Origin of the sequence: Stenotrophomonas maltophilia group sp. Smal17 (assembly GCF_030237045.1) — a bacterium.
GTDB lineage: Bacteria > Pseudomonadota > Gammaproteobacteria > Xanthomonadales > Xanthomonadaceae > Stenotrophomonas > Stenotrophomonas forensis.
Genome location: NZ_JASJSU010000024.1, coordinates 1 through 51,777, shown reverse-complemented (window position 1 = coordinate 51,777; position 51,777 = coordinate 1). Strand labels below are relative to the sequence as shown.

Annotated in this window: 37 protein-coding genes and 1 pseudogene; 15 read left to right on the top strand and 23 right to left on the bottom strand. The window is 67.6% G+C overall.

Translation table 11 applies throughout. The features are described 5' to 3' along the window. Positions 1-307: 307 nt before the first annotated feature. The 6 genes from QRO93_RS09080 to QRO93_RS09055 all read right to left on the bottom strand — a co-directional run bounded on the left by QRO93_RS09080 (position 308) and on the right by QRO93_RS09055 (position 7,407). Positions 308-2,608 (bottom strand): TonB-dependent receptor, encoded by a 2,301-nt coding sequence (locus tag QRO93_RS09080; RefSeq protein WP_180879092.1) that lies wholly within the window; start codon positions 2,606-2,608, stop codon positions 308-310. Positions 2,609-2,756: 148 nt separating this feature from the next. Next, a complete protein-coding gene (locus QRO93_RS09075) occupies positions 2,757-3,299 on the bottom strand; it encodes a hypothetical protein (protein WP_053450754.1) in 543 nt (180 codons plus the stop codon). Beyond that, entirely contained in the window at positions 3,274-3,894 is a 621-nt protein-coding gene (locus QRO93_RS09070) for a hypothetical protein (RefSeq protein ID WP_230078921.1), read from the bottom strand. Before QRO93_RS09070 ends, QRO93_RS09075 begins: the two co-directional genes overlap by 26 nt. 207 nt (positions 3,895-4,101) lie before the next feature. After that, positions 4,102-4,842, bottom strand: coding sequence for an acetoacetyl-CoA reductase (gene phbB / locus QRO93_RS09065; RefSeq protein WP_053450753.1), 741 nt, complete (start codon positions 4,840-4,842; stop codon positions 4,102-4,104). 24 nt (positions 4,843-4,866) lie between these two features. Continuing rightward, entirely contained in the window at positions 4,867-6,195 is a 1,329-nt protein-coding gene (locus tag QRO93_RS09060) for a CitMHS family transporter (protein WP_053509619.1), read from the bottom strand. 75 nt (positions 6,196-6,270) lie between these two features. Further along, entirely contained in the window at positions 6,271-7,407 is a 1,137-nt protein-coding gene (locus QRO93_RS09055) for an OprO/OprP family phosphate-selective porin (RefSeq protein WP_008268165.1), read from the bottom strand. Positions 7,408-7,639: 232 nt separating this feature from the next. Here QRO93_RS09055 and QRO93_RS09050 point away from each other — a divergent pair, with 232 nt between their 5' ends. The 4 genes and pseudogenes from QRO93_RS09050 to QRO93_RS09035 form a co-directional block, all read left to right on the top strand. Then, positions 7,640-8,329: a response regulator transcription factor gene (locus QRO93_RS09050; RefSeq protein ID WP_019662067.1), complete on the top strand. Its 690-nt coding sequence runs from the start codon at positions 7,640-7,642 to the stop codon at positions 8,327-8,329. Further along, positions 8,322-9,713 carry a sensor histidine kinase gene (locus tag QRO93_RS09045; protein ID WP_271260787.1) on the top strand — a complete coding sequence of 464 codons (1,392 nt, stop codon included), beginning with the start codon at positions 8,322-8,324 and terminating at the stop codon, positions 9,711-9,713. Before QRO93_RS09050 ends, QRO93_RS09045 begins: the two co-directional genes overlap by 8 nt. Beyond that, entirely contained in the window at positions 9,710-10,765 is a 1,056-nt protein-coding gene (locus QRO93_RS09040; protein WP_180879090.1) for an ABC transporter substrate-binding protein, read from the top strand. The genes QRO93_RS09045 and QRO93_RS09040 overlap by 4 nt, the downstream gene beginning before the upstream one ends. A gap of 28 nt (positions 10,766-10,793) precedes the next feature. Beyond that, positions 10,794-11,429 (top strand): annotated as a pseudogene (locus tag QRO93_RS09035) (response regulator); the annotation flags it as partial. Here QRO93_RS09035 and QRO93_RS09030 read toward each other — a convergent pair. Both QRO93_RS09030 and QRO93_RS09025 read right to left on the bottom strand, forming a co-directional pair. Further along, on the bottom strand, positions 11,416-14,058 hold the full coding sequence (locus QRO93_RS09030) for a PAS-domain containing protein (RefSeq protein ID WP_180879087.1): 2,643 nt from the start codon (positions 14,056-14,058) through the stop codon (positions 11,416-11,418). The pseudogene QRO93_RS09035 and the gene QRO93_RS09030 sit on opposite strands and share 14 nt — an antisense overlap. A gap of 66 nt (positions 14,059-14,124) precedes the next feature. After that, positions 14,125-15,291 (bottom strand): OprO/OprP family phosphate-selective porin, encoded by a 1,167-nt coding sequence (locus QRO93_RS09025; protein WP_180879085.1) that lies wholly within the window; start codon positions 15,289-15,291, stop codon positions 14,125-14,127. Positions 15,292-15,623: 332 nt separating this feature from the next. Here QRO93_RS09025 and QRO93_RS09020 point away from each other — a divergent pair, with 332 nt between their 5' ends. Next, entirely contained in the window at positions 15,624-16,967 is a 1,344-nt protein-coding gene (locus QRO93_RS09020; protein ID WP_006468434.1) for a dicarboxylate/amino acid:cation symporter, read from the top strand. A gap of 230 nt (positions 16,968-17,197) precedes the next feature. Continuing rightward, complete coding sequence (locus QRO93_RS09015; RefSeq protein ID WP_053450747.1) at positions 17,198-19,489, top strand: NADP-dependent malic enzyme; 2,292 nt, start codon at positions 17,198-17,200, stop codon at positions 19,487-19,489. 447 nt (positions 19,490-19,936) lie between these two features. Here the strand turns inward: QRO93_RS09015 and QRO93_RS09010 are convergent, their stop codons facing one another. Beyond that, on the bottom strand, positions 19,937-23,281 hold the full coding sequence (locus QRO93_RS09010) for a GH92 family glycosyl hydrolase (protein WP_180879083.1): 3,345 nt from the start codon (positions 23,279-23,281) through the stop codon (positions 19,937-19,939). 376 nt (positions 23,282-23,657) lie between these two features. Between QRO93_RS09010 and QRO93_RS09005 the strand changes: the two genes are divergently transcribed. The 3 genes from QRO93_RS09005 to QRO93_RS08995 are packed head-to-tail and all read left to right on the top strand — an operon-like array spanning position 23,658 to position 26,298. Beyond that, on the top strand, positions 23,658-23,855 hold the full coding sequence (locus QRO93_RS09005) for a zinc-finger domain-containing protein (RefSeq protein WP_005410967.1): 198 nt from the start codon (positions 23,658-23,660) through the stop codon (positions 23,853-23,855). A gap of 15 nt (positions 23,856-23,870) precedes the next feature. Then, on the top strand, positions 23,871-24,986 hold the full coding sequence (locus tag QRO93_RS09000; protein ID WP_180879081.1) for a glycosyltransferase: 1,116 nt from the start codon (positions 23,871-23,873) through the stop codon (positions 24,984-24,986). Continuing rightward, entirely contained in the window at positions 24,967-26,298 is a 1,332-nt protein-coding gene (locus tag QRO93_RS08995) for an O-antigen ligase (RefSeq protein WP_053450744.1), read from the top strand. The genes QRO93_RS09000 and QRO93_RS08995 overlap by 20 nt, the downstream gene beginning before the upstream one ends. Positions 26,299-26,436: 138 nt before the next feature. On the opposite strand, the gene QRO93_RS08990 is transcribed toward QRO93_RS08995, so the two are convergent. After that, the gene (locus tag QRO93_RS08990) at positions 26,437-27,354 is read right to left on the bottom strand and encodes an LpxL/LpxP family Kdo(2)-lipid IV(A) lauroyl/palmitoleoyl acyltransferase (protein ID WP_053510811.1); all 918 of its coding nucleotides are present in this window, start codon (positions 27,352-27,354) and stop codon (positions 26,437-26,439) included. Positions 27,355-27,414: 60 nt separating this feature from the next. Between QRO93_RS08990 and waaA the strand changes: the two genes are divergently transcribed. Together waaA and QRO93_RS08980 are read left to right on the top strand one after the other, a co-directional pair. Then, entirely contained in the window at positions 27,415-28,713 is a 1,299-nt protein-coding gene (gene waaA / locus QRO93_RS08985; protein ID WP_053450742.1) for a lipid IV(A) 3-deoxy-D-manno-octulosonic acid transferase, read from the top strand. Between the two features lie 224 nt (positions 28,714-28,937). Further along, positions 28,938-30,164 carry an amino acid transporter gene (locus tag QRO93_RS08980; RefSeq protein ID WP_164242286.1) on the top strand — a complete coding sequence of 409 codons (1,227 nt, stop codon included), beginning with the start codon at positions 28,938-28,940 and terminating at the stop codon, positions 30,162-30,164. 101 nt (positions 30,165-30,265) lie between these two features. On the opposite strand, the gene QRO93_RS08975 is transcribed toward QRO93_RS08980, so the two are convergent. The 3 genes from QRO93_RS08975 to QRO93_RS08965 form a co-directional block, all read right to left on the bottom strand. Then, positions 30,266-31,624 carry a TolC family outer membrane protein gene (locus tag QRO93_RS08975; RefSeq protein WP_053450740.1) on the bottom strand — a complete coding sequence of 453 codons (1,359 nt, stop codon included), beginning with the start codon at positions 31,622-31,624 and terminating at the stop codon, positions 30,266-30,268. Positions 31,625-31,640: 16 nt separating this feature from the next. Beyond that, positions 31,641-32,288, bottom strand: coding sequence for a protein-L-isoaspartate O-methyltransferase (locus QRO93_RS08970; RefSeq protein ID WP_006468193.1), 648 nt, complete (start codon positions 32,286-32,288; stop codon positions 31,641-31,643). Between the two features lie 136 nt (positions 32,289-32,424). Next, positions 32,425-33,105: a TetR/AcrR family transcriptional regulator gene (locus QRO93_RS08965; protein WP_008264859.1), complete on the bottom strand. Its 681-nt coding sequence runs from the start codon at positions 33,103-33,105 to the stop codon at positions 32,425-32,427. Between the two features lie 117 nt (positions 33,106-33,222). Here QRO93_RS08965 and QRO93_RS08960 point away from each other — a divergent pair, with 117 nt between their 5' ends. Both QRO93_RS08960 and QRO93_RS08955 read left to right on the top strand, forming a co-directional pair. Then, positions 33,223-34,353 carry an efflux RND transporter periplasmic adaptor subunit gene (locus QRO93_RS08960; RefSeq protein ID WP_053450739.1) on the top strand — a complete coding sequence of 377 codons (1,131 nt, stop codon included), beginning with the start codon at positions 33,223-33,225 and terminating at the stop codon, positions 34,351-34,353. A gap of 4 nt (positions 34,354-34,357) precedes the next feature. After that, the gene (locus QRO93_RS08955; protein WP_053450738.1) at positions 34,358-37,519 is read left to right on the top strand and encodes an efflux RND transporter permease subunit; all 3,162 of its coding nucleotides are present in this window, start codon (positions 34,358-34,360) and stop codon (positions 37,517-37,519) included. Positions 37,520-37,722: 203 nt separating this feature from the next. On the opposite strand, the gene QRO93_RS08950 is transcribed toward QRO93_RS08955, so the two are convergent. After that, positions 37,723-38,628, bottom strand: coding sequence for a LysR family transcriptional regulator (locus tag QRO93_RS08950; RefSeq protein WP_180879078.1), 906 nt, complete (start codon positions 38,626-38,628; stop codon positions 37,723-37,725). A gap of 117 nt (positions 38,629-38,745) precedes the next feature. Here QRO93_RS08950 and QRO93_RS08945 point away from each other — a divergent pair, with 117 nt between their 5' ends. Next, positions 38,746-39,519, top strand: a complete 774-nt coding sequence (locus QRO93_RS08945) for an SDR family oxidoreductase (protein ID WP_053450736.1) — start codon at positions 38,746-38,748, stop codon at positions 39,517-39,519. A 107-nt stretch (positions 39,520-39,626) separates the two neighbouring features. Here the strand turns inward: QRO93_RS08945 and leuB are convergent, their stop codons facing one another. The 9 genes from leuB to ilvC form a co-directional block, all read right to left on the bottom strand. Continuing rightward, entirely contained in the window at positions 39,627-40,688 is a 1,062-nt protein-coding gene (gene leuB / locus QRO93_RS08940) for a 3-isopropylmalate dehydrogenase (protein ID WP_180879076.1), read from the bottom strand. After that, positions 40,678-41,256: a 3-isopropylmalate dehydratase small subunit gene (gene leuD / locus QRO93_RS08935; RefSeq protein WP_053510801.1), complete on the bottom strand. Its 579-nt coding sequence runs from the start codon at positions 41,254-41,256 to the stop codon at positions 40,678-40,680. The genes leuB and leuD overlap by 11 nt, the downstream gene beginning before the upstream one ends. After that, positions 41,256-42,674, bottom strand: coding sequence for a 3-isopropylmalate dehydratase large subunit (gene leuC / locus QRO93_RS08930; protein ID WP_180879074.1), 1,419 nt, complete (start codon positions 42,672-42,674; stop codon positions 41,256-41,258). Before leuC ends, leuD begins: the two co-directional genes overlap by 1 nt. A gap of 60 nt (positions 42,675-42,734) precedes the next feature. Further along, positions 42,735-43,508, bottom strand: a complete 774-nt coding sequence (locus QRO93_RS08925; RefSeq protein WP_180879072.1) for a trans-aconitate 2-methyltransferase — start codon at positions 43,506-43,508, stop codon at positions 42,735-42,737. A gap of 10 nt (positions 43,509-43,518) precedes the next feature. Beyond that, on the bottom strand, positions 43,519-45,105 hold the full coding sequence (locus QRO93_RS08920; RefSeq protein WP_285304103.1) for a 2-isopropylmalate synthase: 1,587 nt from the start codon (positions 45,103-45,105) through the stop codon (positions 43,519-43,521). Further along, a complete protein-coding gene (locus QRO93_RS08915) occupies positions 45,102-46,193 on the bottom strand; it encodes a threonine dehydratase (protein ID WP_053450729.1) in 1,092 nt (363 codons plus the stop codon). The genes QRO93_RS08920 and QRO93_RS08915 overlap by 4 nt, the downstream gene beginning before the upstream one ends. Positions 46,194-46,289: 96 nt before the next feature. Continuing rightward, positions 46,290-46,541 carry an ACT domain-containing protein gene (locus tag QRO93_RS08910; RefSeq protein WP_005419108.1) on the bottom strand — a complete coding sequence of 84 codons (252 nt, stop codon included), beginning with the start codon at positions 46,539-46,541 and terminating at the stop codon, positions 46,290-46,292. Continuing rightward, on the bottom strand, positions 46,525-48,261 hold the full coding sequence (gene ilvG / locus QRO93_RS08905; protein WP_180879068.1) for an acetolactate synthase 2 catalytic subunit: 1,737 nt from the start codon (positions 48,259-48,261) through the stop codon (positions 46,525-46,527). Before ilvG ends, QRO93_RS08910 begins: the two co-directional genes overlap by 17 nt. A gap of 39 nt (positions 48,262-48,300) precedes the next feature. Beyond that, the gene (gene ilvC, locus QRO93_RS08900; RefSeq protein ID WP_008265163.1) at positions 48,301-49,275 is read right to left on the bottom strand and encodes a ketol-acid reductoisomerase; all 975 of its coding nucleotides are present in this window, start codon (positions 49,273-49,275) and stop codon (positions 48,301-48,303) included. 688 nt (positions 49,276-49,963) lie between these two features. Here ilvC and ggt point away from each other — a divergent pair. Further along, positions 49,964-51,682, top strand: coding sequence for a gamma-glutamyltransferase (ggt, locus tag QRO93_RS08895; protein ID WP_180879066.1), 1,719 nt, complete (start codon positions 49,964-49,966; stop codon positions 51,680-51,682). Positions 51,683-51,777 lie beyond the last annotated feature (95 nt).

The following is a 51,777-nucleotide window of genomic DNA, read 5'->3' as shown; positions in this document are numbered from 1 at the left end:
GTCCTGGCCAGGGTGCCCCGCCTCCTCCAGACAGTTTCCCGCGGGCGCGGTAGCAGGTACGCCGAAGGATTGCGCTTGAAAAGCAAAGAGCCGGGCAATGCCCGGCTCTTTGCTTTTGCTCCTCTTTGCCTTCCGCACCGTGGCGCGGGAAACCTTCGAGCAGGGTTGGATGGGCCGGCGCAGGACCGTTGGCGCCATGGATGGCGCCATCGAGCCCCCAAGGATGGGTTTACGGCGTGTCCTGCGCCGGCCCATCCGGCCCTGCCCCGCGATGACAATCAAGACGCCGCGGGGCAACGCTTCTGACTTAGAACTCCGCCGCCACCGTCATGAACACCTGACGCGGCGCGCTTGCATGGATCGCATAACGCGTGCCGTTCGGATCGGTCGGTGCGAACGAGCTCAGCTGGCCGGCATAGCGCTTGTTGGTCAGATTCGTCGCGTTCAACGACACCCGCACGTTGCGCAGGCCGAAGCCCGGGCCGAAGTCGTAGCCTGCACCGGCGTCGAAGGTGGTCACGCCCGGCACCGACTGATCGTTGGTGTAGGTGTAGTAGCGCTTGCCGGTGTACTTGGCGCGCAGGCTGGCGAAGAAACCATCGCGGTTCCAGCTGATTTCACTGGAGGCCATGCGCTGCGGCGTGTCCACGGTGATCTTGCCGGCCACTGGCACGATCGCACCGCCCGAGGTGTAGTCATCCTCGTAGGTGGTCTTGTTCCAGGACAGCGCGTTGTACCACTGCAGGCCGTCGATCGGCTTGAGGATGAAGGTCAGCTCCGCGCCGTGGCTCTTCACCGAGCCGACGTTGATGAAGCGCGTCACGCACTCCGGACGCGTACCCACCTCGATGCTCGAGCAAGGGTTCAGCGACAGCAGGCGGTTGTCGAACTTCACGTTGTAGGCGGCGATGGACGCCTGGTACTTCTCGCCGAAGGTGCGGAAGCCGGCTTCCAGGCTCTTGGACTTTTCCGGCTCCAGCCCGGCGCTGGCCGCGAACGATTCCGGCGAGACCTGCAGCGGGCCGCCGCTGCCGCCGCCGACGAAGGCAGCAATGTTCTCGGCGTACGAAGCGAACAGCTCGTTGTTGGCGTTGAGCTTGAAGCCCAGGCCGACCTGCGGCAGCACCGATTCCTTCGCGGTCAGCGTGCCCGAGGCGATGCTGGTCTCCACGCCCGGGTTGGCGGTGGCGCGCATGCGGGTGTTCGGGCTCTTGATGCCGACGTCCACGGTCAGGCGCTGGTCCAGGAAGCGCATGCGGTCCTGCACGTAGAACTGGCGCGTGCGGATGTCGAAGTCCTGGTTGAACAGCAGGCGGTCCGGGTTCTTCAGGTACAGGTCGTCCAGGAACGGGCCGCTGATGTAGTAGAAGTTGCGCGAGACGTTATGGTCGTTCTGCTCGAACCACAGGCCGGCTTCCAGCTCGTGGATGCCCACCGTCCACGACAGCGCGGCGGTCAGGCCATCGCGGTTGATGGTGTAGTTGGTGCTGCGGATCGAGATCGGCAGCATCTTGTCGGTACCCGGGTAGGACGGCTGGCCCGGCGCCCACCAGTGGCCCTGGCCACGGTTGTCATGATGGTAGGCCAGCAGCTTCAGGCGGCCCTGCTCGCCCAGGCGCAGGTCGGCATCCACCGAGTACAGGTTGTCGTCACGCAGCGCACGGCTCTGATAGTAGGCGTCGTCGATGCTGCGGACATTGCCGCTGAATTTGCACTGCGAAGCATTGAAGGTACCGGGCGCGCAATACGCGGCGGCCACGGCGCGATCCCAGTCCGGCGCGTAGATGTTCCAGTCATAGCCCAGGCCGCGGGCCAGCATGTCCTTGGACAGGTAGGCGTAGTTGGCCTGGCTGGCACGCGAGGTCGCCACGAACGCACCGAAGCGGTGGTCGCCGACATTCCACACCGCCTTGGCGTTGAACTGGCGCGTGGTCTGGTTCTGGTGCGGCGCGGCCCACATGTCCTGGTCCTGGTGCACGCCGGACACGTAGGCCGAGAAGCCGTTGATGTCGCCGGTATCCACGCGCAGGTAACCACGGCGCTGGTTGTTGTCACCCACGGTGACGCTGGCGCGGCCGCCGAACTCGGTGGACGGATCCATCGAGAAGTACTGGATGGTGCCACCCAGGTTGCTGGTCGAGGCTACGCCCAGCGAACCGATGCCCTGCGACAGTTCGGCGCCGGCCAGGTTCTCGGCGATGATCGCGCGGGCGATGCTCAGGCCGTTGTAGTTGCCGTAGCTGTTGTCGCCCAGCGGGATGCCGTCCAGCGTGTAGCCGAGGCGGCTCTTGTCGAAGCCACGCAGGCTGATCGTCTGCGATTCTTCGTTGGCACCGAAGGCATCGTTGGACTGCACCGACACGCCGGGCAGGCGGTCGAGGATCTTCTGGCCGCTGGTACCCGGCGGCAGCACCTGCTTGTCGACCGCGGTGATGCGCTGCACCTGGCGGGTCTCGCCCTGGCCGATCACGGAGACGGTATCCAGCGTCTGCGCGCTCAGTGCGGCATCGGTGCTGGCATTGGCGCCGGCATCGGCCACGGTGGCGGCATGGGCGCTGGCGGCGGAAAGCGCGATCGCCACGGCGATCGTCAGGTGTCGGGTCTGCATGGTGGTCCGTTGCATTGGGGGTGGTCACCGGCATGCATGCGCGGTGCATGGCCACTATGCGAACGGAACATGAAACCTTCTTTACGAAAAACCAACGAACGGTGCACGCGCGTGATGCGTGTCCAGCACTACCGACGACAAGGCGGGATCAGAAGCGCTCGCCGGGCCAGCTGAACCTGAGCTGGGTCATGCAGTCACGGTCATGTTCGGAGAATGAGAATCCGATCTGGATTCCGCTTATCACGGTGCCGAACACCGTCGACTCGTCCAGGCTATGTCCTGATGGAACGGATAGAACACTGAAGTTGGGGAAGCGGCGACCCATCTGCTTTCGCGAGATGCAGGCGCCGCCCAGCGAGAGCGTCACGCCTTTGATGATTCGCCCGGAGGCATCGGTATGGATCTGGCCAGAAGGCCCTTTGATCCTTCCGGCGACCACGAATGGCGCCAGATCGATGGTTGCGCTGTCGCCTCGGCCCATTCTTGCTTCCGAACGCGAGTTGGCCGGAGCCAGTGGTGATAGCTGCACGACAAGGTCAGAGCGTGCCAGCTGCGAGGACCAGCGCTCCACCAGCCGCCATGTTGCGTCCGCCTCCTCTGCACTGGCGGCGGGCGTGGCTGCTGTCGCAGAGCCGGCAATCAACAGGCTCAGGAGCAGAAGAAGTTCAGGGACGGGCTGCGATCGCTTCATCGTAGATCCTGCCGTAGAAGTCGTTGTAGTTCTCGCCGGTGGTTGAAGTTACGTTGTTGTCGCAGAACAGCTTTCCCACCTGCCGGTCCAGTTCTTCACCGCCAGCATCGGCCCGTGCGATGAGGCTGGGGCCGTTGGACGCCGCCACACCGATGTCGTAGTACCCCAGGCTGGTTACCAGAAGCTCGCTGCGCGCGGTGAGGTTGTTGAGTACCGCTTTCCCCTCCATGGTGCAGAAGTGCTGGATGAACGCACTTCGGGTACTCAAGGCGATGCCGTCGAAGTACAGTGCGTGCCCGACTTCATGGGCAATGGCTGCGATCCGGAAATAATAGCCCGCAATGTCGGAGGAATCGCAGTCGAAGGACTGGATGTAGATCCGGATGGGATCGCGATTGGTATAGGACGCGGGCGCCCAGGAAAAGGTCCACTCCGGATGCCCGGTGATCTGTGCATCGAGAGTGGGGGCACCTGGTATCAGCCAGTCGGGGCAGCCCAGACCCGTGATCACCCGCATCGGCGGGGGCTCCGCCCGGGCCTGTGTCGTCAGCAGCGTAGTGGCGACCACAAGAAGCGCAATCAGCAATGCACGCATGCCAACCTCCTTGATCCGCGATTCCAGCCGTTGGTCCATCAGGCTCAGTGAGCGTTGGCAGGTATAGCATCGGTTCTGCAGATGTATCGGGCAGTGCGTCCCAGAATTGCAGAAACAAAATGGGGCCGGATCCCCCTCGCACGCGAAGGTTCACCGGCCCCGCGCACTCCGTGGGGGAGGCAGTCCACGCGGTGCGTGGAAGCGGGCTCACCCCATGTACAGGCCGCCGTTGACCGGGTAGTCGGCGCCGGTCACGTACGAGGCCTCGTCGGACGCCAGCCAGGCCACCAGGCCCGCCACTTCCTCGGGGCGGCCAAGGCGGCGCACCGGCACCGATGCGGCCAACCGGTCCAGTACATCCGGTGGGAAGCTGCTGATCGCCTGGCTGGCGATGTAGCCCGGCGACAGCGTGTTGACAGTGACCCCGCGCGAGGCCACTTCGGCGGCCAGTGCACGGCTGAAGCCATGCATCGCCGCCTTCGCCGTTGCGTAGTTCACCTGACCGATCTGGCCCTTGTGCGCACTCACCGAGCCGATGTTGATGATGCGGCCCCAGCCACGCGTGGCCATGCCGTCGACCACCTGCTTGGTCAGGTTGAACAGCGAATTGAGGTTGGAGGCGATCACCGCGTTCCAGTCTTCCACCGTCATCTGCCGGAACAGCAGGTCGCGGCTGCCGCCGGAGTTGTTGACCAGCACGTCCACTTCACCGACTTCGGCGCGCACCTTGGCGAACGCCGCGCTGGTCGAGGTCCAGTCGGTGGCGTTGCCTTCGGACGCGATGAAGTCGAAACCCTGTTCGCGCTGTTCGCGCAGCCAGTTGGCCTTGCGCGGCGAGTTCGGTGCGCAACCGGCGACCACGGTGTGGCCGCTGCGGGCCAGGCTCTGGCAGATGGCAGTACCGACACTGCCCATGCCGCTGGTGACGTAAGCGATTCGAAGCGTCATTGCAGAAGGCTCCTTGGTAAGGGGTCAGGCGGCGAGCGGATACAGGCCGAACAGCAGGCTGCCGACCATCAACAGCATCGAGATGGCGATGGCCCACTTCAGGGTGAACTTCTGGTGGTCGGCGAACTCGACCTTGGCCAGGCCCACCAGCAGGTAGGTGGACGGCACCAGCGGGCTGAGCAGATGCACCGGCTGGCCAGCCAGAGACGCGCGCGCCATTTCCACGGGGGTGATGCCGTAGTTGCCGGCGGCCTCGGACAGGATCGGCAGCACGCCGAAGTAGAACGCGTCGTTGGACATGAAGAAGGTGAACGGCATCGACGCCACCGCGGTGATCACCGCCAGGTACGGGCCCCACGATTCCGGAATCACCGCCAGGAAGCTGTGCGACATCGCTTCGACCATGCCGGTGTTGTTGAGGATGCCGGTGAAGATGCCGGCGGCGAAGATCAGCGACACCACCGACAGCACGTTGCCGGCGTGGTTGACCACGCGGCGGCGCTGCTCGGCCAGGTTCGGGTAGTTGATCACCAGGGCGATGGCGAAGCCGACCATGAACAGCACCGGCATCGGCAGCACGCCGATGATCAGTGCGGTCATCAGCGCCACGGTCAGCGCCAGGTTCACCCACAGCAGCTTCGGGCGCTTGATGTCTTCGGCGTCTTCCACGGTCGGCAGCGGGTTGCTGTCGTCGGACACGCTGTTGTCCATCCAGCTGCCGCCCTTGGGCAGGGTCACCACGCCCAGCCGGCGGCGTTCCTTCAGGCCCAGGTACCAGGCCAGCAGCAGCACGCCGGCACAGGCGATCACCATCGACGGGATCAGCGGCACGAATACATCGGCCGGGTCCACATGCAGCGCGGTGGCCGCGCGTGCGGTCGGCCCGCCCCACGGGGTCAGGTTCATCACGCCGCCGGCAAGGATGGTCACGCAGGTCATGTTCAGCGCGTTCATGCCCAGCCGCTGGTACAGCGGCAGCATCGCCGAGACGGTGATCATGTAGGTGGTCGAGCCGTCACCATCGAGCGAGATCAGCATCGCCAGCACCGCGGTGCCGAGCACGATCTTCATCGGATCGCCCTTGACGAAGCGCAGGATCACCCGCACCAGCGGATCGAACAGGCCGGCATCGATCATCACGCCGAAGTAGAGGATGGCGAACATCAGCATCACGCCGGTCGGCGCGATCTTCTTGATGCCCTCCAGCATCATTTCGTCGATGTCGGCGCCGAAGCCGCCCAACAGGGCGAAGATGATCGGGATGGTGATCAGGGCGACCAGCGGCGACAGTCGTTTGCTCATGATCAGGTACATGAACGTAATGACCATGCCAAAGCCGAGGATGCTCAGCATCATCTGCGGACTCCTTGCGAAAACAGGACGTGGGGGAGTGGAAGCGGCCCGGGCGGCATGCCCGGGATGCCGGGCTTAGAAGTCGTACTGCAGGCGACCGGTGACCGCGCGCGTGCGGTCCACCGTGACCCCGGCCAGGCGGTCGCGGTTGCGGCTTTCGATCACGTTGAGCATGAAGCGCAGGTTGTCGCGCAGGTACCAGTTGCCGCCCAGTGTCCACGCTTCGGTGCTGCCACGGCGCAGGTCGGGCGCACCATCGAGATGCTGCGCGCCCCACATCTGGTCGTAGCGCAGCGCCACCTCGAAGGCACCGGCCTTGTGGCGGATGTCCTTGACCCGCGCGAAGCGGCCGGTCTTGCGGTCGTAGGCGCGGCTTTCGCCAGTGACGAACCAGCTGAGCATGCCGTAGGCGGCCATCACGTCGCCGCGCTGCGCACCGTCATCGAAGGTGGCACCGCTGAACTCGCCCTGCCACGACAGCGGGCCGCGGACCTGCGCGTATTCCAGCGACCACTTGTTGACGTCGGTATCGCGGCCGGCGGAGAAGTCGACCAGGGTCAGGCGGCTCTCGTCGGACAGATGGCCAGCCGGGCGCGGGCGGATCTTCAGGCCCGGAACGCCGTTGGCACCCGGGTTGTCATAGGCTTCGCGGGCCAGCGACAGACCCAGGTGCAGCACGTCACCGTCGCGGGGTGAGGGCGCCCAGGTGACCCGGCCGCCGGCGGCGCGGCCCTTCACCTGCCAGGCATCGATGCTTTCCAGGCTGTAGACGCTGGCGGCCCAGGTGAAATCACCCGGATTGGCCTGCCACGACGCGCCCAGCCGGTACAGCGGTGCCAGCGTGGTGCCGGCGTTGCCGCGCTCCAGGAAGCTGCCGTAGTTGGAGCTGGTGCGGTCATCCAGCGAGAAGTACTGCTTGAACTGGCCCACGGTCAGCTTGCCGGCCTTGCCAAAGCTGCGTGCCAGGTACACGTCCTTGGCCTCGACACGGTCGCCGGAGAAGTCGGCTTCCAGCTTGTAGTCGACCACGAAGAACTTGCCGGACACATCGACCCAGGCGCGGCGGATCTCGGTGTCGTCCTTGTTCGGCGTACCGCGGTTGTCGTTGTCGAAGGTGGCGAAGTCCAGGTGCAGGCGGCCACCGAGGGTGGCGGTGACCGGACGGTCGTCTTCGGCGAAGGCCGGCGCCGACAGGGCAGCCAGAGCCATCATGGCGGCAGGACGCCGCCAGGCAAACGTGAATTCCACAAACCCTCCCAGGTGCGCGCCAGGCGCGCGGCAATCGTGGGCACCGGACGGTGCGCGGCCGCAGTCTGGGTCGCCGTAGCTGTCATCGTCCTGTCAACGGTTTGTGCGCTGCAGCGTAAATGGTCGCCAGGCAGGGCGCGGCGGGTGCATCCTGCGCCATGCGGTAGCATTCGTTTCCCCTCCCACCCGTGTGCCCATGCGCCTGCTGCTGGTCGAAGACAACCCCGATCTGGCCGATGCGATCATCCGTCGCATGCGTCGTAGCGGCCACGCCGTGGACTGGCAGGCCGACGGGCTGGCCGCGGCCAGCGTGCTGCGCTACCAGAGCTTCGACCTGGTGGTGCTGGATATCGGCCTGCCCAAGCTGGATGGCCTGCGCGTGCTGGCCGGCATGCGCGAGCGCGGCGACAGCACGCCAGTGCTGATGCTGACCGCGCGCGACGGCATCGAAGACCGCGTGCAGGCGCTGGATGTGGGGGCCGACGATTACCTGGGCAAGCCGTTCGATTTCCGCGAGTTCGAAGCGCGTTGCCGTGTGCTGCTGCGACGCGCACGGGGCCAGGCCAGTGAAGTGGTGCAGATTGGCGGTTTCCAGTTCGACAACGCCGCGCACCGGGTCAGCCTCGACGGTGAGCCGATCGAACTGCCGAACCGCGAGTACCGGCTGCTGGAGATCCTGGTCGGCCGCCTTGGCCAGGTAGTGGGCAAGGACGAGATCGGCAACGGCCTGTTCGGTTTCGACGACGAGGCCGGTCCCAATGCCATCGAGCTGTACGTCGGGCGCCTGAGAAAGAAGCTGGCTGGCGCCCCGCTGCGCATCACCACGGTGCGCGGCGTCGGCTATCTGCTGGAAGCCAGTGACGGCAGCGCCGACGCCGATGGTTGACGCGCGCACGGCGAACGCCGCTCCGGGGTCGCTGCGGCGCACGTTGCTGCTGTACCTCGGCGCGTTGCTGGCGGTGTTCGCGGTGGCCCTGCTGTTCGCTGCGCGCGACTACGGCCAGCGCGCCGCCAACCGGTCCTACGACCACCTGCTGGTGTCCTCGGCGCTGTCCATCGCCGATTCGGTTGCACTTGTTGATGGCCAATGGCAGGTCGATCTGCCGTATGCCGCGCTGGACCTGCTGGCGATGGCACCGGAAGACCGCGTCTTCTATCGTGTGGCCGACAGCCGCGGCAACCTGATCACCGGCTACGGCGACCTGCCGGCGCCGCCGCGCCGGCCCGGCACGCAGCCGCAGCTGTTCGATGCTCCCTACAGCGGCGAGACCGTGCGTTTCGTGGTGGTCGGCCGCAGCTTCGCTGCGGCCTCGGCGCAGGGCGAGGTGCAGGTGCAGGTGGGCCAGACCCGGCGTGCGCGCGAAGCGGTCGCACAGGACATGGTCAATCGCGCGCTGCTGGCAATCGGCGTGCTGTCCGGGCTGCTGCTGGCGCTGGTGGCCTTCGGCGTGCATCGGGCGTTCCGCCCACTGGTGCGGGTGGAGCGCGAGCTGTCGCGTCGCGAGCCCTCCGACCTGAAGCCATTGGACGCACGCGTGCCGCGCGAGATGGACCAGATGGTGGCCGCGTTGAACCGCTTCATGGAACGCTTGTCCAGCAGCAACGAGACCCTGCGAGCGTTCATGGCCGAGGCCGCGCACCAGATGCGCACGCCGCTGGCCGCCCTGCGCGCGCAGGCACAGCTGGCGCTGGATGACGACGACCCGGAGGACATGCGGCGCAGCCTGCAGGCGATCGAGCGCAATGCCACGCATATGAGCCGCCTGCTCAACCAGCTGCTCAGCGATGCCAGCGTGATCCACCGTTCCCACCTGCAGCGCTTTGCTGCGGTGGACCTGGCCGAGACCGTGCACCAGGCCCTGCATGAAGCCCTGCCGCAGGCGGGCCCGGCACCGCGCGTACAGCTGGCGATGACCGCTGAACCCGTGCTGGTGCACGGGGATGCATTGCTGCTGCGCGAGGCGATCAAGAACCTGGTCGACAACGCGCTGAAGTATGGCGGCGACGGTTCATTGCAGATCGCGTTGACCGTGGAGGGCGGGCAGGCGGTGCTGACCATTGCCGATCACGGTGCAGGCATCGCGCCCGCCGATGCCGAGCGTGTGTTCGAGCGCTTCGCGCGCGGCGAAGGCGCGCCGTCCGGAGGCGCCGGGCTTGGCCTGGCCATCGTCAAGCGGGTGGTCGACAGCCACGGTGGCCGCATCGACCTCAGCAACCGCCCGCAGGGGGGGCTGGTCGCCACCATCCGCCTGCCCCGGAGCAGTTCATGATCCGTCTGTTCGCCACGGCCATCGCCCTGCTGCTGGCCCTGCCGGTGCTGGCCGCGCCGGGCGACGTGCGCCGCTTCCCTGCGCAGGGAACGGCCACCGCGCAGCTGCGCATCCACGGCACCACCGACATCGAAGTGTTCGCGGTGGTCATCGCCGATTACCAGCGCCTGCATCCCGGCACCGAGGTGGTGTACGAGGACATCATCACCCAGGACCTGTACGCGCGTTACCTGCACGACCGTGCCGGGCCAGCGTCTCCGGACCTGCTGATTTCCAGCGGCATGGACCTGCAGACCAAGCTGGTCAACGATGGCCATGCGCTGCCGCACCGCTCGGCGCAGACCGCTGCGCTTCCGACGTGGGCGCAGTGGCGCAACGAGGCGTTCGGGATCAGCTACGAACCGGTGGTGATGGTCTACAACACGCGCACGCTGCCGGCCGCGAAGGTGCCGCATACGCGCCGCCAGCTGTTGGACCGGCTGCGTGCCGAAGGTGCGCCGCTGCGCGGCAAGGTCGGCACCTATGACATCGAGCGCAGCAGCGTCGGCTATCTGCTGGCCACCCAGGACGCACAGCGCGGCAGCATCGCAGGTGCCTTGCTGGGCGCTCTCGGCGACAACGACGTAGTGCGTGAGGAACGCACCGGCGTGCTGCTGGACAAGGTGGCCAGCGGCCAGCTGTCGCTGGTCTACAACGTGCTCGGCTCCTACGCGCAGGCGCGCATCGATGCAGGCGCGCCGCTGGCCATTGTCGAGCCCGAGGACTACACGCTGGTGGTGCTGCGTACCGCGGTGATTCCGCGCACCGGCCCGCACCCTGAAGAAGCGCGGCGCTTCCTCGACTACCTGCTGTCGCCGCGCGGCCAGCAGGTACTGTCGCGCGAGGCGCGGCTGATGCCGATCGTGACCGGCAATGCGCGCAGCGATGACGCGCCGGGCCGCAGCCGCCGTCCGATCCAGCTCGGCCCGGGCCTGCTGGTGTACCTGGATGCGCTCAAGCGCCGCCAGTTCCTCGACGCCTGGCGCAGCAGCGTAGAACCGGCAGGGCGCTGACGCGGCGGCCTGCCCGTACAATGGCGGCATGAGCGAATACACCATCCTGATCGCCGACGACCACCCGCTGCTGCGTTCGGCGGTGGTGCAGTCATTGCGGCAGAGCCTGCCGCTGGCACAGGTACGCGAGGTGGCCAGCGCCGAGGCCCTGGCCGAAGCCCTCGACGCGCACCCGGATGTGGACCTGGTGCTGCTCGACCTGACCATGCCCGGCGCACACGGTTTCTCCGCGCTGCTGCACGTACGCGGCTCGCATCCGGATATTCCGGTGGTGATCCTCTCGTCCAACGACCATCCGCGGGTGATCCGCCGCGCGCAGCAGTTCGGCGCTGCCGGTTTCATCCCGAAGTCGGCCCCGGCCGAGACCATCGGCGAGGCGGTGCAGGCGGTGCTCGACGGCGGCCTGTGGTTCCCGGCGATGGCCGCCGAGCGCTCCGAGGCCGACGCGCTGCTGGCCAGCCGCCTGGCCCAGCTGACCCCGCAGCAGTTCCGCGTGCTGCTGTGCCTGGCCGATGGCCTGCTCAACAAGCAGATCGCCTACACGCTGGGGCTGGCCGAGAACACGGTGAAGGTGCACGTCACCGCGATTCTGAAAAAACTCGAATGCCACAGCCGCACGCAGGCAGCGGTGCTGGTGAAGGCGCTGGAAACTACCCGCGATGGCGGATCAGCAGCTGGCTCATCAGCGCCCGCAGCGCCGGCGGTTTCACCGGCTTGGCCATCATTCCCCAGCCGCGCTCGGCGGCCATCTCGCGCAACCCCGCATCGCGCTCGGCGGTCACCAGCACCACTGGCGGGCGTGCCAGCCACAGTTCCGCCAGCGTCTCGTACAGCACCGGGCCGTGGTGATCGCCCATGCGCACATCCAGCAACACCAGTTCCGGCACGGTTGTGGCACTGGCCAACTGCAGCGCCGCCTGCGGGCCGTCGGCCAGCACCACCTCGCAGCCCCAGCGTTCCAGCAACGCGCGGCTGGCTGCGCAGACGTGAGGATCGTCATCGATCACCCAGACCCGACGCCCGCGCAGCGGATTGTCCGCGGCCGGTTCCTGCACCAGCACCGGCGCCGGTGCCGTAGTGGGAATCGCGCTGGCGTCGCCGAACGGCACACCCACCGCGAACACGCTGCCCTGGCCTACCTGCGAGCGCAGCCGGATCGGGTGGCCGAGCAGGCGGCCGATGCGGTCGACGATCGCCAGGCCGAGGCCGGCACCGCGCTGCTGGCCGTCGTGCAGGCGGCGGAATTCCTCGAAGATCTCGCCCTGCAGCGCATCGGGAATACCGGGTCCCTGGTCGTGCACTTCGATCCACAGCAGCCCGTCGCGGCGCCGGCAACCGAGCAGCACGCGGCCGCGTTCGCTGTAGCGCAGCGCATTGGACAGGAAGTTCTGCAGGATGCGCCGCAGCAGCGCTTCATCGCTGACCACCACCGCATCGGTATCGATCCAGTCCACCACCAGCCCGCGCGACTGTGCGGCGATGCCGAACTCGCGCGCCAGTGTCTGCAGCAGCGGCCCCAGCCGGAAGGCCTGCACGCGGGTCGGCAGGCTTCCCGACTCCAGCCGCGCGATATCCAGCAGGCTGTTGAGGATCGCGTCCTGCGCCGCGAGTGCAGCGTCGATGTGGTCGCTGGTCTGCTGCTGTGCCGGATCGCTCAGCTTGCCGCGCAGTACCGAGACGAACATGCGCGCGGCATTGAGCGGCTGCAGCAGGTCGTGCACCGCCGAGGCGACGAAGCGGGTCTTGTAGCGGTTGGCCTGCTCGGCTTCGCGGCGTGCTTCGTCCAGGTCGTGCGTACGCTCGGCGATGCGATGCTCGAGTGCGTCGGCCAGCGAGCGCAGTTCGCGCGCGGCGTTCTTGTAGCTGGTGATGTCGGCATAGCTGGTGACGAAGCCGCCGTCGGGCAGCGGATTGCCGCGGATCTCCAGCACCGTGCCGTCGTCCTTCTCGCTTTCGCGCATGTGCGGGCGGCCACTGCGCAGGTGATTGAGGCGGCGCTCGATCGCCTCATCGACCGGGCCCGGGCCCAGCAGGCCGCGACGCGCGTTGAAGCGGAACAGCTCCTCGATGGGCCGGCCCACGCGCACCAGGTCCAGCGGAAAGCGGAACAGCTCGAGGTAGCGCGAATTCCACGCGACCAGGCGCAGCTCGCGGTCGATCACCACCACGCCTTGTGGCAGATGTTCCAGGCTGCGGCTGAGGCCACTGTCGGCGTCGGTGGCAGCCTGCAGCAGGCCATCCTGCGCGGTGCGCAGCTCCTGCGCGTGCTGCTTGAGCAGGGTTTCCAGTTCACGGCGGCTGCGCAGGCGGTGCTTCGCCAGGCGCCGGCGCTGCTGCACGAACAGCACCAGGAAGCCCAGTGCGAGCCACGCGGCACCACCAGTCAGCGCCGCCGCACGGCCGGCGGCGGTGGCAGCGCTGGCGTCGTGCAGCAGGTGCAGGTTCCAGCCTTCGGCGGGCAGTGCAAGGCTCTGCCACAGCATCGGTTGTACCAGCGCAGGGTCGAGCAGGCGCACCATGCGCCCACCGTCGGCCAGCACGTCCTCGGTGCGTGCGCGCAGCGGCTGCAGGGCACGGTCGGCGTACTGCCGGGCGTCGAGCATTTCGCGGCGTTCATCAGCGCCCAAGGGGCGCAGCAGGCGGTAGCGCCAGTTGTCCCGGTTGGCCAGGAACACCACGTCGTGGTCATCGCTGGCCAGCACCACGTCCGGGCTGCTCAGCCATTCCTGCTCCAGCGCCGACAGTTCGACCTTGATCACCACCACGCCCAGCCGCTTGCCGTCTTCCTCGATGGCCTGCGACAGGTAGTAGCCGGGTACGCCGGTGGTCATGCCGATGCCGTAGAAACGGCCGCGGCCCTGGGCCAGCGCCTGGCGGTAGTACGGGCGGTAACTGTAGTTCTCGCCGACGTTGGTGGTCGGCTGGTCCCAGTTGCTGGCGGCCACGGCCACGCCGTCGTGGCCGACCAGGGTCAGCGTGGAGGCGCGGGTGACCTCGTTGGCACGCTGCAGCTTGAGGTTCAGCCGCTGCCGTTCGGCAGAAGAGGGCGGCACGCGCAGGGCGTGCAGCAGATCCGGATCAAGCGCCAGCACCTGCGGCAGCGTGCCGAAGCGGTCGATGCGCTGCTGCAGGCCCTGGCCATACAGCTGCAGCTGGCGTTGCACCTGGCTGCTTTCTTCGCCCAGTGCGCGCCGCCAGGCGTAGTGGCCGGCGGCGACCGCGCACAGCACGGTACCGCCGACCATCACCAGGATCGTCAGCAACAGCATCCGGTGGCGGCTGAGCCAGTACATGGCGGCAGTCTACGCAGGGCCGGCGGGCGTGGCGTGCACGCCCGCCGGGGTCTGACGTGGAAGGGGTCAGAAGTGCATCTGCGCGCGCAGCTCGAAGATTTCCGGCGTGCTGTGCACGCCACGACGGCTGGCGTCGACCTTCACGTAGTTGGCCTGGAACTTGAAGTGGCTGGTGAGGTACCAGTTCGCACCCAGGGTCAGGTCGTGCTGGCGGCCACCGAGGATGCTGCCGTCGTCGAGGTCCAGTCGGCTGTAGCGTGCCACCAGTTCAACCGCGCCGTAGTTGTGCGCGGGCTTGATGTTGGCCACGGCGCCGGCATTGTACGGGCGCGATTCGCCGGTCAGCACCCAGCTGGCCATCGCGTACTGGCCACTGCCGGTGTAGTCGGGCAGGCCCTTGCGGGTGACGGTGGCCTGCAGGGCTTCGGCCTGCAGCGAGAACGGGCCGCGGATCCAGATGCCTTCCAGGCCGGTGCGGCGGATCTGGTCGGCGGTGACCAGCGCGCCGGAGTCGACGTAACGGATGTCGGTCAGGCCGGCTTCCGGACGTGCGCGCAGGCGTGCGCTGGCTTCGTGGTGCACATCGCGGCCATCGCTGTAGCCGCGCGGATTTTCCTGCGAGTAGGCCAGGCCCAGGTGGATCACATCACCCGGCGCCTTCACCGGCGTCCACACGGCGCGCACCGCCTGGGTGGTGCCGGGGTTGTCACCCTGCAGGTCCTTGCCGCCATAGGCGCCGGCCTGCAGCAGGTACTGCGGGCGCTCCAGCACCCATTCCACGCCGGTACGGCGGCCGGCGTAGAACGCCTGCACCGGCAGCGCGGTTTCCAGGAAGCTGCCGGCACGCGAGGAGGTGTTCGCATCCAGGCCGACCGGGGTCTTCATGTAGCCGAAGCGGAAACGACCGACGTCGCGGCCGAAGAACGCCTTGCTCTCGAAGCGCACGAACACGTCCAGCCAGGTGTCGGCCTGGAAGTCGTAGTAGACCATCGCGTCGTAGACGCCCTTCTTCTTCAACGTTGCGCCGAACTCCTTGCGGCGCACGGCATCATCGTCCTCAAGGCCGCTGGCCGAGGAGAAGTCGTTGTAGTCGTAGGCGATGTTGGCGGTGGCGGCCAGCTCGGTGCCATCGCCGAAGGTGTACTTGGTCGGCCAGTTGTCGAAATCCGCTGCCGAAGCGAAGGCGGGAAGGGCGGCCAGCGACAGGGCCAGCAAGGTGGGAATCGGGCGCATGTTGGGTGCGGCTCTCTCGGATTGCGTGTGGACAGGACATCAACGGCCGCAAGGGCCGGAACTTTCGCAAGGACGCGCCCGGCCGTTCAGCCTGGGCCACCGGCCTCCCCGGGATCGGGCGGTGCGGCGCCAGTGTAGGCACCGTGGCCGCCTGAACCGGGGGGCTAGTACCAATAGGTTATCTGCGCCGGCGTGCCTGGCGCGTACAAAGGCGTCCATTGGTCGCACCCCTCGTGCATGCAGCACGGGGCCCGCGATCAGTTTCCACGGTAACGGTTCCCGTGCTGTCCCGGGGCCGTACGTGCCTGAAAACGCCCCTTCCGGAGTACGCCATGCACATCCCGACCGCAGCCCCGGCGCCTGCAAAGCCGTTGCCGATCTATCGCCAGCTGTATTTCCAGGTGATCGTGGCGATCGTCCTGGGCGCCATCCTCGGCCACTACGAACCGCTGATCGGCGAGAAGATGAAGCCGCTCGGCGACGCCTTCATCAACCTGGTGAAGATGATCATCGCGCCGGTGATCTTCCTGACCATCGTCACCGGCATCGCCAGCATGACCCACCTGCGCACCGTGGGCCGGGTGTTCGCCAAGGCGATGGCGTACTTCCTGTTCTTCTCCACGCTGGCGCTGATCGTCGGCATGATCGTGGCGCACGTGGTGCAGCCCGGCGCCGGCATGAACATCAACCCGGCCGAGCTGGACCAGACCGCGGTGCACAGCTACGTCGAGAAGTCGCATGACCTGACCCTGGTCGGCTTCCTGATGGACATCATCCCGAAGACGCTGCTCAGCGCCTTCGTCGACGGCAACATCCTGCAGGTGCTGTTCGTGGCCGTGCTGTTCGGCATCGCGCTGGCGATGGTGGGCGAGAAGGGCAAGCCGGTGCTGAACTTCCTGGAGGCGCTGGTCGCCCCGGTGTTCAAGCTGGTGCACATCCTGATGAAGGCCGCCCCGATCGGTGCCTTCGGTGCGATCGCCTTCACCATCGGCAAGTACGGCGTCGGTTCGCTGATCAACCTGGCCTGGCTGGTGGGCTCGTTCTACCTCACCGCGTTCCTGTTCGTGGCGGTCATCCTGGGCCTGGTCTGCCGCCTGTGCGGCTTCTCGGTGTTCAAGCTGGCGCGCTACCTGAAGGCCGAACTGCTGCTGGTGCTGGGCACCTCCTCGTCGGAGTCGGCGCTGCCGTCGCTGATGGAGAAGATGGAACGGGCCGGCTGCAGCAAGTCGGTGGTGGGCCTGGTGGTCCCGACGGGCTACTCGTTCAACCTGGACGGCACCAACATCTACATGACCCTGGCCGCGCTGTTCATCGCCCAGGCCACCAACACCGAACTGACCCTGGGCCACCAGATCGCCCTGCTGCTGGTCGCCATGCTCAGCTCCAAGGGCGCGGCCGGTGTCACCGGTGCCGGCTTCATCACCCTGGCCGCCACCCTGGCGGTGGTGCCGGAAGTGCCGGTGGCCGGCATGGCGCTGATCCTGGGCGTGGACCGCTTCATGAGCGAATGCCGCTCGCTGACCAACTTCATCGGTAATGCGGTGGCCACCGTGGTGGTCTCGCGCTGGGAAGGCGCACTGGACCGCAACCGCCTGCAGCTGGCGCTGGATGGCCGCGAAAGCGAGCTGCCGCCGCCGGTGGATGCGCTGCCCGAGGCGCTGCCGGCCAAGGGCTGATCCAGGTGTGTGGTACCGCGGGGCCGATCACGACAGTGGTACGGCCCCGCGGCGTTTCAAGGCGTCCCACGGCTGTCACGCGAGGCGCCGAAGCTGGTATCACGGTCTGGTCGCATACGGCACGGAATTGTGCGGTCGCAGCATGCATGCGACAGGATAGCGACAGGTCCAGACGCTCCAACGGGGGTATCATCCCCTGTCCCTTCTGCCCATTCATGTAACCCACATCGATGTCCAACGAAGATTTCAAACAGGCCGCCCTCGATTACCACCGGATGTCTCCGCCCGGCAAGATCAAGGTTTCCGCTACCAAGCCCATGCTGACCCAGCGCGACCTGTCGCTGGCGTATTCGCCGGGCGTGGCGTACGCCTGTGAAGCGATCAAGGCCGACCCGCAGCAGGCCAGCGAGCTGACCGCGCGCGGCAACCTGGTGGCGGTGATCTCCAACGGCACCGCGGTGCTGGGCCTGGGCAACATCGGCGCGCTGGCCGGCAAGCCGGTGATGGAAGGCAAGGGCGTGCTGTTCCAGAAGTTCGCCGGCATCGATGTGTTCGACATCGAAGTGGATGAAACCGACCCGGACAAGCTGGTCGACATCATCGCCTCGCTGGAGCCGACCTTCGGCGGCATCAACCTGGAAGACATCAAGGCGCCGGAATGCTTCGTGGTCGAGCGCAAGCTGCGCGAACGCATGAAGATCCCGGTGTTCCATGACGACCAGCACGGAACGGCGATCATCGTCGGCGCGGCCGTGCTCAACGCGATGGCGATCACCGGCAAGAAGATCGAGGACGTGAAGCTGGCGACCACGGGCATGGGCGCGGCCGGCATTTCCTGCGTGAACATGCTGGTGCAGCTGGGCCTGAAGCCGGAGAACATCCTGGCCTTCGACCGCGAGGGTGTGATCCATACCGGCCGCACCGACCTGGACCCGGAAAAGCAGCGCTATGCGCGCGACACCGACAAGCGCACCCTGGCCGAGATCGTCGATGGCGCGGATATCTTCCTGGGCCTGTCCGCGCCGGGCATCCTGACCGCCGAGATGGTGAAGACGATGGCGCCGGACCCGGTGATCTTCGCCCTGGCCAACCCGACCCCGGAAATCATGCCGGAACTGGCGCGTGCCGCCCGTCCGGACGCGATCATCGGCACCGGCCGTTCGGACTACCCGAACCAGGTCAACAACGTGCTGTGCTTCCCGTACCTGTTCCGCGGTGCGCTGGACGTGGGCGCCACCGCGATCAACGAGGAAATGAAGATCGCCTGCGTGCGTGCCATCGCTGCACTGGCACGCCGCGCCGCCACCGACATGGGCTCGGCCTATGGCGGCGACACCCCGAGCTTCGGCCGTGAATACCTGATTCCGCGTCCGTTCGACCGCCGCCTGCTGGTGGAGCTGTCGGCTGCCGTGGCCCAGGCCGCGATGGACTCGGGCGTGGCCTCGCGCCCGATCGACGACATGGGCGCCTACCGCGACAAGCTGGCCCAGTTCGTCTACCGCACCAGCCTGATGATGAAGCCGGTCTACGACCGCGCGCGCAGCGACAAGCAGCGCGTGGTGTATGCCGAAGGCGAAGAGGAAGTGGTGCTGCAGGCGGTGCAGAACGTGGTCGATGACGGCCTGGCGCACCCGATCCTGATCGGCCGCCCGGAAGTGATCGAGTCGCGCATCGAGCGCCTCGGCCTGCGCCTGAAGATCGGTGAGAACGTTGAAGTCACCAACATCAACGACGACCCGCGCTTCAACGAGTACTGGCAGTACTACCACGGCCTGACCGGCCGTCGTGGCGTGACCGTGGCCGCGGCGAAGAACCTGATGCGTTCGCGCCCGACCCTGATCGCCGCGGTGATGGTGGCGCGTGGCGAAGCCGATGCGATGCTGACCGGCATCGTCGGCCGCTTCCACAAGAAGCTGGGCTACGTGCGCAGCGTGCTGCCGCTGGAGCCGAAGGTCACCTCGACCTCGGCGATGACCGGCGTGATCAACCAGCAGGGCGTGTTCTTCTTCGTCGATACCCACGTGCAGGAAGACCCGACCGCCGAGCAGCTGTGCGAAGCCACGCTGCAGGCGGCCTACCGCATGAAGCTGTTCGGCATCGAGCCGAAGGTGGCGCTGCTGTCGCACTCCAACTTCGGCAGCCATGATTCGAAGGACGCGCTGAAGATGCGCCAGGTGCGCGAGCTGCTGCTCAAGCGCAACCCGCGTCTGAACGTGGACGGCGAAATGCAGGGCGACACCGCGTGGGATGAAGCGCTGCGCCAGAAGCTGCTGCCGGGCTCGACCCTGCAGGGCCGCGCCAACCTGTTCGTGCTGCCGAACCTGGAAGCGGCCAACATCGCCTACAACCTGGTGCGTGTGTTCACCGACGGTGTGGCGATCGGCCCGATCCTGATGGGCGTGAACAAGCCGGTGCATATCCTGACCACCAGCGCGACCTCGCGCCGGATCCTGAACATGACCGCGATCGCCGCGGTGGATGCGCAGATCCGCAAGCAGCTGGAAGCGGAAAAGAAGGCATAAGCCTTCTTTCCCACTTCCGCTGCCCACGCATTCTTCCTCTACCCCCGCCTTCGGCGCGCCCCTTCAACAAGAAGGGGCTCCTGGTCGGAAGAATGATGGCGCTGGCGCCGTTGGGCGTCGGCGCAAATGAAAACACCGGGCACTGCCCGGTGTTTTCATTTGCCGCAACGGTCGCCGAACCTGCCACACGCGCTTCGCAACCCGGTCATTTGCCTGCAACCCCGCTGGGGCCCAATACGCCCACGCGGCCCGGCCGTGGGAAGGGACCGGACCGGCCTTCCCACCCTGGGCCCGACCACCTCCCCATCGGCGAAAGTGTCATGCGCAATCGAGTGACCCGGCGGTACTTCCAGCAGTTGTTCGCGCTGTACGCAGGATTCGTGCGGTCGCGCTGAGGCCGCCAGCTGCCGCGGCGCGGCGGGCATCCGTGCCCACCGTGCATGCGGCTTACTGCGCCGCGCCGGGTGCCAGCAGTTCAATCTCCGCCAGCGGCATCCGGCTCGGTGCCACCAGGCGCAGGCGGTACTCGCTGTAGCGACCGGGCCTGGCGATGCGGAACGGCCGGGTCTGGCGAGCGGATTCGAAGTCTTCGCCGCTGCGCTGGTCCAGCAGCGTCCAGCTGCCGTCGCCGCTGCGGGCCTCCAGCGCCCATTCGCCACCGCGGATGCTGCCGTCGCCGCTGGTCAGCGTGTACATCGTCGGGGCGCCCTCGGCCAGCCCGGTCAGCGCGATGATCGCGCCACCGCCCAGGCCCACCGTGGTGCCGGCATCGTCATCCACCAGCGCCGGCAGGGCGCGGCCATCGGCCAGCGTCGCCTTCGCGGAGTGGCCGAGCAGGTCGTGCAGCAGCTGCGGACGCTGGCCACGCGCGGTCAGCGAGGGCGGCGCGTCGTCCACGCCACTGCCCCAGCGCGATGGCTGCGGCCCCATCACGAAGTCCAGCGTTGCACCCTTGGCGATCAGTTCGTGCGGCACCCAGGTCTTGGTCCAGGGTTTGCCGTTGATCTTCAGCGACTGCACGTAGACGTTCTCGCGCGTGTTGTTGGCCGCGTTCACGGTCAGCACGGCGCCGCCCTGCAGTTCCACGCGTGCGTGGCGGAATGCCGGCGAACCGATCACGTACTCGGGGGCGCCCATGCGCAACGGGTACAGGCCCAGCGAGGCCAGCACGTACCACGCCGAGGTCTCGCCATTGTCCTCGTCACCCGGATAGCCCTGGCCGATCTCGCTGCCGACGTACAGCCGCGACAGGATCTCGCGCACGTGCTGCTGGGTCTTCCACGGCTGCCCGGCATACAGGTACATCCACGGGATGTGGTGCGCCGGCTGGTTGCTGTGCGCGTACATGCCCATGCGCACATCGCGTGCTTCGGTCATTTCATGGATGGTGCCGCCGTAGGAGCCGGCCAGGGCCGGGTCTGCGGTTTCCGGGGTGGCGAAGAAGGCATCCAGCTTCGCCGCCAGCCTGTCGCGGCCACCGTACAGCGCGGCCAGGCCCTCGCCATCGTGGGCGGCGGTGAAGGCGAAGGTCCAGCCATTGGACTCGGTGTAGTCGTGGCCCCACACGCGCGGGTCGTAGCGCTTGGAATCCACTCGCCAGCGGCCGTCGGCAGTGCGGCCCTGGAAGAAGCCGGCGGCCGGATCGAACATCGTTGCGTAGCTGGCCGCGCGGTAGCGGAAGTAGTCGGCCTCGGTGCTGTAGCGCTCGCGTGCGGCAGGCGTGGTTGCGCGCTTGGCCAGGGCATCGGCCATGTTGGCGACGCCGAAGTCATTGAGCGCGCCTTCCATCGTCCACGACATGCCCTCGTGCACGTCGGCACTGGCATAGCCGCGGAAGGTCGAACGGTCCATGCCCTTGCGGCCGACGTGACGGTCCGGCGGTACCACGGTCGCGTTCTTCAACGCGGCGGCATAGGCCTCGGCCGGATCGAAGCCGCCGATGCCCTTCAGCCACGCGTCGGCGAAGGCCACGTCGGAGCTGGTACCGACCATCAGGTCGGCATAGCCCGGCGACGACCAGCGTGCGATCCAGCCACCGGCGCGATACTGCTCGATGAAGCCCTGCACCAGCTGCCCGGCATCATCGGGCGTGAACAGCGCATAGGCTGGCCACGTGGTGCGGAAGGTGTCCCAGAAACCGTTGTTGACGAACACCTTGCCATCGCGCACGGCGGCGAAGGTCCGGGTCGCGCTGCCGCCGGTGTTGTCCTCGCTGGCACTGGCCTGGTTGGCGTAGCGCCAGTCCGGTGCGGCCGCGCTGCCCACATTCTCGTGGCCGGAATTGGGATACAGGAAGAGCCGGTACAGGCTGGAATACAGCGTGGTCTTCTGGTCGTCGCTGGCATCGCCGATGTCGAAGCGGGCCAGGCGTGCATCCCAGGCATCCTGCGCGCGGCCGGCCACGCTCTCCAGCGTATCGGCCGCAGCAATCTCCAGCGCCAGATTGTGCCGGGCCTGTTCCACCGAGATCAGCGAGGTGGCGATGCGCATGTTCACCCGCCGCTCGCTGCCGGCATCGAACTTGATGTAGCCGGTGGGGCGGCCGGTGTCGATGCGGCCGCTGCTGCGCCACGGCTTGTCGAAACGGGCCGCCACGTACATGCGGCTGGCGCCGTTGGACAGGCCGCTGCGCGTATCGGTGTAGCCGGTGAGGGTCTGCGTGGCGGCATCCAGGGTCAGCCCACCACGCGCATCAACGTTGTCGAACAGCAGGTTGGCGTCGCCGTCTTCGGGGAAATCGAAGCGGAACAGCGCCGCATGGTCGGTCGGCGCGATCGCGGCGGCGATGCCGTTGTCGAAGCGCACGTCGTAACGGTAGGGGCGCGCACTCTCATGGCTGCGCTCGAACGACAGCGCGCGCTTGCGGCGGTCGGCGGACGGCACGCCGCGGTTGGCCGAGGGCATCACCTGGAAGGTCTGGCGGTCGCCCATCCACGGGCTGGGCTGGTGGCTCAGCGCAAGCGCCTGCAGCTGCGGACGGTTCTGCGCATCGTTCTGCTCGTTCCAGCGGTACAGCCAGTTCAGCGCACCGGCATCGGTCACCGGGGTCCAGAAGTTGAATCCGTGCGGCACCGCCGTGGCCGGGAAATTGTTGCCGCGCGAGAAGGTGCCGTTGGCCTGGGTGCCGCGGGTGGTCAGCACCCAATCGGAAGCCCGCTGTGGCTGGGGGCGTGGCTGCACGTCCAGGCGCACGTCGTCAATCCAGCCGGAGACCGGTGCACCCTCGGCACTGGCCACCTCCAGTTCGATCGCCACCACGCGACGCCCCTTCAGCGCGGGTACCTCGCCCAGGCGTATCGCCTTGCGCGCCCACTGCTGCGGATACAGCGTCTTCGACGCGCCTTGCGCGCGCGCGCCGATGGCCACGCCATGCTGGTCGCGTGCAGCGCTGGACGACACGCGGCTGCCATCGTCCAGCAGCAGGTCCAGCGAGACATAGGTCGAGGCCACGGTGTCCTTGCCGACGATTTCCGGCAGCACCAGCCATGACAGGGTGGTTTCGGCTTCGATGGGCAGATCGGTCCTGAACAGCTCGCGCCGCGCGCTGCCGCCGTTGCTGCTGTAGCGCAGTGCATGCAGGCCGCTGTAGCCGGCATTGCGCTTGGCGGCGTAGGGCGCGGCGGGACCGTCGCCGATCGACACCTGCAACCCACCCGCCGCCGGGGTCGGGGCCGGTTCACCCGGTTCGAACGAAGTCTGCAGCCCCTGTGCCAACACCGGCATCGCGGTAGTCGCACAGGCCAGGGCCAGGGCGAGCGGAAGCAGGGCGCGGCGTGGATCGGACAGGGTCATGCAGGGATCTCCCGGAAGGGCTGGCGGCGGGCAGAACCCGCATCGGCGGGCACCACGGACAGCATCGCTCCGCCCGCCGGGATGGCAGTGGGAGAGGCGATGCCGGTCCGGTGGGGGCGGGCCATGCGATCGGGTCGAAGAGGGCAGGTCGGGTCGAGACCTGGCCCGATCCTGCAACAGCCGCCGCGACCTGACAAGTGCCATTTAGTTCGATCCAAATGCGGGAAATAGTGCGGTCGGCAGGTTTTCGGCGCGAACCCGCCGGATCGATTGAAGAAATCGCCCTGCCGATCCGGCCTGCGCAGGGGCGGCACAATGTCGGGGCGGCCCGGATGCTAGAATCACAGCCCTCGCAACCCGTTCATCGACATCCGCCATGAGCCATACCGCCACCGCGCCCGCCAACGCCGAGAAGCGCTACACCGTGCACCGCAGCGATCTGCCGCTGAGCTGCCCGACCCCGGAAATGGCGCTGTGGAACTCGCATCCGCGCGTGTACCTGCCGATCGAAGACGAGCCCAACGGCGAAGCGCAGTGCCCGTACTGCGGTTCCGTGTTCGTGCTGGCCGACTAAGCGGCCGCCCCTTCGATGCGCCGATTGACCGTGGTGCAGTTGCTGCCGGCGCTGCACTCCGGCGGTGTCGAGCGCTCGACCCTGGAAATTGCTGCGGCCCTGGTCGCCGCCGGCCATCGCGCGCTGGTGGTTTCTGCTGGTGGCCGCCTGGTGCAGCCGCTGCTGGACAGCGGTGCCGAGCACCTCACCCTCGACATCGGCCGCAAGTCGCTGCTGACCCTGCGGCATCTGCCGACCCTGCGGCGCCTGTTTGCCGAGGTCGGCGCCGACATCGTGCATGCTCGTTCGCGGCTGCCGGCCTGGCTGGGCCTGTACGCGATCCGCGCCATGCCCGCCGCACAGCGCCCGCACTGGGTCACCACCGTGCACGGGCTGAACTCACCCAGTCGCTACAGCGCAGTGATGACCAGCGGCGAGCGCGTGATCTGCGTATCCAACAGCGTACGTGACTACGTGCGCCGGCATTACCCGACGGTCCCCGAAGCGACGCTGCAGGTGATCCCGCGCGGCGTCGACGTCGCCCAGTTCCCGCGCGTGGCGCGCGCCGACCGCCGGCCGCGCCTGGCGCTGGCGGCCGATCATCCGTGGCTGGCGCAGGTGGAAGGCCCGCTGCTGCTGCTGCCGGGGCGGGGCACCCGCCTGAAGGGCCACGCCCATGCGCTGCAGCTGCTGTCCGACGTGCGCGCCGCCGGTGTGCCGGCCCAGCTGTGGATGCTGGGCACCGATGAACCGGGCCGCGAAGCCTATGTGGCGGATCTGCGCCGGCAGGCGACGGCGCTGGGCGTGGCCGAGGCCGTGCAGATCAGCGCGCCCACCGCACGCATTGCCCAGGCCTATGCCGCCAGTGACCTGGTGCTGCAGCTGTCGGACAAACCGGAAGCCTTTGGCCGCACCGTGGTCGAGGCGCTGTCGGTCGGCCGCCCGGTGCTGGGCTGGGACCATGGCGGCGTGGGTGAACTGCTGCAGCAACTGCAACCCGCGGGCGCCGTACCGTTGGGTGATGCGCGGGCACTGGGTGAACGCGCGCTGGCCCTGCTGGCGCAGCCGCCGTCCCTGCCGGCGCGCATCCCGTTTACCCTGCAGGCCATGCAGCGTGACACCCTTCGCCTCTATGCCGACCTTGCCGGCTGACGCCACCGTTCCCCTGCGCGACGACCGCGCCGGGCGCTGGGCACCCTGGTGGGTGCTGGCGTACGTGGCGATGTGGCCGCTGCCGGGCATCGCCGAAACCGTGCTCGGACTGGGCGCGCTGTACGCCGCCGCGCGCATGGTCATGCGCCGCCTGCAGCGCCGTCCGCACCTGCTGAGCACGGCGGCCTGGGCGCTGACCTCGATCCTGTTCCTTGGCTACTGGCTGCCGCAGGCGTTCTCGGCCATCGATGCCATCGATCCTGCAGCGTCGTGGACCAAGGCGGCCGCCGGCCTGCGCTATCTTCCTTTCATGTGGCTGGTGGCAATCGCCGTAGCCACGCCCGAACGGCGAAGGCTGACCTTCGGTGGCCTGGCACTGATCACGGGTGCATGGACGCTGGATGCACTGGTACAGGCCGTGGCCGGTACCAGCCCATGGTTCTGGTCGCTGGAACACCTGAAGCTGGCCGTGAGCGGCCACGCGTTGTGCCCGGCGGACGAAGCCGCCCTGGCTGACCGGCTCAGTGGGGCCCTGGGGCCCTGCAACCTCAAGTTCGGCCAGGTGCTGGCCAGCTTGTCACCGTTCCTGTTGTTGCCGATCGCGCGGCGCTTCGGCAATGCGGGCTGGTTGCTGGCGGCCGCCGCGCTTGGCGGCGTGCTGCTGCTGGCAGGGTCGCGTGCCTCGTGGATCACGTTCGCACTGGTGCTGGCCTACAGTGGCGTGCGCCAGTTCGGCTGGAAGCGGCTGGCGTTGCTGGCGCTGCTTGCGGTGCTGGCAGCCGGCGCGTTGACCGCCAGCGTGCCGCAACTGCGCGAACGCTTCGCGCGTACGGCGATGGCCTGGGAGGGCGGCGAACGCGGTGTCGACCAGGCGCTGTCCGGGCGTGCACGGATCTGGCAGGCCGCCGTGTGCATGATTGAAGAACATCCGATCAACGGTGTCGGCGCACGCGGCTTCCGCGATGCCTATCCGGCCTGCGTCGCCGATGAGGGGCCGGCGGTCTGGGGTAATGCGCCTGCGCTGCATGCCCATCAGATCGTGCTGGAAATCCTCGCTGAAACCGGCGTGCTCGGTCTGCTGCTGTGGTTGGCGGCGGTGGCCCAGGCCTGGCGCGCATGGCGCTATGCGCCGGCCAGCGCGCGTGAGCGCGCGCGCCCGGCGATGCTGGCGCTGGCGGTCACGGTGTTTCCGCTCAACACCCACCTGGCGTTCTACTCGGCGTTCTGGGGCGGCCTGACGGTGATGCTGGCCGCGCTGTTCGCCGGCAGCCTGCTGGCGCGCGAGGCAGAGGATTCGCCGCCGATACGGTAGTTGCCAACCTTGGTTGGCCATCCCCAGGTCGAGGGTCAGATCATCGGCGCCAACCAAGGTTGGCGACTACCTCGCGCATGCAGACGCCCAGCAGTCCGGTCGATGTCAGCCCTGGCTGGCACCGGCTGCCACATCCAGCTAATTGTAGAAATCGCTCCGCCCGCCCGGTTGGCGCTTGAAACGGCGATGGATCCACAGGTACTGGTCGGGCGCCTCGCGCACCATCGCTTCGATGGCCTGGTTGACCCGGGTGGTGTCTGCTTCCACGTCCTCGCTGGGGAAGTTCTCCAGCGGTGCGCCGATCTTCAGGAAGTACTTCCCGCCTTCGCGGCGGTGGAAGTACGGGATCACGGCGCAGCCGGTCATCCGCGCCAGCTGGTGGGTGGCGGTGATGGTGGACGCGGTGTGGCCGAAGAACGGCACGAACACGGTGTCCTTGCCGCGCATGTCCTGGTCCGGCGCGTACCAGAGGAAGCCGCCCTTCTTCAGGTGCCGCACAGTGGCGCGGATGTCCTCGTTGGCATACATCGCCTTGGCGTAGCGCAGGCGGCCGAACTTCACCGCCCACTCGTACACCGGGTTCTTGTGCTTGCGGTACATGCCCGACAGGTCGACGTAGTCGCACAGCAGGCGGCCACACATCTCCAGGGTCATGAAGTGGCCGGAGACCAGCAGCACGCCGCGGCCTTCGGCCTGCATCCGGCGCAGATGTTCCAGGCCCTCGATCTGCACCTGCGGACGGATGCGGTCGATGCTGCCCCACCAGGCACGGATGCATTCGAACACGCCCACGCCCAGCGCATCGAAGCTGTCGCGCACCAGGCGCTGGCGCCAGGCCTCGTCCTTTTCCGGGAAGCACAGCTGCAGGTTGACCTCGGCGGCGCGGCGGCGGCTGCCGAGCAGGCGCCAGCTGATCCAGCCGACGCCACGGCCCAGCGCGCGCTGCAGCATCCACGGCAGGCGGGCGATGGCGAAGGCGCCGAACATGACGGCGAACATCGGCCAGTTGCGGGGATCGCGCAGCGACGGGCGGATGGCAGTGGAGGCATCGGACATTGCTCCATTCTACCAACCCGGCCGCGTGTCTTTCCCGGGGGCCTCCCGTATCCTTGCCGCATGCGTAAAGACCCTGTCGAATGGATCCTGCGCGGCCTGTATTCGGCCGTGCTTTACCTGCTGCTGCCGATCACCGTGTACCACCTGGTCTGGCGCGGTTTCCGGGTCCGTGAATACTTCCGGCGCTGGGACGAGCGCTACGCCTCCTACCCACAGCCGACCGGCCAGCCGCGGGTCTGGCTGCATGCGGTGTCGGTGGGCGAGGTCAATGCCGCCGCCCCGCTGGTCAACGCCCTGCGCCAGCAACGTCCGGATATCCGCTGGGTCATCACCACCATCACCCCGACCGGGTCCGAACGCGTGCGCGCGCTGTGGGGCGACGCGCTCGACCATGTCTACCTGCCGTACGACGTGCCCGGCAGCGTCAACCGCTTCCTCGGCCACTTCCGGCCCAGCCTGGCGCTGATCCTGGAGACCGAGCTGTGGCCGAACATGCTGTTCGGTTGCCGCGATCGCCGCATTCCGGTCTACATCCTCAATGCCCGCCTGTCGGCCCGCTCGCTGCGTGGCTACCGGTTGCTGGCAGCGCTGATCCGTCGCGCCCTGCGCACGGTTACCTGCGTCGCCGCACAGTCGCAGGATGATGCCGAGCGTTTCGTGCAGCTGGGCGCGGCCCCCGAGCAGGTGCAGGCGCTGGGCAACCTGAAGTTCGACATCGCCACGCCGGACGTTCAGGATTTCGTCGCGCAGTTCCATGCGCAGGTACCCGCTGGACGCCCGGTGTGGATCGCCGCCAGCACCCATGACGGTGAGGAGCAGGCGGTGATCGACCTGCACCGTCGCCTGCGCCAGCAGCATCCCGACCTGCTGCTGCTGTGGGCGCCGCGCCATCCCGAGCGCTTCCCGAAGGTGGAGGCCCTGGCGCGCGAGCAGGGCTGGAATGTGGCGACCCGGCGTGCGATGCAGTGGCCGGACGCCGGCACCGATGTGTTCGTCATCGACACCCTGGGTGAACTGATGCCGTTCTATGCCTGTGCGCAGGTGGCGTTCGTCGGCGGCAGCCTGCAATCGATCGGTGGCCACAACCTGCTGGAACCGGCGGCGATGGGCACCGCCGCGGTGACCGGCCCGCACCTGCACAACTTCTCCGAGATCTCACGACGCATGCGCGAGGCCGGTGCCCTGCTGATCGGCGAGGACGTGCAGGCGGTTGGCGATCTGCTGCAGCACCTGCTTGATGACGAACGTGCACGCGAGGACATGGCGCGTGCCGGCTGCACCCTGGTCAGCAACGGTCGCGGCGCATTGCAGCGTACGCTGGCGCTGGTGGCCCCCCACCTGCCTCCTCCGCGCAGCTGAGGCCGCAGGGGATTCGATCCACGTACTGCGGATCGAATGACGTGATCGCCTGCATCAATTCTGCTTAACGGCGAGATTTCTGTCGTTGCAGGACCGTGGAACGGTGTGCCGACGTGCCTGCGATCACAATGCGGCGTGCACGCCACGGATTCTGATATCGCCCTTCGCCGCAGGCTGCCAGCCTGCTGTCGAACGTGCTTGGGCGGATATCAAGGAACCTTGCGATGGATAGCGACAGCGGCCCGGGCGACATGGGCGATGCAGGGCCGGGCAGGGACCACCTTGCAGGGGTGATCCTGACCCTGATGCTGGGTGGCAGCGTGATCGCGCTGGTGGGGCAGCACACCGCCGCACAGGCAGGCCCTGCGATCGTGTTGAGCCTGTTGCTGGCTGCGCTGGGCACCGCGCCGCTGCTGTATTGCCTGCACATCCTGGGCCGGCAGCTGCCGGTGGCCGAGGGCCTGCACGGCCTGCTGCGGGCGCGTTGGGGCAGGGTCCCGGCCGGCCTGCTCGGCGCCGCGCTGCTGGTGGAACTGATGGCGACCAGCGCCGGCGTGGCGCAGTCCATGGCCAGCCACGTGCATGCGCTGCTGGCCAGCTGTGGCATCGAGGCCGGTAACGCGATGCCGGTTGCGCTGATGGCCACCCTTGGCCTGCTTCTGCTTGGGCTGATCGGATTGCTGCCACCGAGGCGTGGGGCGCTGGTGGCCTGTGCGTTGCTGACGGTGAAGCTGGGCACCGGCCTGTTGCTGCTGGTGCTGGCGGCCCGCCATGTGCACTACGCGCTCTGGATACCGTGGCTGCCGGAGGCCACGGCGCCCTATCGCTTCGGGCCAGGAGGAGTGCTGGCAGCCAGCGTGCCGCTGCTCGGCGTGTTTGCCTGTGCCGGCCTGGTGCTGGGATTTCCCGGCGTGTGTGGCCAGGTGCGGACGCGACAGGCGGCGTTGCTGGCGAGCACGCTGCTGCTGGCCATGCTGCTGCTGATCGTGCTGGCCGCGTTGCAGTCCGGCCTGGTCGAGTTTCCGGCCTTGGCCAGTACGCGGCCGTTGTCGGTGGCATTGCAGCAGCACCCGCAACTGCAGTGGATGATGCCGCTGCTGCCACTGGCGGGGGCGAGCGGGTTGGCGGCACTCCTGCTGGTGCTGCTGCGGGTGGCTGCGCGGTTGGCAACGCAGTTGTGGACGGCGGCCCGCGATGCATCGCATGGGCGTGTTGCGCCGCCGATGCCGGTCGCGGTGGTGCTGGCCGCGGCGCTGCTGGCGCTGGCGATGCCGATGGGCACATTGCCGGTGCTGCCTGGGCCGGCAACCCTGCTGGTGATGGCGGCGCTGTGCCTGGCTGCCCTGCGCGCGCAGGTTCCGCTACCACGCGCCCTGCCGGTGCTGGCCCCCCTGGCCGCCGCGCTGTGCCTGTTGGCCGCCGCGGAACGGATGCGTGCGTGGCCCGGCTGACGACCAGGCAAGCCTCCCATGCGTGGAGGCTTCGGCCTGCGTCGCGCACAAAAAAAAGCCACCCTCGCGGGTGGCTTCTTCGTTGCCGGCAGGGCGGCGACTCAGTGCGTGGTCGTTGCCGGGTTGCCTGCGTCCTGGGTCAGCAGGCGGTTGACGTCCTGCAGCTCGGCCACATCCAGTGCGCCCAGCGACTGGCTCAGCAGCAGGCGGTTCTGCAGGAAGGTGTAGCGGGCGTTGGCGTAATCCAGCTGCGCCGAGAACAGGATGCGCTGGTTCTGGATCACGTCCAGCACGGTACGGGTACCGACTTCCAGGCCAACCTGCGAGGCGTCGTACGCGCTCTGCGCCGAGACCACCGCCAGGCGGCGGGCTTCCACTTCGCTGATGCCCTGCACCAGGGTCTGGTAGGCGTTGCGGGTGTTGCGGTCCAGGGCACGCTTCTGCTGTTCGTAGCCGTCCTGGGCGATGTCACGCTGGGCCAGCGCCTGGCGCACGCCGGACTGGGTGGCACCGCCGGAGAAGATCGGCACGCTCAGGGTCAGGCCGATGCTGTTGGTGCGTGCGTCCGGCGACAGCGAGCCGGCACCGGTGCTGTCACCCCAGGTCGCGCTCTTGCCCCAGCTGCCGCCCAGCGACAGGGTCGGGTAATGGCCACCGCGGGCGGCCTGCACGCTGGCTTCGGCGGCACTGACCTTCAGTTCCTGCGCCTTCAGCGCCGGATTCTGGTTGGTCGCCTGGTGCACCAGTTCGTCGATGTTGCCGCGGTTGGCCGGCACTTCCGGGCGGAAGTCCGCCGGCAGGCCACGCAGGTTGACCACCGGCTGGCCGGTCAGTTCGGTCAGGGCCTGGTAGTTATCGGCCAGGGTGTTCTGCGCAACGATGGTGTTTGCGCGCGCCTGGTCGTACTGGGCGCGTGCTTCATGCACGTCGGTGATTGGCGCCAGGCCCACTTCCAGGCGCTTGTCGGCGAAGTCGAACTGCTTCTTCGCGGCCGCTTCATTGGTCTGTGCGGCGTTCAGCGATTCGATCGCCACCAGCACGTTGAAGTAGGCCGCCGAGGTGCGCACGATCAGGCTGTCGTTGGCCGAGTCGAGGGTGAAGTCCGCCGCCTTGCTCAGTTCGCGCTGCGAACGCAGGTTGTTGATCTGGGTCCAGTTGAACAGCGTCTGGCTGCCGTCGATCGTGTAGTTGCGGCGCTTGCTGGTGACCGTGCCGGAGTTGGCGTCATGGTCGGCTTCGCTGCGCGAGCGGTTCAGCGTGGCCTGGCCATTGATCTGCGGCAGCAGGGCGGCGCGCGCCTGCACGGCGCCTTCCTTGTCGACCAGCCGGGTCGATTCGGCGGCGGACAGCTGCGGATCGCCGTTGCGCGCCATCTCGTAGACCTGCAGCAGGTCGGCGGCATGGGCGGACAACGGCAGCAGGGCAGTGGCCAGCGCAACAGCGAGGGATCGGCGGATCATTGCGGCTTCCTTGGACTCAGAGGTGGAACTGGGGTGCCGGGGCGGCACCGCGCAGGTAATCGATATCGGTTTCGAACAGCGATTCGGTGCTGCCGTCGGCCTTGACCAGCAGGGCCTCCATCGCCGGCGAGCGGCCCTGGATCACGAACAGGCGGCCACCCGGACGCAGCCACGAGGCGAACTGTGACGGCACCACGTCGACCGCACCAGTGACACAGATCACGTCAAAACGGCGTTCGGTCTGCCAGGACAGGGCGTCGGCCACTTCCACACGGACATTGGTGCCCAGGCCGGAGGCGTCCAGACGGGCGCGTGCGGCGGCGGCCAGTTCCGGGTCGATCTCCAGGCTCAGCACGTCGCGCGCCAGCGCGCCGATGCAGGCAGCCAGGAAGCCGCTGCCGGTGCCGATCTCCAGCACTTCGTCACCCGGCTGCAGGTCCAGTGCCTGCAGGGTACGGCCCTCGATGACCGGCTTCATCATCTTCTGGCCATGGCCGATCGGCAGTTCGACGTCGGCGTAGGCCAGCGCCCGGTGCGCGTCGGCGACAAAGGCCTCGCGCGGCAGGCGGGCGAGGACGTCGAGCACCTTGATGTCCAGCACGTCCCAGGGACGGATCTGCTGTTCCACCATCAGTTCGCGGGCGTGGGCGTAATCAATCGTCATGAGGTTCAAATCCAGCGCAGTGGGCCGGCCATTTTACCGGTGCCGGAGGCCGGCGGCGCGCCCAGAGCATCAGCTGCCGGGTGGCCGGGGTCGCAGTGCCGGAAGTCATCGCGACCTCCGGTTCGTTCAGTTTTGGTTATCCGGCCGTCCCGGCCCCTCGCGGCGCATAGGCGCGCAGGAAGAAGTCGATGCTGGCGGTCACGTGGGTCAGAGGGTCGCACTCCACCGGTGACAGTGGCATGCCGCACATCATATGCATGTGCACTTCGCCCTTCACCAGGGTCAGGAACTGCTGGCCGGCGAGATAGTAATCGGCAATCTCCAGCTCGCCGCGTTCGCCGCGCGCGCGCAGGAAGTCTGCCAGGGCCGCGCAGGTACGTTCCGGGCCGGCCTGCCAGAACAGCTCGCGCAGGCGTTCATCGGTCTCCGGGGCCATCATCATGCGCTGGATCGAGATTGCCGCATCGGAGGTGATCAGCTCGAAGAAGGCCAGGCCGATGCCGATCAGCTGGTCGCGCAGCGGGCCGTCCGCGTCGGCCACGAACAGGGCGTCGGGCAGCATTTCAATGCATTTGGACTGCACGGCCTCGGAGAACAGGGTCTCCTTGTCGCCGAAATGGCTGTACACGGTCAGCTTCGAGACGCCGGCCTGAGCAGCGATGGCGTCCATGCTCACGCCGGTATAGCCCTGTTCGATGAACAGTGCCTTGGCTGCTTCAAGGATCGCCGCGCGCTTGCCGAGATCCTTGGGGCGCCCGGGTCCGGCGGCCTTGGCAGCAGGCTTGGCCGACGGCTTGCGGGAAGTAGGAGAACTCATCGCAACAATACTAGACCAAGCGGTTCGATATTTATACTATACCGACCGGTTTATTAAATTGGGCCGGCAGTCGCGGCTCCCCCCTTGTTGGACCCTGCGTTTTCAGGACGTTGACCGATGAAGATCGTGCGCTGGATGGGCGGTATGGTGTGGGTGGCTGCGCTGGCAGCCTGTTCGGGACAGGAACAGGCGCCGCAGGCGGCCGTGCCGGTGCTGGTGGTTCACCCTGGCGAGCAGGCCGGGCAGGCGCCTGCGGCGTTCCCGGGCACGGTGCGCGCACGCCAGGAAAGCCCGCTGTCGTTCCGCGTCGGCGGCAACCTGGTCAAGCGCCACGTCGATGCCGGCCAGCGGGTGAAGAAGGGCGACGTGCTGGCCGAGCTGGACGTGGCCGACTTCGCGCTGCAGGCCCGCGCTTCGCAGGCCCAGCTGGCCGCGGCCGAGGCCGACCTGGTGCGCGCCCGCGACGACCTCAAGCGCTATCAGGTGCTGGCCGACCAGCAGCTGGTCAGCCGCTCGCAGCTGGACCAGCAGTCTGCCGCGTTCAAGGCCGCGCAGGGCCAGGCCAATGCGGCGCGTGCCAACCTCGATGTGCTGCGCAACCAGGCCGATTACGCGCAGCTGCGTGCACCGGCCGACGGCGTGATCGCCAGCCGCGAGGCCGAAGCCGGGCAGGTGGTGTCCGCCGGCCAGACCATTTTCAACCTGGCCGCCGACGGTGGCCGCGAAGTGCTGATCGACCTGCCCGAAGCCACCATCCGCGATTACGCGGTCGGCCAGCCGGTCGAGGTGGAACTGTGGAACCGTCCCGGCCAGCGCCTGCCAGGCACGATCCGCGAGATTGCCGCCGCTGCCGATCCGCAGGCACGGACCTATGCGACCCGGGTCAGCCTGGCGGCCGATGCACTGGCTGATGTGGAGCTGGGCCAGAGCGCACGTGTCTACAGCAGCGCCGGCCGCCACGGCACCCTGCAGCTGCCGCTGGGCGCGCTGCAACGCGGTGCCAACGGTGCCGCCAGCGTGTGGGTGGTCGATCCGGCCAACAGCACGCTGAAGGCTGCGGCGGTCACCACCGGTGCCTACGGCAGCGAGACGGTGCCGGTGCTCACGGGCGTCGGCGCAGGCGACTGGGTGGTCGCCGCCGGTGGCCATCTGCTGCGTGCCGGCCAGCCGGTGATCGCCGTGGACCGGCAGAACCGCCCGGTGCTGAAGCCGGCCGCGCCGGCCGCCGCCGCCAAGGCCAAGGAGTAAGCCAGTGCGCCGCTTCAATCTTTCCGAGTGGGCGTTGGCCAACCGTCCACTGGTGCTGTTTGCGATGCTCGCCTTCGCGCTGATCGGCGCGTGGTCATACAAGCACCTGGGCCAGTCCGAGGATCCACCGTTCACCTTCAAGGCGATGGTGGTGCGCACGCTGTGGCCGGGCGCCACCGCCGAGCAGGTCTCGCGGCAGGTGACCGAGCCGATCGAGAAGGCGCTGATGAACACCGGCGAGTACGAGTTCATCCGCTCGTACTCGCGCCCGGGCGAATCGCAGGTGATCTTCATGGCCCGCGACAGCCTGCGTTCCCGGCAGATTCCGGACCTGTGGTACCAGGTGCGCAAGCGCGTGGGCGACATCCGGGCGACGCTGCCGCGCGAGATCGTCGGCCCGTTCTTCAACGATGAGTTTGGCGACACCTACGGCAACATCTACGCGCTGACCGGCAAGGGCTTCGACTACGCCGTGATGCGCGACTACGCCGACCGTATCCAGCTGGAACTGCAGCGCGTGCCCGACGTCGGCAAGATCGACCTGGTCGGCCTGCAGGACGAGAAGGTGTGGATCGAGCTGTCCAATACCCGCCTGGCGACGCTGGGCGTGTCGATGCAGCAGGTACAGCAGGCATTGGCCGACCAGAACGCGATCACCGGCACCAGCTTCTTCGAGACCGCCACTGATCGCGTGCAGCTGCGCGTGACCGGCCAGTTCAACGATATCGAGGCGATCCGCCAGTTCCCGATCCGGGCAGGCGACCGGACCGTGCACCTGGGTGATATTGCCGAGGTGAAGCGCGGCTTCGCCGACCCGGCCTCGCCGAAGATGCGCTTCATGGGCGAAGAAGCGATCGGCCTGGCGGTGGCGATGAAGGACGGCGGTGACATCCTCAAGCTCGGTGCCAACCTCGATGCCGAATTCGAGCGCCTGCAGAAGACCCTGCCGGCCGGCATGCAGCTGCGCAAGGTGTCCGACCAGCCGCAGTCGGTGGAAGAGTCGGTGGGCGAGTTCGTGCAGGTGCTGACCGAGGCGGTGGTGATCGTGCTGCTGGTCAGCTTCTTCTCGCTGGGCCTGCGTACCGGCCTGGTGGTGGGCGTGACCATTCCGCTGGTGCTGGCGATGACCTTCTTCGTCATGCACTACTTCGACATCGGCCTGCACAAGATCTCGCTGGGCGCGCTGGTGCTGGCACTGGGCCTGCTGGTGGACGATGCGATCATCGCGGTGGAGATGATGGCCACCAAGATGGAACAGGGCTACGACCGCCTGCGCGCGGCCAGCTTCGCCTGGGAGTCAACCGCGTTCCCGATGCTGACCGGTACCCTGATCACCGCGGCCGGCTTCCTGCCGATCGCCACGGCGGCATCGAGCACCGGTGAGTACACCCGCTCGCTGTTCCAGGTGGTGACCATCGCGCTGGTGGTGTCGTGGATCGCAGCGGTGCTGTTCATCCCGTACCTGGGCGACAAGATGCTGCCGGACCTGTTCAATCCGCAGCCGCCCAAGCCGGGCAGCCTGTCCGCGCGCTGGCATGCCAGGCGCCAGCAGTGGGCCGACCGCTACCCGGCGCTGGCCAACCTGATCGCGCCACCGCAGCACGGGCACGACCATGACCCGTACCAGCGCCCGTTCTACCGCAGCTTCCGTCGCTTCCTCGACGCCTGCCTGCGTCGTCGCTGGTGGGTGATCGCCGCGACCATCGCCCTGTTCGTGTTCTCGCTGATGATGTTCCGCTTCGTGCCGCAGCAGTTCTTCCCGGATTCGACCCGGCCGGAGCTGATGGTGGACATCGAGCTGGCCGAGGGCGCGTCGCTGCGCTCGACCCAGGCCCAGGCCGAGAAGCTGGAAAAGCTGCTGTCCAGCCGCGACGGCATCGCCAACTACGTGTCCTATGTCGGTACCGGTTCGCCGCGCTTCTACCTGCCGCTGGACCAGCAGCTGCCGGCGACCAACTTCGCCCAGTTCGTGGTGCTGGCCAAGGACATCAAGTCGCGCGAAAGCACCCGCGACTGGCTGCTGCACGAGGTGATCCCGAAGTTCCCGGATGTGCAGATGCGCGTGACCCGCCTGGAGAACGGCCCGCCGGTCGGCTACCCGGTGCAGATGCGCATTTCCGGCGAGCACATCGAGAGGGTGCAGGCGATCGCGCGCCAGGTCGAGGCCAAGGTGCGTGAGAACCCGCACGTGATGAACGTCAACCTGGACTGGAGCGAGCCGAGCAAGGTGGTGCGGCTGGTGATCGACCAGGAGCGTGCCCGCGCGCTGGGCGTGAGCAGTGCCCAGGTCAGCCAGTTCCTGTCCAGTTCGCTGGCCGGGCAATCGGTGAGCGTGTACCGCGAAGGCAATCGCCAGATCGAGATGCTGTTGCGCGGCCCGGCCGATGAGCGCAACCAGCTGGAGCTGTTGTCGAGCCTGTCGATGCCCACCGCCAACGGCGGCAGCATCACGCTGTCGCAGGTGGCGACGATGGAGTACGGCTTCGAGGACGGCATCATCTGGCACCGCAACCGACTGCCGACGGTGACCGTGCGCGCCGACATCAGCGATGGCATGCAGCCGCTGGACGTGGTGCACCAGATCCTGCCGACGCTGGACGGCATCCGTGCTGAACTGCCCAGCGGCTACCTGCTGGAAACCGGCGGTACGGTGGAGGATTCGGCCCGCGGCCAGAACTCGATCAAGGCCGGCATGCCGCTGTTCCTGGTGGTGGTGGCGACGCTGCTGATGCTGCAGCTGCGCAGCTTCTCGCGCGCAGCGATGGTGCTGGTGACCGCGCCGCTGGGCATCATCGGTGCGACCCTGTTCCTGCTGCTGTTCCGCGCGCCGTTCGGCTTCGTGGCACTGCTGGGCACGATCGCACTGGCCGGCATGATCATGCGCAACTCGGTGATCCTGATCGACCAGATCCAGCAGGACATCGACGCCGGGCATGACCGCTGGCATTCGATCATCGATGCCACGGTGCGCCGCTTCCGCCCGATCGTGCTGACCGCGCTGGCTGCCGTGCTGGCGATGATTCCGCTGTCGCGCAGTGCGTTCTATGGCTCGATGGCGATCTCGATCATGGGCGGCCTGATCGTGGGAACGGTGCTGACCCTGGTGTTCCTGCCGGCGTTGTATGCGGCGTGGTTCCGGGTCAAGCCGGACGAATCCGGGGCGTGATGCCCCGGGTTTTCCCGGCCTCGGCCTCTGGCAGGTGCCAACCTTGGTTGGCACTGACGCATGCATCCACGCACGGCGTGGATGGATCTGCTCGCGGGATCTGCTTTCTGTAGAGCCGAGCCATGCTCGGCTGCTCTTCGCGCGATGATGGGATGAGTCGAGCATGGCTCGACTCTACAGAAGCATCCACGCATGGCGTGGATCTACTGCAGCTGCAGTCCGGTGCGCAGCAATGGCAACAACCACTCGATGAACACCCGCACGCGGTGTGCGCGATGCTGCCGGTGCGGCTGCAGCAGGGTTACCGGCAGCGGCTGCGCGACGTGCTGCGGCAGCACTTCCACCAATGCGCCTGATTGCAGTTCGGCCTGCACGTCGTAGCGCGGAATCTGCAGCAGCCCGAGCCCGGCCACGCAGCAGGCAATCGACGCCTCGGCGCTGTTCACCCGCACCCAGCCTGGCATCGGTAGCGTGTGCAGCTGGCTGCCGTCCTGCCACTCCCACGCTTCCACCCGCGCCGTGGTCGGCGAAGCGTAGTTCACCGCGCGGTGCTGCTGCAGATCGGCAGGTTGCTGCGGTACGCCGTGCTCGCGCAGATAGGCCGGTGCGGCAACGTTGACGAAATCGAGCTGGCCCAGGGTGCGGGCCACCAGACTGGAGTCGCTCAGCTGGCCGACGCGCAGTACGGCATCGCAGCCATCTTCGATCAGGTTCACCGCACGGTCGGTCATGCCCAGGTCCAGCTCCACCTGCGGGTAGCGTGCAAAGAAGTCGGGCAGGGCCGGGGCGAGGATGCGGCGGCCGATGCGGCTGGGCACGTCGATCTTCAGCAGTCCCACCGCCTGCGCGTCGTCCTGGCGGAACAATGACTCGGCGTCCTCGACCTCGGCAATCAGGCGCAGGCAACGGGCATGGAACACGTCGCCATCGTGGGTGGTGGAGACCCTGCGGGTCGAACGCTGCAGCAGGCGGGTGCCCAGCCGCTGTTCAAGTTCCGCGATGGCCGCTGACACCGTCGAACGGGGCAGGCCGAGCTGGTCGGCGGCGCGGGTGAAGCTGGCGCACTCCACCACGCGGGTGAAGATGCGGAAGCGATCGATCCGATCCATTGTTCGCTGGCTCTGGAAAGTTAAGTCAATGTGGCGGGCTTTATCCGCGTTTTCTGCACGATATCGTCGTCAGGGCAGGGTTGCCACCCCGGGCAGCCCCCTCCCTAGACCAACGCCATGACCGACCATTCCCTCAAGGGCAAGACCGTGCTGATTGCCGGTGGCGCCAAGAACCTGGGTGGCCTGCTGGCCCGCGACTTTGCTGCGCAAGGGGCCAGGGCCATCGTCATCCATTACAACAGCGCCGCCACCCAGGCCGATGCCGAAGCCACCGTTGCCGCCGTGCAGGCCGCTGGCAGCACGGCCGTCGCCCTGCAGGGAGACCTGACCTCGGCCGCGGCGATGGAGCGCTTGTTCGCCGATGCGGTGGCGGCTGTCGGTCGTCCCGACATCGCCATCAACACGGTCGGCAAGGTGCTGAAAAAGCCGTTGCTGGAGATCAGCGAAGCGGAGTACGACGAGATGAGCGCGGTCAATGCCAAGGCTGCGTTCTTCTTCCTCAAGGAGGCTGGTCGCCACGTCAATGATGGTGGTCGCATCTGCACCCTGGTGACCTCGCTGCTGGGTGCGTTCACCCCGTTCTATTCCAGCTATGCCGGTACCAAGGCGCCGGTGGAACACTTCACCCGCGCAGCGTCGAAGGAATTCGGCGAGCGCGGCATCTCGGTGACCGCGATCGGTCCCGGTCCGATGGATACGCCGTTCTTCTACCCGGCCGAGAGTGCCGATGCGCAGGCGTACCACAAGACCGCGGCGGCGCTGTCGGCATTCACCCGCACTGGCCTGACCGACATCGCCGACATCGTGCCGTGGATCCGCTTCCTGGTCACCGATGGCTGGTGGATGACCGGGCAGACCATCCTGGTCAACGGTGGGTACACCACCAAGTAAAGCAGCCACGCAGGGCGTGGCTGCGGCGTACCTGTAGAGTCAAGCCATGCTCGACTGCTGTTGCGTGAGTCGAGCGTGGCTCGACTCTACAGGAGTTGCCGGACAGGTCAGCCCAGCTTCGCCAGCACCGCATCCGTCGCGGCGGCGGTACTCACCGCCTGGCCCTTGGCGGCCAGGTCGGCAGTGAACACGCCGTCGTCCAGTACCGCATGCACGGCCGCTTCCACTGCAGCGGCTTCCGTTTCCAATCCCAGCGAATGGCGCAGCAGCATCGCCGCGCTGAAGATCGTCGCGTACGGGTTGGCGATGCCCTTGCCGGCGATGTCCGGGGCCGAGCCGTGGATCGGCTCGTAGATGCCGACCGCGCCCGGTTCGCCCAGCGACGCCGACGGCAGCAGGCCCAGCGAACCGGCCAGCATCGAGGCCTCATCGGTGAGGATGTCGCCGAACATGTTCTCGGTGACGATCACGTCGTACTCGCGCGGCTTGGCCAGCAGGTGCATGGCCATCGAATCAACCAGCTGGTGTTCCAGTGCCACGTCCGGGAACTCCTCGCGGCCGATGCGTGCGGCCACGTCACGCCACAGGCGCGAGGTTTCCAGCACGTTCGCCTTGTCCACCGAGGTGACCTTGCCACGCCGCTGTTGCGCCAGGCGGAACGCGCTGCGCAGCACGCGCTCGATCTCGGCCACGGTGTAGCGGCACAGGTCGCTGGCGCTGTCGGCGTCGCGGGTCTTGTCGCCGAAGTAGATGCCGCCGGTCAGTTCGCGTACCACCACGAAGTCCACGCCCTGCAGCAGCTCGGCCTTGATCGGCGAGGCGTGCAGCGCCGCCTCGTGGGTGCGCACCGGGCGCAGGTTGGCATACAGGCCCAGCGCCTTGCGGATTGCCAGCAGGCCCTGTTCCGGGCGCACCTTGGCGTTCGGGTCGGACCACTTCGGGCCACCGACCGCACCCAGCAGCACCGCGTTGGCGGCCTGGCAGGCGGCCAGGGTGGCGGCCGGCAAGGGTTCGCCATGGCGATCGATGGCGATGCCACCGATGTCGTGTTCGCTGAAAGCAAAGGTGTGGTTGAAGCGTTCGGCGATGGCCTTCAGGACGGCAACTGCCGCGGCGGCCACTTCCGGGCCGATGCCATCACCGGGCAGGACAACAATTTCAGCGTGCATGCTCACTCTCGTAACGTTCGATTTCAGGGACACGGCCCAACAGATACCCCAACTGGTCGACACCTTCCAGCAGGCAGGTCTGCGAGAAGCCATCCAGCGGGAAGGAATAGACGCGGCCATCCGGGGTGCGCAGTTCGCGCGCGGCCACGTCGATGGTCAGCTCATCGTCCGGGTGCTGCATCAGCGCCTGCACGTCGGCCTCGTCCAGCACGATCGGCAGCAGGCCGTTCTTCAGCGAGTTGCCGCGGAAGATGTCGGCGATCTCGCTGCTGACGATGGCGCGCAGGCCGAGGTCGGTCAGCGCCCACGGTGCGTGCTCGCGCGAGGAACCGCAGCCGAAGTTGCGGCCCGCCAGCAGGATGCTGCGGCCGGCGTTGTGCGGCTGGTTGAACGCGAAGTCGGCCACCGGCGACCCATCGGCCTGCCAGCGCCAGTCATTGAACGCATTGCGGCCCAGGCCGGCACGTTCGGTGGTGGACAGGAACCGCGCCGGAATGATCTGGTCGGTGTCGATGTTGGTCTGGCGCAGCACCACGCTGGCCGAGCTCAGGGTACGGAAACCGGCCATCACGCCACCTCCTGTGCGAACAGTTCGCGGGTATCGGCCACCTGGCCCTTCACCGCCGCCCATGCCGCGCTCATCGGCGACGCCAGCAGAGTGCGTGAACCGGGGCCCTGGCGGCCCTCGAAGTTGCGGTTGCTGGTGCTCACCGCCAGCTGGCCCGGGGCGACCAGGTCACCGTTCATGGCGATGCACATCGAGCAGCCCGGCTCGCGCCATTCGGCACCGGCCGCGCGCACGATCTCATGGATGCCTTCGGCCTCGGCCTCGCGCTTGACGATCTCCGAGCCCGGCACCACCAGCATGCGCACGCCGTCGGCGACGCGGCGTCCGCGCAGCACCTGCGCCACTTCGCGCATGTCACTCAGGCGACCATTGGTGCACGAACCAACGAACACCACATCCACCGGCGTGCCGGCCAGCGCCTTGCCGGCCTGGAAGTGCATGTAGTCCAGGCCCTTCTGCGCGGCGGCATCGTTGGCGGCCGGAATCGGCGCATCCACCGCGATGGCAGTACCCGGATGGGTGCCCCAGGTCAGGGTCGGGCGGATATCGGCGGCGTCGATGTGCACTTCGCTGTCGAAGCGTGCGCCGTCATCGCTGCACAGCTGCTGCCAGCGCGCCACGGCGGCCTCGAAGTCGGCGCCCTTGGGGCCGCGCGGGGTGTTGGCGACGAAGTCGAAGGTGACCTGGTCCGGCGCGACCATGCCGGCACGCGCGCCGGCCTCGATCGACATGTTGCACAGGGTCATGCGCTGTTCCATGTCCATCGCCGTGATGGTGCTGCCACGGAACTCGATCACGTGGCCGGTACCGCCGTTGACGCCGATCACGCCGATGATGTGCAGGACCACGTCCTTGGCGCCGACGCCAGGTGCCAGCGGGCCGTCCACGGTGATCGCAAGGGTCTTGGCCTTGCGCTGCAGCAGGCATTGCGTGGCCAGCACGTGGCCGACTTCGCTGGTGCCGATGCCGAACGCCAGCGAACCGAACGCACCATGGGTGGAGGTGTGGCTGTCACCGCAGACGATGGTCATGCCGGGCTGGGTGAAGCCCTGTTCCGGTGCGATCACGTGGACGATGCCGCGGTTGTCCGAGGCCATGTCGAACAGCTCGATGCCGTGCTCGGCGCAGTTGCGCGCCAGCGTGGCGACCTGCGCCTCGGAGGCGGCACTGGCGTAGGGCAGCGTGCCGTCGGCGGCAGCCGGCAGGGTCGGCGTGGAGTGGTCCATCGTCGCCTTGGTGCGGTCCGGCCGGCGCGGCGACAGGCCGCGCTCGCGCAGCTCGGTGAACGCCTGCGGTGACGTGACCTCATGGATCAGGTGCAGGTCGATGTACAGCACGGCGGGCGCGCTGTCGGATTCGGGAACCACCACGTGGGCGTCCCACAGTTTGTCGTACAGGGTGCGGGGTGCGGAAGTCATGCGTGTGCCTGGCAGAAGTACGAAGGTGCGGACATCGGGAAAGATAACGAACGGATCATGTCAGCGGCGACGGGCGAGTACCCGCAGCCGCACGTAGTCGGCCAACGGCTGGCCGGCGGCGTTGCGCGGCAGATCGGCCAGCAACGCGGTGGCGGCCTCGCGAACGGTGGCGCGGACCTCGGCGGGCAGATCGTCCAGCAACGGCGCAGCGAATACCCGCAACCAGCCGGCCACGCCGGTCGGCAGCGGGGTCGGGCGCGGCGTGCACTCGATCAGCTGCACCTGGAAGCCATGCTGGCGCAGGCGGTCGGCGTAGGCGTCGGCACTGGGGAAATACCACTGGAAGGCGCTGGCACCGTGGCCATGCGCCACGCGCGCGGCCTGTACCGCGGCGATGATCGTGGCCACATTGCCATGGCCACCGAACTCGGCAACAAAGCGGCCACCCGGGCGCAGGGCACGGCGCACGCCTTCCAGAACGCGGTCCGGGCCGCCCATCCAGTGCAGAGCGGCGTTGCTGAAGACCGCATCGAACTCGCTGTCGAAGGTCAGTGCGCGGCCATCCATCACCTGCGCATCGACGCCACGCGCACGGGCCGCGATCACCAGTTCAGGCGACGCGTCCACGCCGTGGATGCGTGCGCCGCTGAGGGCCAGTTCGGTGCTGAGCACGCCATCGCCACAGCCCAGGTCGAGGATGCGTTCACCGGCGCGCGGGTCGAGCAGGCGCGCCACCGCGCCGCCGAGCAGCGGCACGAAGCCGGCGTCGATCGCATAGTCCTGGGCGTTCCAGTGCTGCCCTGCAGGCAGCGCAGTGGTGTCGAAGGCGCTCATGGCGGGTTCCTCAGGCGGTGGCGGGGGTGGGAATGTCGGTGCTGCTGTGGGCGGCGGCCTGGCGCTGGCGCAGCAGGCGGTTGGCAACATCCAGCCAGGCCAGCGCGGAGGCTTCGATGATGTCCTTGCTGGTGCCGGTGCCGTCGTACTCCACGCCCTCGTGGCGCACGCTCAGGTTGGCTTCGCCGCGCGCATCGGCGCCGATGCCGACGCTGTGCACGTGGTAGCTGTCCAGCATCAGCTGCACGCCGGTGGCCGCCGACAGCGCGCCGAACAGCGCATCGACCGGGCCGTCGCCCTGCGCGGTCTCGGCCACGCGGTTGCCATCGGGGTCGGACAGTTCGACCAGCGCGTTGGCGCGGCTGCCGACGTCACTGATGGTCATCGACGCCAGGCGGTAGCCCTGCGCGTTGGAGCCGCCCTGCATCAGCGTCTGCAGGTCGGCATCGGTGACCACGCGCTGCTGTTCGCACAGGCCCTTGAACTGCTCGAACACCAGCTTCAGTTCGTCTTCGTCCAGCCAGAAGCCCAGCGCACGCAGGCGCGCTTCGACGGCGGCGCGGCCACTGTGCCGGCCCAGCACCATCTGCGAGTCTTCCCAGCCCACATCTTCCGGGCGCATGATCTCGTAGGTGCCGCGATGGCGCAGCATGCCGTGCTGGTGGATACCCGATTCGTGGGCGAACGCGTTGGCACCGACGATGGCCTTGTTGCGCTGCACCGGCATGCCGACCAGGCGCTGCAGCAGCTGAGAAGTGCCGACGATGCGCGGGGTGTTGATCGCGCTGTCCTGCTCGTAGAAGGCCTTGCGCACCTTCAGCACCATCGCGATCTCTTCCAGCGAGCAGTTGCCGGCGCGCTCGCCAATGCCATTGACGGTGCATTCGACCTGACGCGCACCGCCTTCGATGGCGGCCAGCGAGTTGGCCACGGCCAGGCCCAGGTCGTTGTGGCAATGCGCACTGAAGATCACGTTGGTGGCATTGGGAACGTCGGCAACGCCGGCGATGACCTGCTGGAACATCGCGCGGATCTCTTCCGGCGTAGTGAAGCCGACGGTGTCGGGCAGGTTGATGGTGGTCGCGCCGGCAGCGATGGCCACGCGCGAAACTTCGATCAGGTAATCCAGCTCGGTGCGGGTGGCATCCTCGGCCGAGAATTCGACATCGTCGATGTACGAGCGTGCCAGTGATACGTGCTTGCGTACCGACTCCAGTACCTGCTCGCGGGTCATCCGCAGCTTGTGCTCGCGGTGCAGCGGGCTGGTCGACAGGAACACGTGCAGGCGCGGGTTGGCAGCCGCTTCCAGTGCGCGTGCCGAGGTTTCGATGTCGGCCTGCAGGCAGCGCGACAGCACCGCCAGGCTCAGGCTCGGGCGGCGCAGTTCGCGGCCGATCAGGGCCATCGCCTCACGGTCGGACTGCGAGCTGGCCGGGAAGCCGGTCTCGATGATGTCCACGCCCAGTTCGTCCAGCGCACGCGCCATCACCAGCTTCTGCGGCGGGCTCATGCTGCAGCCGGGGGACTGCTCGCCGTCACGCAGGGTGGTGTCGAAGATGCGGATGCGCGGGGTGGTAATTCGTTCAATGGTGGTCACAGGGAAATCTCCTCGACAGCGGGTGCGACGGCTTGCAGGTGGGAAGGGGAAGAGGCAGGGGATGCGGGGGCGCTGGCCTTGCCGGGCGAGCGCGGCGTTTCGCTGCGCCGTCGCCGTGGCTTGCGCGGTGGGCGCGGACGGATGTCGGTGAGCAGGCCGGCCAGGACGCCGGCATCGATGTTGCCGCCGGAGACCACCGCGCACTTGCGACGGCCGGCGACGCGGCGGCCGGCGGCCAGCGCCAGCGCACCGGCGCCCTCGGCGATGATGTGTTCCTCCAGTGCCAGCCGGACCAGGGTTTCGCGCAGCTCGGCCTCGCGCACGATCACCACGTCGTCCAGCAGCGAGGTGCACAGCCGGCGGGTCAGGAAGCCGGGGACCTTCACCCGTACGCCATCGGCCAGCGAAGCGGCCGGGGCGATCTCGCGGACGTCGCCACGGATCGCGCGCGCCATCGAATCGACGCCTTCCACCTGCGCACCCACCACGCGAACGCCCTGCGATTTCAGTGCCAGCGCGACGCCGGAGGCCAGGCCGCCACCGCCGATCGGCACGATCACCACATCCGGTGCGTGTGCGGCCAGTTCGATGCCGACCGTGCCCTGGCCGGCGATCACGTCGGCATCGTCGAACGCGGACAGGAAGCGGTAGCCGTGGCGCTGCGCCAGTTCCACCGCGAAGGCATAGGCCTCGTCGTAGCTGTTGCCATGCTGGCGCACGGTGGCGCCCCAGTGGGCGACGCCGGCGATCTTGGTTGCCGGAGCGCCGTGCGGCATCACGGTGATGGCGGGCACGTCCAGGCGGTAGGCGGCCCACGCCACGCCCTGGGCGTGGTTGCCGGCCGAGGCGCAGATCACCGGCCGGGTGTCGCCGCGCTCGCGGCCGGCCAGCAGCGCGTTCAATGCGCCGCGTACCTTGTAGGAACCGGTGCGTTGCAGGTTTTCCAGCTTCAGCCAGGTACCGAAGCGCTCTGCGTGGTGCAGCGGCGTGGGTGGCAGGAAGCGGCGCAGGCGGGCCTGCGCAGCCAGTACGTCGGCGACGCTTACGTCGCCGACATCGCTTTCCTGGCTGGCATCAGCGGCCGGCATGGGCCACCAGCGGGGTGCGGTCGACCGCCGCATGCGGGCACGGGCGGCGAAGAAGACGCCTCCGTACCGGCACCGTGGTCGCTACGGTACGGGTGTTCATACGGAGGCTCCTTCCACGGCAGTGACCTGCACGGACACGCAGTCGTAGATCTTCTCGATCTGCCGGCACAGCGTTTCCGCCGGGCGCTGGCCATCCACCACCAGCTGCAGGTGCCAGCGGCCATCGTCGGCCGCCACCGGCGCGCCGCTGATCGCACGCGGCGCGAAGCCACGGCGTTCGGCCATGCCGATCACGCGCAGCAGCGCGCCTTCGGCCGGGTGCAGCACCAGGTCAAGCCGGTAGTGCATTGGGGGTCTCCTGGCGGGCGTGGGCGGGATTGCTTTCCAGCATCGTGCTGTTGGCGGTGTTCGGCGGCACCAGCGGCCACACGTTGGCGCGTGCATCGATGGCCACGTGCAGCAGGGCCGGGCCCGGCTCGGCCAGCAAGGCAGCCAGGCCACCTTCCACGTCATCGCGTGCGTCGATGCGGGTCGCGGCGATGCCGAACACCTGCGCCAGCGCCACGAAGTCCGGGTTGTCGGACAGGTCGATCTCGCTGTAGCGCTCGGCGAAGAACAGCTCCTGCCACTGCCGCACCATGCCCAGCGAACTGTTGTCCAGCAGCACGATCTTCACCGGCAGCCGGCAACGCGCGATGGTGGCCAGCTCCTGCACGTTCATCATGAAGCTGCCGTCGCCGGACACCAGTACCACCGTGCGATCGGGGCAGGCGAACTGGGCGCCCATCGCCGCCGGCAGGCCGAAGCCCATGGTGCCCAGCGCGCCACTGGTCAGGTGGTTGCGCGGGTGGTTGAAGCGGCAGTGCTGCGCCACCCACATCTGGTGCTGGCCGACGTCGCAGGCGATCACCGCATCGGCCGGTGCCAGCTCGCTCAGGCGCTTCAGCAGGGCCGGGGCGTAGATGTGCTGGCCCGGTGCGTCGTAGCGCGCGGCGAATCGATCACGATGCTGCGCACAGCGCCTGCGCCATGCGTCCTGGTGGGCCTTGGGGGAGGGGAAGGCCGCACGCAGGGCGCGGATGGCATGGCCGACATTGCCGGGCACGGCGACGTCGGCACTGCGCAGCTTGGAGATCTCGTAGGCGTCGGCATCGATGTGGACGACACGGGCGAACGGCGCGAACTCGGCCAGCTTGCCGGTGGCACGGTCATCGAAACGTGCCCCCAGCACCAGCAGCAGGTCGCTTTCCTGCACCGCCATGTTGGCCGCGCGGGTGCCGTGCATGCCCAGCATGCCCAGCGACTGCGGATGGCTGGCCGGCAGAGCACCCAGACCACGCAGCGTCATCACGGTGGGGATGGCGCTCGCCTCGACGAAGTCACGCAGGTCCTGCACCGCATCGCCGAGCGCGATGCCGCCGCCGGCGTAGACCACCGGCTTCTCGGCCGCGGCCAGCGCGGCAATGGCTTCGGCGATGGCGACCTCGGCCGGGGCCGGCGGCGGCTCGACGCTGCTCGGCACGTGCGCCGGCAGATGGCTGGCATCGGCCAGCTGCACGTCCTTGGGCAGGTCGATCAGCACCGGGCCGGGCCGGCCCTCGCGGGCGATACGGAACGCATCGGCGACCACGCGCGGCAGGTCATCGACACTGCGCACCAGCCAGCTGTGCTTGACGATCGGCAGGGTCAGGCCGAACACATCCAGCTCCTGGAAGGCGTCGGTGCCCAGCAGCGGCGTGGCGACCTGGCCGGTGATGCAGACCATCGGCACCGAATCCAGCATCGCATCGGCGATGCCGGTGACCAGGTTCGAGGCGCCCGGGCCGGAAGTAGCCACGCAGACGCCGACCTGGCCGCTGGCGCGGGCGAAGCCATTGGCGGCCAGCGCAGCGCCCTGCTCATGGCGTACCAGGATGTGCTTCAGCGACGAGTCCACCAGCGCGTCGTAGAACGGCATGATGGTGCCGCCGGGATAGCCGAACAGCGTGCGGACGCCTTCGGCTTCCAGCGCCTGGGTCAGCCAGCGCGCGCCGTTGGGCGGCGCGCTGCGGTGTGTCGAAGAGTTCATGGGGGAACCTTGCAAAGCGGGTGGGGGAGGGCCGCGCGGTTACGCGGCCTGTCCTTGCAACCAGACCATCTTGGCGCGCAGTTCCTTGCCCACCTTTTCGATCGGGTGCTCCAGGTCGGCCTGCTTGAACTTGTTGTAGTTCGGCAGGCCCGCTTCGTACTCGGCCACCCAGTTCTTGGTGAAGGTGCCGTCCTGGATGTCCTTCAGCACTTCCTTCATGCGCGCCTTGGTGCCGGCGTCGATCACGCGCGGGCCGCTGACGTAGTCGCCGTACTGCGCGGTCTCGGAAATGAATTCCAGCATGCGCGAGATGCCGCCTTCGTAGAACAGGTCGACGATCAGCTTCAGTTCGTGCAGCACTTCGTAGTAGGCGATCTCCGGCTGGTAGCCGGCTTCGACCAGGGTCTCGAAACCGGCCTGCACCAGCGCCGAGGCGCCGCCGCACAGCACCGCCTGTTCGCCGAACAGATCGGTCTCGGTTTCTTCCTTGAAGGTGGTCTGGATCAGGTTGGCGCGGGCGCCGCCCAGGCCACCGGCATAGGCCAGGGCGTAGTCGGCGGCCTTGCCGCTCTTGTCCTGGTAGACCGCCCAGATGCACGGCACGCCGCGGCCGATTTCATACTCGCGGCGCACCAGCGCGCCCGGGCCCTTCGGCGCGACCAGCACCACGTCCAGGTCCTCGCGCGGCTTGATCATGTCGAAGTGCACGTTCAGGCCGTGCGCGAACAACAGCACCGCGCCCTGCTTCATGTTCGGCGCCAGCACGTCGTCGTAGAGCTTCTTCTGCACCATGTCCGGGGTCAGCACGGCGACCAGGTCGGCGTCCTTCACCGCTTCGGCCGGTGCTTTCACGGTGAAGCCGTCGGCCTGCGCCTTGACCTCGGTCGGGCCGCCCGGACGCAGGCCTACCACCACGTCGAAGCCGGATTCGCGCAGGTTCAGTGCGTGGGCGCGGCCCTGGCTGCCGTAGCCGATGACGGCGATCTTGGTCTGGGGCAGGTCGTTGGTGCTCATGGGGGAGGTTCCTTGCGGTGGGAAGAAAAAAGAACGGCCGGTCGTCGAGGTGACGTGCCGGCCGGTCAGGGGAAAGCGGTGGAGGAGGTGCCACGCATCGCACAGGCACAGCCACCACAAGGCGTCGTGGTGGTGTGGGTCCTGGTTTTGAAGGTGGCGTTGTTCATGGTGGTTGCGTCTGAAACCAGGTCCTGAAATGAAAAAACCCGCACCGGGGCGGGTGCGGGTTTTTGATGAGTTCCGGTGTGTTTGTTGCTTACACGCTGGCTCGTCCCGCACCTGTGGGTTGGGTAATAAGTACGAGCACAAGAATCGAACGCAGCGATGCGGCGCCGGTGTCGGCGGCTTCGATGTGGGTTCGCGGTGGCGTGTTGTGATGCAACATGTGATCGAGAGAAACACAGCCGTTTTGGCGATGTCAACCCTCGCGACAGAATTTTTTTCGGTTTCCGCTGCATCCAGCGCAATCGCTTGTGGCGCAAGGATGGTTGCCGCTGAAAGTGTTTCGGTGAACCCGAATTCACTCTTTTCAGGGCAGTTTTTGCGCGGATTCCGGGTTGTATTCGCCTTGGTGGGTGCGGACCTTGGTCCGCACCCACCAAAGGCCTTCGCCCATGACCTCTGCCCGATACCGCGTGAAGGCCGCAGCGGCGAAGATCGGGGACCACCCTTCCATCGGAACCTTACCGTGTCCCGACGTCTTGCTCGTTCCCTGCTGGCCGCCGCCGTGCTGGCCGCTGTGCCCGCACTGTCCTCTGCCGCCGACCGCATCACCGGCCACACCTTCGCCACCCGCTCGGAAGTGATCGCGCCCCACGCCATGGCGGCCACCTCGCAGCCGCTGGCCACCCAGATCGCACTCGATGTGATGAAGGGCGGTGGCTCGGCGGTGGACGCGGCAATCGCCGCCAACGCTGCACTCGGCCTGATGGAGCCCACGGGCAACGGCATCGGCGGCGACCTGTTCGCCATCGTCTGGGACCCGAAGACGCAGAAGCTGTATGGCTACAACGGTTCGGGCCGCTCGCCGAAGTCGCTGACCCTGGCCGAGTTCCAGCGCCGTGGCCTGAAGGACATCCCGGCCACTGGCCCGCTGCCGGTGTCGGTACCGGGCGCGGTGGACGGCTGGTTCGCGCTGCACGAGCGCTTCGGCCGCACGCCGATGGCCGACAACCTGGCCCCGGCCATCCGCTACGCCCGCGAGGGCCATCCGGTGGCCGAAGTGATCGCCTACTACTGGGATCGCTCGGTGCCCAAGCTGTCGCAGTACCCGGGCTTCAAGGAGCAGTTCACGATCAACGGCCACGCCCCGCGCAAGGGCGAGATGTGGAAGAACCCGAACCTGGCCAGCACCCTGCAGAAGATCGCCGATGGCGGGCGCGACGCCTTCTACAAGGGTGATATCGCCCGCACCATCGGCGATTACTTCAAGGCCAATGGTGGTTACCTGAGCTACCAGGACATGGCCGACCACCACGGTGAGTGGGTCGAGCCGGTCAGCAGCAACTACCGCGGCTACGACGTGTGGGAACTGCCGCCGAACAGCCAGGGCATCGCCGCCCTGCAGATCCTCAACGTGCTGGAAGGCTACGATTTCTCGAAGATTCCGTTCGGCTCGCCGGAACACGTGCACCTGTTCGTGGAAGCGAAGAAGCTGGCCTTCGCCGACCGTGCGCGTTTCTACGCCGACATGGCGTTCCAGCCGGCGCCGGTGCAGAAGCTGATTTCCAAGGAGTACGCCGCGCAGCGCCGCGCGCTGATCTCGATGGACAAGGCGTTGAAGGAAGTGCAGCCGGGCACACCGAAACAGCTGGAAGAGGGCGACACCATCTACATGACCGTGGCCGACGCCGACGGCATGATGGTGTCGCTGATCCAGTCCAATTACCGTGGCATGGGCAGCGGCATGGCGCCGCCAGGGCTGGGCTTCATCCTGCAGGATCGCGGCGAGATGTTCGTGCTGCAGAAGAATCATCCCAACGGCTATGCACCGGGCAAGCGTCCGTTCCAGACCATCATCCCGGCCTTCATCACCAAGGACGGCAAGCCCTACGCCAGCTTCGGCGTCATGGGCGGTGCGATGCAGCCGCAGGGCCACGCGCAGATCGTGATGAACCTGGTGGACTTCGGCATGAACCTGCAGGAAGCCGGTGATGCGCCGCGCATCCAGCACGAGGGCTCGACCGAACCGACCGGGCAGGCCACGGCGATGACCGATGGCGGCGAAGTGAACCTGGAGACCGGATTCCCGTACGAGACGGTGCGTGCGCTGATGCGCAAGGGGCATCGCATCGTATTCGCCGACGGCCCGTATGGCGGGTACCAGGCGATCATGCGTGATCCGGACACCGGGGTTTACTACGGTGCGTCGGAGAGCCGCAAGGATGGGCAGGCGGCGGGGTACTGAGGTTTCCCGGCCAACGGGCGCAGCCCCCTCTGCGGTGATGGCAGTGATACGGGGCTTGGCCGGGCGGGTGGGCTGGTCGGGGGACGCCGTGAATC

Bases quoted from the DNA above. Each gene is read 5' to 3' on its own strand.
- QRO93_RS09030 (WP_180879087.1), bottom strand. From the start codon at position 14,058: ATGTACTGGCTCAGCCGCCACCGGATGCTGTTGCTGACGATCCTGGTG.
- QRO93_RS08990 (WP_053510811.1), bottom strand. From the start codon at position 27,354: ATGTCCGATGCCTCCACTGCCATCCGCCCGTCGCTGCGCGATCCCCGC.
- phbB (WP_053450753.1), bottom strand. From the start codon at position 4,842: ATGACGCTTCGAATCGCTTACGTCACCAGCGGCATGGGCAGTGTCGGT.
- QRO93_RS08960 (WP_053450739.1), top strand. From the start codon at position 33,223: ATGAAGATCGTGCGCTGGATGGGCGGTATGGTGTGGGTGGCTGCGCTG.
- QRO93_RS09050 (WP_019662067.1), top strand. From the start codon at position 7,640: ATGCGCCTGCTGCTGGTCGAAGACAACCCCGATCTGGCCGATGCGATC.
- leuC (WP_180879074.1), bottom strand. From the start codon at position 42,674: ATGACTTCCGCACCCCGCACCCTGTACGACAAACTGTGGGACGCCCAC.
- leuB (WP_180879076.1), bottom strand. From the start codon at position 40,688: ATGCACGCTGAAATTGTTGTCCTGCCCGGTGATGGCATCGGCCCGGAA.
- QRO93_RS09000 (WP_180879081.1), top strand. From the start codon at position 23,871: ATGCGCCGATTGACCGTGGTGCAGTTGCTGCCGGCGCTGCACTCCGGC.
- QRO93_RS09025 (WP_180879085.1), bottom strand. From the start codon at position 15,291: ATGCGCCCGATTCCCACCTTGCTGGCCCTGTCGCTGGCCGCCCTTCCC.
- QRO93_RS08980 (WP_164242286.1), top strand. From the start codon at position 28,938: ATGGATAGCGACAGCGGCCCGGGCGACATGGGCGATGCAGGGCCGGGC.
- QRO93_RS09040 (WP_180879090.1), top strand. From the start codon at position 9,710: ATGATCCGTCTGTTCGCCACGGCCATCGCCCTGCTGCTGGCCCTGCCG.
- QRO93_RS09045 (WP_271260787.1), top strand. From the start codon at position 8,322: ATGGTTGACGCGCGCACGGCGAACGCCGCTCCGGGGTCGCTGCGGCGC.
- QRO93_RS09015 (WP_053450747.1), top strand. From the start codon at position 17,198: ATGTCCAACGAAGATTTCAAACAGGCCGCCCTCGATTACCACCGGATG.
- QRO93_RS08910 (WP_005419108.1), bottom strand. From the start codon at position 46,541: ATGCACTACCGGCTTGACCTGGTGCTGCACCCGGCCGAAGGCGCGCTG.
- QRO93_RS08945 (WP_053450736.1), top strand. From the start codon at position 38,746: ATGACCGACCATTCCCTCAAGGGCAAGACCGTGCTGATTGCCGGTGGC.
- QRO93_RS08950 (WP_180879078.1), bottom strand. From the start codon at position 38,628: ATGGATCGGATCGATCGCTTCCGCATCTTCACCCGCGTGGTGGAGTGC.
- QRO93_RS08970 (WP_006468193.1), bottom strand. From the start codon at position 32,288: ATGACGATTGATTACGCCCACGCCCGCGAACTGATGGTGGAACAGCAG.
- QRO93_RS08915 (WP_053450729.1), bottom strand. From the start codon at position 46,193: ATGCCGGCCGCTGATGCCAGCCAGGAAAGCGATGTCGGCGACGTAAGC.
- QRO93_RS09005 (WP_005410967.1), top strand. From the start codon at position 23,658: ATGAGCCATACCGCCACCGCGCCCGCCAACGCCGAGAAGCGCTACACC.
- QRO93_RS09060 (WP_053509619.1), bottom strand. From the start codon at position 6,195: ATGCTGAGCATCCTCGGCTTTGGCATGGTCATTACGTTCATGTACCTG.
- QRO93_RS09010 (WP_180879083.1), bottom strand. From the start codon at position 23,281: ATGACCCTGTCCGATCCACGCCGCGCCCTGCTTCCGCTCGCCCTGGCC.
- waaA (WP_053450742.1), top strand. From the start codon at position 27,415: ATGCGTAAAGACCCTGTCGAATGGATCCTGCGCGGCCTGTATTCGGCC.
- QRO93_RS08925 (WP_180879072.1), bottom strand. From the start codon at position 43,508: ATGAGCGCCTTCGACACCACTGCGCTGCCTGCAGGGCAGCACTGGAAC.
- QRO93_RS08975 (WP_053450740.1), bottom strand. From the start codon at position 31,624: ATGATCCGCCGATCCCTCGCTGTTGCGCTGGCCACTGCCCTGCTGCCG.
- QRO93_RS08995 (WP_053450744.1), top strand. From the start codon at position 24,967: ATGCCGACCTTGCCGGCTGACGCCACCGTTCCCCTGCGCGACGACCGC.
- QRO93_RS09020 (WP_006468434.1), top strand. From the start codon at position 15,624: ATGCACATCCCGACCGCAGCCCCGGCGCCTGCAAAGCCGTTGCCGATC.
- ilvC (WP_008265163.1), bottom strand. From the start codon at position 49,275: ATGAGCACCAACGACCTGCCCCAGACCAAGATCGCCGTCATCGGCTAC.
- QRO93_RS09075 (WP_053450754.1), bottom strand. From the start codon at position 3,299: ATGAAGCGATCGCAGCCCGTCCCTGAACTTCTTCTGCTCCTGAGCCTG.
- ilvG (WP_180879068.1), bottom strand. From the start codon at position 48,261: ATGAACTCTTCGACACACCGCAGCGCGCCGCCCAACGGCGCGCGCTGG.
- leuD (WP_053510801.1), bottom strand. From the start codon at position 41,256: ATGGCCGGTTTCCGTACCCTGAGCTCGGCCAGCGTGGTGCTGCGCCAG.
- QRO93_RS08965 (WP_008264859.1), bottom strand. From the start codon at position 33,105: ATGAGTTCTCCTACTTCCCGCAAGCCGTCGGCCAAGCCTGCTGCCAAG.
- QRO93_RS09080 (WP_180879092.1), bottom strand. From the start codon at position 2,608: ATGCAGACCCGACACCTGACGATCGCCGTGGCGATCGCGCTTTCCGCC.
- QRO93_RS09055 (WP_008268165.1), bottom strand. From the start codon at position 7,407: ATGATGGCTCTGGCTGCCCTGTCGGCGCCGGCCTTCGCCGAAGACGAC.
- QRO93_RS09070 (WP_230078921.1), bottom strand. From the start codon at position 3,894: ATGCGTGCATTGCTGATTGCGCTTCTTGTGGTCGCCACTACGCTGCTG.